General features: G+C 44.0%; 52 protein-coding genes and 2 tRNA genes (2 of these 54 cut by a window edge). 37 read left to right on the top strand and 17 right to left on the bottom strand.

The window, feature by feature from the left end; genetic code table 11:
- Nucleotides 1-863: the 3' portion of a murein transglycosylase domain-containing protein gene (locus tag ABJF92_RS10195; protein WP_446815689.1), read on the top strand. Its footprint begins 322 nt before the window's first position; 863 of the gene's 1,185 nt are visible here — the last part of the coding sequence; its start codon lies beyond the left edge, outside the window; it ends in the stop codon at nucleotides 861-863.
- Between the two features lie 82 nt (nucleotides 864-945).
- Nucleotides 946-1,509 (top strand): TetR/AcrR family transcriptional regulator, encoded by a 564-nt coding sequence (locus tag ABJF92_RS10190; RefSeq protein ID WP_446815688.1) that lies wholly within the window; start codon nucleotides 946-948, stop codon nucleotides 1,507-1,509.
- Here the strand turns inward: ABJF92_RS10190 and ABJF92_RS10185 are convergent.
- From ABJF92_RS10185 to ABJF92_RS10175, 3 genes are all read right to left on the bottom strand, one after another.
- A complete protein-coding gene (locus tag ABJF92_RS10185) occupies nucleotides 1,500-3,170 on the bottom strand; it encodes a lipoprotein N-acyltransferase Lnb domain-containing protein (RefSeq protein ID WP_446815687.1) in 1,671 nt (556 codons plus the stop codon). The genes ABJF92_RS10190 and ABJF92_RS10185 overlap by 10 nt on opposite strands.
- 6 nt (nucleotides 3,171-3,176) lie before the next feature.
- Entirely contained in the window at nucleotides 3,177-3,542 is a 366-nt protein-coding gene (locus ABJF92_RS10180) for a PEGA domain-containing protein (RefSeq protein ID WP_446815686.1), read from the bottom strand.
- Nucleotides 3,543-3,649: 107 nt separating this feature from the next.
- Complete coding sequence (locus ABJF92_RS10175) at nucleotides 3,650-4,855, bottom strand: multidrug effflux MFS transporter (RefSeq protein WP_446815685.1); 1,206 nt, start codon at nucleotides 4,853-4,855, stop codon at nucleotides 3,650-3,652.
- 255 nt (nucleotides 4,856-5,110) lie between these two features.
- Here ABJF92_RS10175 and ABJF92_RS10170 point away from each other — a divergent pair, with 255 nt between their 5' ends.
- On the top strand, nucleotides 5,111-5,359 hold the full coding sequence (locus ABJF92_RS10170; protein WP_446815684.1) for a hypothetical protein: 249 nt from the start codon (nucleotides 5,111-5,113) through the stop codon (nucleotides 5,357-5,359).
- 71 nt (nucleotides 5,360-5,430) lie between these two features.
- Here ABJF92_RS10170 and guaD read toward each other — a convergent pair whose 3' ends face one another.
- The 4 genes from guaD to dbpA all read right to left on the bottom strand — a co-directional run bounded on the left by guaD (nucleotide 5,431) and on the right by dbpA (nucleotide 9,955).
- Nucleotides 5,431-6,732, bottom strand: a complete 1,302-nt coding sequence (gene guaD, locus ABJF92_RS10165) for a guanine deaminase (RefSeq protein WP_446815683.1) — start codon at nucleotides 6,730-6,732, stop codon at nucleotides 5,431-5,433.
- Nucleotides 6,733-6,855: 123 nt separating this feature from the next.
- Nucleotides 6,856-8,127, bottom strand: a complete 1,272-nt coding sequence (locus ABJF92_RS10160; RefSeq protein ID WP_446815682.1) for a glycerate kinase type-2 family protein — start codon at nucleotides 8,125-8,127, stop codon at nucleotides 6,856-6,858.
- 68 nt (nucleotides 8,128-8,195) lie between these two features.
- Nucleotides 8,196-8,570, bottom strand: coding sequence for a hypothetical protein (locus ABJF92_RS10155; protein WP_446815681.1), 375 nt, complete (start codon nucleotides 8,568-8,570; stop codon nucleotides 8,196-8,198).
- A 2-nt stretch (nucleotides 8,571-8,572) separates the two neighbouring features.
- Nucleotides 8,573-9,955, bottom strand: a complete 1,383-nt coding sequence (gene dbpA / locus ABJF92_RS10150; RefSeq protein WP_446815680.1) for an ATP-dependent RNA helicase DbpA — start codon at nucleotides 9,953-9,955, stop codon at nucleotides 8,573-8,575.
- 184 nt (nucleotides 9,956-10,139) lie between these two features.
- Here dbpA and ABJF92_RS10145 point away from each other — a divergent pair, with 184 nt between their 5' ends.
- The 7 genes from ABJF92_RS10145 (at nucleotide 10,140) to ABJF92_RS10115 (ending at nucleotide 18,885) form a co-directional block, all read left to right on the top strand.
- Nucleotides 10,140-12,488, top strand: coding sequence for a bifunctional diguanylate cyclase/phosphodiesterase (locus tag ABJF92_RS10145; protein ID WP_446815679.1), 2,349 nt, complete (start codon nucleotides 10,140-10,142; stop codon nucleotides 12,486-12,488).
- Between the two features lie 40 nt (nucleotides 12,489-12,528).
- On the top strand, nucleotides 12,529-13,119 hold the full coding sequence (locus ABJF92_RS10140; RefSeq protein WP_446815678.1) for an acyl carrier protein phosphodiesterase: 591 nt from the start codon (nucleotides 12,529-12,531) through the stop codon (nucleotides 13,117-13,119).
- A gap of 127 nt (nucleotides 13,120-13,246) precedes the next feature.
- Nucleotides 13,247-14,242 carry a ribosome biogenesis GTPase YlqF gene (gene ylqF, locus ABJF92_RS10135; protein WP_446815677.1) on the top strand — a complete coding sequence of 332 codons (996 nt, stop codon included), beginning with the start codon at nucleotides 13,247-13,249 and terminating at the stop codon, nucleotides 14,240-14,242.
- 11 nt (nucleotides 14,243-14,253) lie between these two features.
- The gene (locus ABJF92_RS10130; protein ID WP_446815676.1) at nucleotides 14,254-14,634 is read left to right on the top strand and encodes a YacL family protein; all 381 of its coding nucleotides are present in this window, start codon (nucleotides 14,254-14,256) and stop codon (nucleotides 14,632-14,634) included.
- Between the two features lie 67 nt (nucleotides 14,635-14,701).
- The gene (locus ABJF92_RS10125; protein ID WP_446815675.1) at nucleotides 14,702-15,310 is read left to right on the top strand and encodes a hypothetical protein; all 609 of its coding nucleotides are present in this window, start codon (nucleotides 14,702-14,704) and stop codon (nucleotides 15,308-15,310) included.
- A gap of 121 nt (nucleotides 15,311-15,431) precedes the next feature.
- Complete coding sequence (locus ABJF92_RS10120; protein WP_446815674.1) at nucleotides 15,432-17,780, top strand: fatty acid cis/trans isomerase; 2,349 nt, start codon at nucleotides 15,432-15,434, stop codon at nucleotides 17,778-17,780.
- Nucleotides 17,781-17,886: 106 nt separating this feature from the next.
- On the top strand, nucleotides 17,887-18,885 hold the full coding sequence (locus ABJF92_RS10115; RefSeq protein ID WP_446815673.1) for an LLM class flavin-dependent oxidoreductase: 999 nt from the start codon (nucleotides 17,887-17,889) through the stop codon (nucleotides 18,883-18,885).
- Between the two features lie 10 nt (nucleotides 18,886-18,895).
- Here ABJF92_RS10115 and ABJF92_RS10110 read toward each other — a convergent pair whose 3' ends face one another.
- Nucleotides 18,896-19,816: a lysophospholipid acyltransferase family protein gene (locus ABJF92_RS10110; RefSeq protein WP_446815672.1), complete on the bottom strand. Its 921-nt coding sequence runs from the start codon at nucleotides 19,814-19,816 to the stop codon at nucleotides 18,896-18,898.
- Nucleotides 19,809-20,519 carry a 3-deoxy-D-manno-octulosonic acid kinase gene (locus ABJF92_RS10105; RefSeq protein ID WP_446815671.1) on the bottom strand — a complete coding sequence of 237 codons (711 nt, stop codon included), beginning with the start codon at nucleotides 20,517-20,519 and terminating at the stop codon, nucleotides 19,809-19,811. The genes ABJF92_RS10110 and ABJF92_RS10105 overlap by 8 nt, the downstream gene beginning before the upstream one ends.
- A 106-nt stretch (nucleotides 20,520-20,625) precedes the next feature.
- Here ABJF92_RS10105 and ABJF92_RS10100 point away from each other — a divergent pair, with 106 nt between their 5' ends.
- Entirely contained in the window at nucleotides 20,626-21,639 is a 1,014-nt protein-coding gene (locus tag ABJF92_RS10100) for a glycosyltransferase family 9 protein (protein ID WP_446815670.1), read from the top strand.
- Here ABJF92_RS10100 and ABJF92_RS10095 read toward each other — a convergent pair.
- Nucleotides 21,636-22,592 carry a methylenetetrahydrofolate reductase gene (locus ABJF92_RS10095; protein ID WP_446815669.1) on the bottom strand — a complete coding sequence of 319 codons (957 nt, stop codon included), beginning with the start codon at nucleotides 22,590-22,592 and terminating at the stop codon, nucleotides 21,636-21,638. The genes ABJF92_RS10100 and ABJF92_RS10095 overlap by 4 nt on opposite strands.
- A gap of 172 nt (nucleotides 22,593-22,764) precedes the next feature.
- Between ABJF92_RS10095 and ABJF92_RS10090 the strand changes: the two genes are divergently transcribed.
- From ABJF92_RS10090 to ppnP, 4 genes are all read left to right on the top strand, one after another.
- Nucleotides 22,765-23,310, top strand: a complete 546-nt coding sequence (locus ABJF92_RS10090) for a DUF1285 domain-containing protein (protein ID WP_446815668.1) — start codon at nucleotides 22,765-22,767, stop codon at nucleotides 23,308-23,310.
- Nucleotides 23,311-23,432: 122 nt separating this feature from the next.
- Entirely contained in the window at nucleotides 23,433-24,776 is a 1,344-nt protein-coding gene (locus ABJF92_RS10085) for a DEAD/DEAH box helicase (RefSeq protein ID WP_446815667.1), read from the top strand.
- Between the two features lie 99 nt (nucleotides 24,777-24,875).
- Nucleotides 24,876-25,769 carry a transcriptional regulator GcvA gene (gcvA, locus tag ABJF92_RS10080; protein WP_446816471.1) on the top strand — a complete coding sequence of 298 codons (894 nt, stop codon included), beginning with the start codon at nucleotides 24,876-24,878 and terminating at the stop codon, nucleotides 25,767-25,769.
- A gap of 59 nt (nucleotides 25,770-25,828) precedes the next feature.
- Nucleotides 25,829-26,119 carry a pyrimidine/purine nucleoside phosphorylase gene (gene ppnP / locus ABJF92_RS10075; protein WP_446815666.1) on the top strand — a complete coding sequence of 97 codons (291 nt, stop codon included), beginning with the start codon at nucleotides 25,829-25,831 and terminating at the stop codon, nucleotides 26,117-26,119.
- A gap of 71 nt (nucleotides 26,120-26,190) precedes the next feature.
- Here ppnP and ABJF92_RS10070 read toward each other — a convergent pair whose 3' ends face one another.
- On the bottom strand, nucleotides 26,191-27,861 hold the full coding sequence (locus ABJF92_RS10070; protein WP_446815665.1) for a LysM peptidoglycan-binding domain-containing protein: 1,671 nt from the start codon (nucleotides 27,859-27,861) through the stop codon (nucleotides 26,191-26,193).
- Between the two features lie 53 nt (nucleotides 27,862-27,914).
- Entirely contained in the window at nucleotides 27,915-28,688 is a 774-nt protein-coding gene (gloB, locus tag ABJF92_RS10065; protein ID WP_446815664.1) for a hydroxyacylglutathione hydrolase, read from the bottom strand.
- Nucleotides 28,689-28,775: 87 nt separating this feature from the next.
- Between gloB and ABJF92_RS10060 the strand changes: the two genes are divergently transcribed.
- Genes ABJF92_RS10060 through dnaQ form a run of 3 tightly spaced genes read left to right on the top strand, consistent with a single transcriptional unit; the run spans nucleotide 28,776 to nucleotide 30,666 of the window.
- On the top strand, nucleotides 28,776-29,516 hold the full coding sequence (locus ABJF92_RS10060; protein ID WP_446815663.1) for a class I SAM-dependent methyltransferase: 741 nt from the start codon (nucleotides 28,776-28,778) through the stop codon (nucleotides 29,514-29,516).
- On the top strand, nucleotides 29,513-29,956 hold the full coding sequence (gene rnhA / locus ABJF92_RS10055; protein WP_446815662.1) for a ribonuclease HI: 444 nt from the start codon (nucleotides 29,513-29,515) through the stop codon (nucleotides 29,954-29,956). Before ABJF92_RS10060 ends, rnhA begins: the two co-directional genes overlap by 4 nt.
- On the top strand, nucleotides 29,953-30,666 hold the full coding sequence (dnaQ, locus tag ABJF92_RS10050) for a DNA polymerase III subunit epsilon (RefSeq protein WP_446815661.1): 714 nt from the start codon (nucleotides 29,953-29,955) through the stop codon (nucleotides 30,664-30,666). Before rnhA ends, dnaQ begins: the two co-directional genes overlap by 4 nt.
- An 81-nt stretch (nucleotides 30,667-30,747) precedes the next feature.
- Here the strand turns inward: dnaQ and nhaB are convergent, their stop codons facing one another.
- Complete coding sequence (gene nhaB, locus ABJF92_RS10045; protein ID WP_446815660.1) at nucleotides 30,748-32,250, bottom strand: sodium/proton antiporter NhaB; 1,503 nt, start codon at nucleotides 32,248-32,250, stop codon at nucleotides 30,748-30,750.
- A gap of 173 nt (nucleotides 32,251-32,423) precedes the next feature.
- Between nhaB and sohB the strand changes: the two genes are divergently transcribed.
- On the top strand, nucleotides 32,424-33,461 hold the full coding sequence (gene sohB / locus ABJF92_RS10040; protein WP_446815659.1) for a protease SohB: 1,038 nt from the start codon (nucleotides 32,424-32,426) through the stop codon (nucleotides 33,459-33,461).
- A gap of 83 nt (nucleotides 33,462-33,544) precedes the next feature.
- Here the strand turns inward: sohB and ABJF92_RS10035 are convergent, their stop codons facing one another.
- Both ABJF92_RS10035 and mfd read right to left on the bottom strand, forming a co-directional pair.
- Entirely contained in the window at nucleotides 33,545-34,306 is a 762-nt protein-coding gene (locus ABJF92_RS10035; protein ID WP_446815658.1) for a hypothetical protein, read from the bottom strand.
- The gene (gene mfd / locus ABJF92_RS10030) at nucleotides 34,303-37,716 is read right to left on the bottom strand and encodes a transcription-repair coupling factor (protein WP_446815657.1); all 3,414 of its coding nucleotides are present in this window, start codon (nucleotides 37,714-37,716) and stop codon (nucleotides 34,303-34,305) included. Before mfd ends, ABJF92_RS10035 begins: the two co-directional genes overlap by 4 nt.
- 282 nt (nucleotides 37,717-37,998) lie before the next feature.
- Between mfd and ABJF92_RS10025 the strand changes: the two genes are divergently transcribed.
- The 10 genes from ABJF92_RS10025 to sthA all read left to right on the top strand — a co-directional run bounded on the left by ABJF92_RS10025 (nucleotide 37,999) and on the right by sthA (nucleotide 48,328).
- On the top strand, nucleotides 37,999-38,970 hold the full coding sequence (locus tag ABJF92_RS10025; RefSeq protein WP_446815656.1) for a transposase: 972 nt from the start codon (nucleotides 37,999-38,001) through the stop codon (nucleotides 38,968-38,970).
- 729 nt (nucleotides 38,971-39,699) lie between these two features.
- Nucleotides 39,700-41,037, top strand: a complete 1,338-nt coding sequence (locus ABJF92_RS10020; RefSeq protein ID WP_446815655.1) for a Na(+)-translocating NADH-quinone reductase subunit A — start codon at nucleotides 39,700-39,702, stop codon at nucleotides 41,035-41,037.
- 3 nt (nucleotides 41,038-41,040) lie between these two features.
- Nucleotides 41,041-42,237: an NADH:ubiquinone reductase (Na(+)-transporting) subunit B gene (locus ABJF92_RS10015; protein ID WP_446815654.1), complete on the top strand. Its 1,197-nt coding sequence runs from the start codon at nucleotides 41,041-41,043 to the stop codon at nucleotides 42,235-42,237.
- Entirely contained in the window at nucleotides 42,230-43,027 is a 798-nt protein-coding gene (locus ABJF92_RS10010) for a Na(+)-translocating NADH-quinone reductase subunit C (RefSeq protein WP_446815653.1), read from the top strand. The genes ABJF92_RS10015 and ABJF92_RS10010 overlap by 8 nt, the downstream gene beginning before the upstream one ends.
- Nucleotides 43,027-43,689 carry an NADH:ubiquinone reductase (Na(+)-transporting) subunit D gene (locus ABJF92_RS10005; RefSeq protein WP_446815652.1) on the top strand — a complete coding sequence of 221 codons (663 nt, stop codon included), beginning with the start codon at nucleotides 43,027-43,029 and terminating at the stop codon, nucleotides 43,687-43,689. Before ABJF92_RS10010 ends, ABJF92_RS10005 begins: the two co-directional genes overlap by 1 nt.
- Entirely contained in the window at nucleotides 43,690-44,298 is a 609-nt protein-coding gene (gene nqrE, locus ABJF92_RS10000; protein ID WP_445974857.1) for an NADH:ubiquinone reductase (Na(+)-transporting) subunit E, read from the top strand.
- A 42-nt stretch (nucleotides 44,299-44,340) separates the two neighbouring features.
- Entirely contained in the window at nucleotides 44,341-45,567 is a 1,227-nt protein-coding gene (gene nqrF / locus ABJF92_RS09995) for an NADH:ubiquinone reductase (Na(+)-transporting) subunit F (RefSeq protein ID WP_446815651.1), read from the top strand.
- Between the two features lie 64 nt (nucleotides 45,568-45,631).
- The gene (locus ABJF92_RS09990) at nucleotides 45,632-46,648 is read left to right on the top strand and encodes an FAD:protein FMN transferase (protein ID WP_446815650.1); all 1,017 of its coding nucleotides are present in this window, start codon (nucleotides 45,632-45,634) and stop codon (nucleotides 46,646-46,648) included.
- A 32-nt stretch (nucleotides 46,649-46,680) separates the two neighbouring features.
- On the top strand, nucleotides 46,681-46,914 hold the full coding sequence (nqrM, locus tag ABJF92_RS09985) for a (Na+)-NQR maturation NqrM (protein WP_446815649.1): 234 nt from the start codon (nucleotides 46,681-46,683) through the stop codon (nucleotides 46,912-46,914).
- Nucleotides 46,915-46,933: 19 nt separating this feature from the next.
- Nucleotides 46,934-48,328: a Si-specific NAD(P)(+) transhydrogenase gene (gene sthA, locus ABJF92_RS09980; protein ID WP_446815648.1), complete on the top strand. Its 1,395-nt coding sequence runs from the start codon at nucleotides 46,934-46,936 to the stop codon at nucleotides 48,326-48,328.
- Nucleotides 48,329-48,409: 81 nt separating this feature from the next.
- On the opposite strand, the gene ABJF92_RS09975 is transcribed toward sthA, so the two are convergent.
- Complete coding sequence (locus ABJF92_RS09975; RefSeq protein WP_446815647.1) at nucleotides 48,410-48,964, bottom strand: hypoxanthine-guanine phosphoribosyltransferase; 555 nt, start codon at nucleotides 48,962-48,964, stop codon at nucleotides 48,410-48,412.
- A gap of 52 nt (nucleotides 48,965-49,016) precedes the next feature.
- Nucleotides 49,017-49,841: a YihY family inner membrane protein gene (locus tag ABJF92_RS09970; RefSeq protein ID WP_446815646.1), complete on the bottom strand. Its 825-nt coding sequence runs from the start codon at nucleotides 49,839-49,841 to the stop codon at nucleotides 49,017-49,019.
- 255 nt (nucleotides 49,842-50,096) lie between these two features.
- On the opposite strand from ABJF92_RS09970, the gene ABJF92_RS09965 reads away from it, so the two are divergent.
- From ABJF92_RS09965 to ABJF92_RS09930, 8 genes are all read left to right on the top strand, one after another.
- Nucleotides 50,097-50,173 (top strand) — tRNA-Arg (locus ABJF92_RS09965).
- A gap of 119 nt (nucleotides 50,174-50,292) precedes the next feature.
- Nucleotides 50,293-51,618 (top strand): trigger factor, encoded by a 1,326-nt coding sequence (gene tig / locus ABJF92_RS09960; RefSeq protein WP_446815645.1) that lies wholly within the window; start codon nucleotides 50,293-50,295, stop codon nucleotides 51,616-51,618.
- Between the two features lie 77 nt (nucleotides 51,619-51,695).
- A complete protein-coding gene (clpP, locus tag ABJF92_RS09955; protein ID WP_446815644.1) occupies nucleotides 51,696-52,328 on the top strand; it encodes an ATP-dependent Clp endopeptidase proteolytic subunit ClpP in 633 nt (210 codons plus the stop codon).
- 14 nt (nucleotides 52,329-52,342) lie between these two features.
- The gene (gene clpX / locus ABJF92_RS09950; protein WP_446815643.1) at nucleotides 52,343-53,626 is read left to right on the top strand and encodes an ATP-dependent protease ATP-binding subunit ClpX; all 1,284 of its coding nucleotides are present in this window, start codon (nucleotides 52,343-52,345) and stop codon (nucleotides 53,624-53,626) included.
- Between the two features lie 212 nt (nucleotides 53,627-53,838).
- On the top strand, nucleotides 53,839-56,232 hold the full coding sequence (gene lon / locus ABJF92_RS09945; RefSeq protein ID WP_446815642.1) for an endopeptidase La: 2,394 nt from the start codon (nucleotides 53,839-53,841) through the stop codon (nucleotides 56,230-56,232).
- Nucleotides 56,233-56,356: 124 nt separating this feature from the next.
- On the top strand, nucleotides 56,357-56,629 hold the full coding sequence (locus ABJF92_RS09940) for an HU family DNA-binding protein (RefSeq protein ID WP_012069435.1): 273 nt from the start codon (nucleotides 56,357-56,359) through the stop codon (nucleotides 56,627-56,629).
- Nucleotides 56,630-56,635: 6 nt separating this feature from the next.
- Nucleotides 56,636-56,712, top strand: a tRNA-Asp gene (locus tag ABJF92_RS09935).
- Between the two features lie 75 nt (nucleotides 56,713-56,787).
- Nucleotides 56,788-57,671, top strand: the beginning of a protein-coding gene (locus ABJF92_RS09930; protein ID WP_446815641.1) for a SurA N-terminal domain-containing protein. The gene runs 940 nt beyond the window's last position; only the first 884 of its 1,824 coding nucleotides appear in the window; the start codon lies at nucleotides 56,788-56,790; its stop codon lies beyond the right edge, outside the window.

The raw sequence follows: 57,671 nt of genomic DNA, 5'->3' as shown, positions 1-57,671 counted from the left end.
ATCAAGCTCGTACACTGGTAGACTTTGAACAAGGCACGGTGCGTGTTGAAACTCTGGAAAGCAGTAGCCCTTTAGTGAGCCTACAAGAAGCGGTCACCACCACACTTTTAACCACTTCGGACCCTAGCAAAACCGATATATTCTCCAGTGATGCCCCTAATGTAGAAGGCGTTCCTTTTTTATACCCTCAAGTGGTGGATCACGATGGCACCCTAGTGCGTTATCGTTGGCGTGCTGAGCGTTATGCTAAATATCTAGTGGAAAATAAACTTCAACAATACTCTCAAGATGGTAAACAGGTGTATGGGGTTGAGTTCAATTTGGTTGAACAGCACCAACATTTACGCCAAGAAAAATACAGCGAGTATGTGTTGGCGGCAGCCAACCGCTACAACCTAGAGCCCGCGCTTATTTATGGCATTATTGAAACAGAAAGTTCTTTTAATCCTTATGCGGTAAGCCCAGCCAATGCCTATGGATTGATGCAAGTGGTACCCGCCACCGCAGGTAAAGATGTTTACAATCTTGTCAAGAAACGCTCGGATGAACCAACCAAAGAAACGTTATTTATCCCAGAGCATAATATCGATATCGGTAGCGCCTATTTGTACATTTTACAGACTCGTTACTTAGTAAAGGTGACCAACAAACTCAGCCAAGAGTATTCGATGATCTCTGCGTACAATGGTGGCACGGGGAATGTACTAAAAACCTTTGATGCAGACCGAACCATAGCGATGGACAAGCTGAATCAAAATTCTGCCTCGAGTGTTTATCAAAAACTTAGATACGATCATCCTAGAGCGGAATCTCAGAAGTATTTAGAGAAGGTCACCAAAGCTAAAGCCAACTATGAAGGTTAGTAGTTGGCCTTCGTGTAATACATTCATGAGAGCTTTTAGAGCCAGATATTCTGGTATTTAGTAAAATTAAAATGAGGCGGTTATGGCCAGAGGTCGACCCAGTAAAAAAGCACAGATAGTCCAAGCCGCTTGCGAGCTCTTTATTAAACAAGGTTATCAAGGCACCAGTATCGACCAAGTGGTAGCCGCCGCCGCTGTGTCCAAACCGACCGTATACAGCAACTTCACTACCAAGTTGGTTTTATGGGAATCTGTCTTGGTCGAGATTATTCAGCGGGCAGAGCAAGACTTAGCTGCCGAAATAATGAAGCTAACCCACGCCAACAATCAAGATGCGCTAAGCGGTTGGTTGTCATTGTGGCACACCTGGTGCGCGCAGCCAGAAAGGTTAGCCACATATCGAATCCTGCTCGGTGAGCAGTACAAGATGAATAGCTCGACTTTGTCGCTTTTTGCTCAATTTGAAGAGGTTCTGCTCAGCCAGCTGAAGGCATGGTTAAAAATGGCCTATGGTCCAGAAAATGCATTTTTTTCCCTCACGGCAATTAGTAAAGAAGCGCTGTTAACCCCGGCGTTATTGCAAAAAGAAGTACTGGATAACACTTTGTTGCAGAACAGTTTAAAAGTATTCTTCAATCAAAAGTAGAGGGCTAGGGTTGCTTTAAAGCTAGTACTAGAGTCTTTCTCTTTGGATGCATTGAGTTCGTAGCCAAAGGATGAATTCTCGCGTCTAAAAATGGATAGGGAATGATCTTTAAAATCTTTGCTTGTGTAGTCTATTGAAAATAGAGAGGTTTTGTATTGTATTCCTGCATAGACTGGAAAACTTGATGATTCACTAATTTCGACACTGGGTAAAATGTAAAGTTTTGCTTTATTTATTTGTGTTGCCGCGCCAATAGCAAAACTAATAAGTCCTTTCAATTCCTGCTGAGGGTTCTCTTCAGCACCAACTTTTAATCGCCACGATGCTTTTTGAGATACAAAATCTATAGGGTTTATGGCTCTAATATCTAAGGCATCAATAGAGTGAATTTTTGTTTCCCCTGATTGTTGATATATCTCTATGGAGGCAACAGAAAGCTTTGATGAAATATTGCGTTGTTGTCTTTGCTCATGATGATTAAAGTCCACTGCAGATAGTTTAAGGCTGACACCTGCTTCAAACAGGGTTAATTTAGCAGAAGATATATTTGTACTGTCTAAGCTTGAATCTACTGGTTTGCTATGACTAGGAGGGGATTGCAGTAGAAAACTGTCATAGCCAAAAGTATTTAGTATGTTCGAATAGGTGCTATTTGGCTTGCCATAGGTATTAAAGCTTAACCTAGAGGCTAAGATAGCTGATTGCTCTACATCATGATTATATTTTTTTGGTGGAATATCGCCTTCATAATAGCCTTTGACAATAGACTTTTCTTTATTAGATAGCTCATTGTAGTGTTCGTGAAATCTAGAAAATAATGAGTTTAGTTCAAATTTATTATGATTATACGAAATCTCGTATATTTTCTTTTCAATAGATATTGGGGTGATAATGTGGGGCCCATGATCTAAGCAATTACAGCTGCTTTCAAGAGCTTCATAAATATACGTTGAGCAGTTTTGCGTAAAAAAGTTATATTTTATATCTCTGTTGGACAATTTTTCAAAATGCTGTATCAATTTTTCTTTATCAAATTCATCGGGAGGTAGTTTTATTAGTCTTAGCTCCCGAGACTCTTGGTTATTGTAATAATCTATTATCTGATGAAACGGGATGAAATTAACTTGGGCCTCTATTTCAGAGAAACCGCCTTTTATGATCTCTTCAAACGGAGTGAGTTCGTCTGTCTTGGCTAGAACAGAGAGTACTGGCGAAAAGTAGAAGTCATTTTGATCTAGGAAGAGAATCATCGAATGACCAAAGTAAGACATGGGGGACTTTAGGCTTTCACCAGCTAATACTAGATAGACATCCTTGTTTTTAAGAGACTCAAAAATATTTTTTGGTGGATTTTCTCTTTTGTCACAGTTTGCAAATAACTCGGTGAGATTTTTTCTTAGCTCAAAGGGGGTATTGATATCTTTGATTTTTTGAGACGTCAGTTGTTCAGAGGAGCAACCTAAGCGTATTAGTTGATATTTCAAACTTTCGTAAGCAAGCCCTGATTCAGAATGTATTTGAGAGATTATTGCAGAAGAGTTTTTTAGTAAAAACTCAGAAAGGCTTATGTCAAAAAAGGGTGTGTGAGAAAGGGCTTTATATGGAGAGAGCAAAGCTATCAATATAAAAATAAATTTTATGGGATGATAGCCTTGCTTCATTGTTGTTTACTGTTTAGGCGGCATTTCTACATAGATTGCGTTAGGAGCATATTCGTAAACAGCGCCAGTTATAAAGTCGGTGGTAGATAAATCCCAGAAAATATTAAGGACACCTACAGGGTCAAAAGATTTGGTTATTTCTCTGGTAACAGTGAGATAACCTTCTTTAGTAAACATAACAGTCTGAGCTTTGTTTTTCTTAAATGAAGCACTTACAGGGGTTTGACCGATTAATGCACCATCAACATAAACATTTACACCCTCAACATCAGAGTTAAAGGTTAATGTTTGATTTGTACCTGACATTACGGTTGCACAACCAGATAAAATTAGAGTAGTAAATGCTACCAAAGCAATTAACAATTTTTTCATTTTAGTCCCTTTAAAATTCAAGTTAAGATTTTTGAAAGCGTATTGTAAAGATTGTAACGTTTAATAACAACTGTGCTTGTTATCAAGTTATTAATAGATAACGAACTTTATTCTAAGCGACCTTTTTCCGCCCAATAAATAATGATCAATGCCAACGCTCCCATGGTCATAAAGCCTGTCGACATAGGTATTAGGGTAGTGTTGTACATTTGGCCGATAAAAGTACCTATTGCCATGGACATGACTGACGATACAGAACCAATCACTGCAGAAGCGATACCTGCAACGTGACCCATGGGCTCCATTGCAATAGCATTAACATTGCCAAAGAGTAAACCGAAGCAGAAAAATAAAACGGCGGCATAAATTAAAAACATCCACAGATTGATTGTGATGAAAGCATGTAGGCATAAGAAAGCCGCTGAGGTAATCACCACGGTAGAGATTGCTCGGAAGGCAATGGTTTTTGCGCCATAGCGTTCAACAATTCGTGAATTGATAAGGGAGGCAAAACCAAGCACTAATGCTAATAAACCGAAGTAAACAGAGAATAAGTTGCCTGTCTCAAATTGCACCTGAAATATTTGCTGGGAAGAATTGAGATAGCCGATAAAACTCCCAAAAAATAGCCCCATACAGATGGTATAGCTCGCGGTGATGCGATGGGTGATCACTTCTTTAAAACCGTCTAAAAATCCTTTGCGGGTAAAGGGAATTCGATTGTCTTTAGGGAGTGTTTCTTGAAGGCGAAAGCAGATCCATAAAATCAGTATGGCGGCGTACGCAAGGTACATTTCAAAGATGCCTCGCCAATCCGCAAAGAACATTATGGCTTGCCCTAAAGACGGTGCTATTGCAGGTACTAACACAAAAATCATCATAACCAGTGACATGACTCGTGCCATTTGTGCTCCATGATATAAGTCACGTACCAAAGAAATAGCGGAAATATAAGGTCCTGCAACCCCAAGTCCTTGGATAAAACGACCTATCATTAAAGCTTCTAAAGAGTCTGCTTGATGACAAAGTAATGTGCCAAATATATAGAGGGCAAAACCTGCAAATAAGATAGGGCGGCGACCCAAAGCATCAGATAGTGGGCCACATATTAGCTGTCCAATGGCCATGCCAAGAAATAACGTGCTAATCAGCAATTGAGGTTGGTTGGCGGTGACGGCACCCAGTTCGCTGCCAATAATGCCCAAAGCAGGCAATAAAGCATCGATAGAAATTGCTACGATCGACATCAGTAAGGCGACAAGGATGGTAAATTCCGTAGAAGAGATGCCTGAATGGTTGGGCCGATTATCCATATTATTTCCGTATAAGAGGTGAGTTAAGTCATGCGATAAAATTGCAGAGCAAGGCTTAATTGTTAGGCGCAGATTATACTCAGGAACAATCTGTCTTAGGCTGTCAGTATGTGTAAGAAATAAGGATAACGGATCGTAGAAGTGGAGGAAGCCTATTTAAGTGAGGGTGTTTGCCCATTGTGTTGACAGTCTGATTTTATCCAATAGCGGATAACTGGTATCCTTGCGCGATTAATTGAGATTAGAGTAGATAAAATGATTAGTGATAACCATGTAATTGAAAGCCTAGACGAGCTGGAAACCTTTTTACGCTTAATTGAAACAGGTGGCTTAGGTTTAGATAATGTTTCAGGAATTGCTCTGGCAACCAACAATGCTAATGGCCGTCCATTTGTTGCGGTATTGGATGATAATCAGCAGTTATTGTTGGGGCGTTGGGTTAGCCAAGAAGTGTTTGAAAACGGTAAAGATATGGTGCGTTACGGAACCAAGAAGCCTCATTAATAATAGGCTGTTCCGTTAATACCTAATAAAAACCACTTATCAGTCGATAAGTGGTTTTTTGCTTTATAGCATTATCTTTGGTGAACGCATTGACCTGCTGAGTAGGTGGCTTTGATGGCTCGATCGTCACCAATGGTCATGAATACGAACAATGTTTCTTCGATATTTTTACTCAGTGCCAAGCGAGACGTCAGTAACGGCGTTGCTTTTTTATCTAGGATAATAAAGTCGGCTTCAGTGCCCACCGCAAGGTTACCTATTTTGTCTTCTAAGCGTAGGGCTTTAGCGCCCCCTAAGGTGGCTAGGTAAAGAGATTTAATTGGGTTTAAATTCTCATTTTGCAGTTGAATCACCTTGTAGGCTTCGTTCATGGTTTGCAGCATGGAGAAGCTGGTACCACCCCCCACATCGGTTCCTAGACCAACATTTACTTGGTGTTGTTCCGCTGCGCTGAGTTTGAATAAGCCGCTACCAATAAATAGGTTCGAGGTTGGGCAAAAAGCAATCGCAGAACCGGTTTCATGGAGCCTGTGGTACTCGTGGTCGCACAAGTGTATGCCGTGGGCAAATACAGAACGCTCACTTAATAGCTGATGTTGATCATACACATCTAAGTAATTTTGGCTGTTTGGGAAAAGTTCTTGTACCCAAGCGCACTCATCTTTGTTCTCGGATAAATGGGTGTGTAGGTACACATCCTCGTATTCCTCTAATAGCTTGCCTGCCAATTGCAGCTGTTCATCACTGCTGGTGGGAGCAAAGCGAGGGGTGATGGCGTAATGCAGACGGCCTTTATTGTGCCAAGTATCGATTAGAGCCTTACTGTCTTCATAGCTGCTTTCAGGCGTATCCGTGAGGTAGCCAGGAGCATTTCTATCCATCATGACCTTGCCACAAATCATTCTTAGATTTTGCACTTCACAGGCTTCAAAAAAAGCTTCTACTGACACCTTGTGGACCGTGCCGAATACCAGTGCTGTGGTGGTTCCATTACGCAGTAACTCCGCCAAAAATCTATCTGCTACGTCTCTGGCGTGCTGCTTATCGCTAAATTTGCTTTCTTCTGGAAAGGTATAGGTATTCAGCCAGGTAAGCAGTTGTTCTCCATAAGAGCCGATCATGTCGGTTTGTGGGTAGTGAATGTGAGTATCAATAAAGCCCGGGGTGATAATGCCGTCAGGGTGATGCTCTATTTCAATATCTTTTGGCAGGTTAGGCAATAGCTCGTCCGTATGACCAATAGCGTGAACTTTGTCATTTTCTGTTACCAGCAGACCATCGGCAAAGTATTCGTAAGCGTTTTCAATCCCCACTTCTTTTGGGTCTGCGATACAGTGAACGATGGCTGCACGCCAAGCTTTTAGTGAACTCATTTATTGCCTCTTAGCCTATATGGAAAATAGCGGAACTGATATGTCTTGACCGATCGGTTTGATATTAACAGTTCTCGCTACGGCTTTCACTAGATCGAAGTATGAATCGAAATAAAGGATGGGTTATTTGTCAATAAACACTGCTCTAAAGTCATTTACATTGGTTAGGGTTGGTCCGGTGATAATAGAAAGATCAAGTGCCTGAAAGAAGCTATGGGCATCGTTGTTGTTGAGGTACTCTGTTGGCGACATGCCTTGCTGTGAAGCGCTGTCTAGGGTGTGTTCATCGATGATAGCGCCAGCAATATCTGCTGCGCCGTCTACACCGTCAGTATCTCCTGCTAGGGCGGAAATTTTCGGCATGCCTTGTAAACTAATGGCCAAAGAAAGTAAGTATTCAACATTGCGCCCGCCAACGCCATTACCTCTCATCGTCACGGTGGTTTCGCCACCAGAAAGAATCACACAAGGAGGCTGGATAGGTTGACCAAAAGTGCGAGCTTGACGAGCAATTCCCGACATCATAATGCCGACTTCTCGTGCTTCCCCTTCAATACTGTCCCCTAGAATAATACTGTTAATGCCTGCTTGCTTGGCAACCTTTGCTGCGGCTTCGAGGGCCATTTGTGGGGTAGCGATCATGCTGGTGGTGCAATTTTCAAGGCGTTTATCATCTGGCTTAATGGTTTCATAAAGACCTTTTTCTAGATTCTCCCGTATCAAAGCTGAGACTGGAATCTTGTATTTATCAATAATCCTCAGCGCATCTTCACAGCGGCTTTCATCAGCAACGGTTGGGCCTGAGGCAATAGAAGGTAGATCATCACCCGGTACATCCGAAATTAATAAACTGGTCACTTTAGCAGGGTAACAAGCCGCGGCTAAACGACCCCCTTTTATGGCGGAAAGATGGCGGCGTACTATGTTCATTTCGATGATGTTTGCACCACTGTTAAGCAGAGCTTGGTTAATTTGTTGCTTTTCTTCCAATGAGATGCCTTGCGCTGGTAAAGGCATTAGGGCTGATCCACCACCTGAAATAAGCACAATAACCTGATCTTCAGGGCTGAGGTCTTTGATGCATTCTAAGATGCGTTGACTGGCGGCCAAACCAGCTTCGTCGGGCACTGGGTGCGCGGCTTCCAAAATTTCAATGTGCTCACAATCCACTCGATATCCATAACGGGTCACCACCACGCCAGTTAAAGGCCCTTGCCAGTGTTTCTCTAGGGCGCGAGCCATTGCTGCCGAGGCTTTGCCTGCACCAATAACAATGGTTTTTCCTGAAGTCTTAGAAGGTAAGTAACGGGGTATGCATTTATCAGGTTGAGCGACGTCTAGGGCGGCATCGAATAGAGAGCGAAGGAAGTTGGTTGGTGAAGTTATTGTTGTCATTGGAGGTCCCTTACAGCGAATAATGGCAATTAGGTGTTCTTCAAATGATGCAGTTTTTATACCAGCCGTCAGTTTGTTTTAGAGCGAGCGATCTTCCCTTGGATGAGCCCTCTAATAATCGTGACTAGGATAACGCCCAAGGTATTGGCAAAAAAATCTAACCATTCACCATAGCGATTCACACTGGGCTGTATTAACTCAATCATACCGCCCCACAGTACTATACAAAATGCCATGATGGCAAAACGCCGCCAAGGACCGAAAGCACAGAGTAGCGCCCAACCACCAAAGCCTAATATGTGATGGAGTTTGTCGGAGCCTGGTGCTGGCGGTAGGGATTCAATAGGGGTTAAGGTAGCAAGGCTGATGATAATCGCCCCGACCACAAAGCCTGCGGTTTGCGCAGGCCTTGAAAGCAGTGTGGGGAGGATTAACTTAAGCATGATTAACGTAGAATGCGGGCGCGAATGTTACGACCTTTAATCTTTTTGTTTTCCAGTTCTTTGACCACAGACTTAGACACACTGTTGTCTATGGAGACATAAGCATGGAAATCAAAAATATCTATCTTACCCACTTGAGATTTGTCCAACCCCAAGCCTGCAGTGAGTGCTCCAAGAATGTCACCTGGGCGCAATTTATTTTTGCGTCCTGCATCAAATGCGATCGTGGTCTTTTGTGGAACCAAACGATAATGTGGGTCCGCGGCTTCCAGCTCAATGTATTGAGCGGATGTCTCAAAACGCTCCTCAATGTCTCGAACCTTATAGCTATCTTTTGAAGTAACAAGATTAACGGCTGTACCTGCTGCCCCAGCTCGACCTGTTCGGCCAATGCGGTGAGTGTGTACATCTGTATCACGTGTGGTGTCGTAGTTGACGACTAGGTCCACTTCTTTCACATCAATACCGCGTGCCGCAACATCTGTGGCGACCAACACACAGCTACTCTGGTTACTAAAGCGCACTAATACTTGATCTCGTTGGCGTTGTTCTAAGTCACCGTTAATGGCTTGGGCAGCCACTTTGTGATCACTCAAAAAGTCCGCAACCAATTGTGATTCGGCTTTGGTGTTACAAAACACAATCACCTGACGTGGGTCAAAATGCTGCAAGCAAGCCAATAGCGTTTCGCATTTATCGGCATTTTCACTGCGCACAAAGAACTGCTCAATGTTGGGTTTCAAATCTTCTTGCGCTTCAACCTTGATAGACACAGGTTTGTTTTGGAATTCTGCACTTAAAGATTCGATAGTGTCGCTGTAAGTTGCAGAAAATAGCAGTGTTTGACGATTGGCTGGGGTTAATTCAACGACTTCACGAATGCTGTCTACAAAGCCCATATCAAGCATGCGGTCAGCTTCGTCTAACACTAGAGTATTTAGCGCATTAAGACGCAAGGTTCCTTTGCGTAAATGTTCCATAAGACGCCCAGGGGTCCCGACCACTATGTGGGCACCATGCTCTAAAGAACCTATTTGTGGCCCAAATGGCATACCACCGCACAAGCTAAGTACTTTAATGTTGTCTTGAAAGCGGGCGATTTTTCGGATTTCTTTTGAAACCTGATCCGCCAACTCTCGGGTTGGGCACATTACCAAGGCTTGTACCCCAAAATAACGTGGATTGATCTTCAGTAACAAGCCGATTGCGAAGGCAATGGTTTTTCCGCTACCAGTTTGTGCCTGAGCAAGAATATCTTTGCCGTCAATGATGGCTGGTAAGCTTTGCTCTTGAATTGGTGTGAATGAGCTAAAGCCCATGTCAGCCAATAGACTGGTAAGTTTGCTTGGAAGTTGGGTGTTTAAAGTATGCTGGAACTGGGTCACAAAAGGCCTGTCTTGTTAATTGTAAATAATGCTCATAGGATACCAGAAATCTACCGCTGGGGTTGTCTTTTGTGCCGCCAGTAGCGCTTTTCCTTAGGTACTTAGTGACTGGTGAGCGCTCAAGAAGTTTTGTTGCTACTATTAGCGCTGTTTTCATCCTTTCGAGACAGTAAATCGGTGATGCATGACTTCATTTACAGATCATTTAAAAAGCAATAAAGCCGCTATTGTCGCTTTTTGCGTTGTGTTTCTGTTCGCCGTGGCGACATCCTTGACGCTTTATGAACAAGAAAGGGTAAGGGTATTGCATCAGCAGGCGAGCCATAATCAGATGTTCGCGGAGAAAATTAAGCAAGTGCTAACAAGCTATGGGGCAAATGTCTCAGCGATGGCTGCCTTGATGCAAAGTTATCATAATGACGTAACAGCCAAAGAGTTTGCGGATTTTAGCCAGCATTTGAAAAGTTCAAACAACCCAGGATTTAATCTTTTATTTGCCCGCTTTGTCCCAGCCAGTCAATTAAACGCCTTTGAATCACAACAAAGAAAGCGATCCAATAATCCAAATTTTCATGTTCATCCGATGGGTGAGCGTGATGAATATTTACCTCTGATTTATAGCTACCCACAAGTGTCATCCTACGGTTACGATCTTTTTCAAGTTGCTTTAGGGACGCTTGCAGTGGATATAAACAATGATAAAAAAATGCATTTTTTATATTTGCCATCCTCCCAAGTAGCGGTCCTACAAGGTGTGGCTCCCAAGTCACCCTACAAAGAAATTTTTATTCGTCAGGTTGTCTATGGTGATGTCCCATCTGGAAGTCCTCAAGATCGAAGAATAGCGTCTTTATACGGAGTGGCCGGAGCACACCTTACAATAGAGTCTTTATTGGAACAGTCTGCATTTCAAGAGCGGTCGAATTTGCATTACCGTTTGGCGGATATTACGAATACAGCCCGCTCGCCATTGTGGCTACAGGATTCGGCTGAGTCAGATGTGTTTTGGCGGGATGCAAATTTTGATCGGCTTAATATTGAATTTGCAGGTCGTATTTTTCGACTCGACAGTGCGTTTAAACTTCACACCAGTCATTACATGAACTGGGGGTTAATCCTGTTACCCTTTATTGGCTTTTTGGTGCTTGCTTTAGTACTAGCAGATTACTTACGCCGTTTATCCAAAATTTATCTTGGCGCCTTAAACTCGTTAAATCAGCACATTAAGGTAGATAAACTCACCGGCTTAAATAGTCGCAGTCAGGTGCAGGTGGCTTTAAATGAGATGATTCGACAATGCCGCAAAGATGCTCATAAAGTAGCGGTGTTACTTTTGGACTTAGATCACTTTAAAACCATTAATGATGCCTTTGGCCATGAAGTGGGAGATAAATTATTGATCAAGGTGGCCCAGCGCCTTGGGGTGACATTACCCGATAACACGCTTTTAGGTCGTCTGGGTGGTGATGAGTTTTTAGCGGCTTTCGTCATACCTACTAAGCAATTTGAGTCTCAGCTGCCAGCTATTTTACAAGAGACCATACGTCAACTTAGCCAAAGCTTCTTTGTTGAAAATCGTACTCTAAATATTGGTTGCTCCATAGGTGTCGCGTTATACCCAGCCTACGGGTTGAACGCTGAAACCCTAATTAAGAATGCGGACATGGCAGTTAGTAAAGCGAAAGCAAAAGGTCGTGCAACTTATCATTTTTATGACGGTGAAATAGGTAAGCGATTAGCACGTAATGTGTTAATCGAGACGCGCTTAAGAAAGGCTATTGACGAAAATCAATTGCAGCTTTTATTCCAACCAAAAGTCGATTTACAAACGGAGATTTGTGTTGGTATGGAAGCTTTGCTGCGTTGGCAAGATGATGAGCTTGGTAGCGTTTCACCCGCTGAGTTTGTTCCTATAGCAGAGCAAACAGGGATCATTTTGCCGTTAGGTAGGTGGGTGTTTGAAGAAGCCTTTCGACATATGCTGGCCTGGCAGAAGCAGGGTATAAGTGTTCCTCCTGTGGCCATTAATTGCTCAGCAGAACAGTTACGTCGGCCAGATTTTTTAGCGCAATTATTGTCGCTTTTGGATGAATACAAAATTGACCCCCACTTGTTGGAAATCGAAGTGACCGAATCCATCTTAATTGAGGATGCCGAAAATTGTGCCAACCTGTTGCGTCAAGTCAGTCGTTTAGGGGTGAAGTTGGCCATTGATGATTTTGGCACGGGTTATTCAAGCTTAAGCTACCTGAAAGATTTACCGTTCCATTACGTGAAAATCGATCAAGTCTTCATTCACGATCTCATTGAAGATTGTGATCATGCGGCGTTGACCCGAGCCATCATTAGTTTGAGCCATGATCTTAATTTAAAGGTTATTGCCGAGGGCATTACTAATGTAGAGCAACTGGCGAGATTGCGTGAATACGGCTGTGATATTGGCCAAGGCTTTTTGTTCAGTAAAGCCATTCAAGGAGGGGACATGTCAACGTCGTCATTGAAATTGCTGTCCATTGCGCCCATTTATGATTAATAACGTTTTTTACGCCCTCAAAAACTAGGTCATAGCTTTAATGAATTATTTTGCTCATCTGCACATCGCCTCTATTACCAAAACTTCTTGGGCGGGGAATTTGTTAGGCGACTTTGCTGTCGATGTACAAAGTTTAGAGGCTGATTTATGGGAAGGGTGGAACTTACACCAACAAGTAGACGTGATGGTGGATAAACACCCTTCTAGCTTGCTGTATCGTCAAATGCCTAGAAAAGGACGCAGACGTTTTGCAGGCATAGTCCAAGATATTGTGATGGATTATTGGTTGATACAGCACTGGTCACGATTCAGCTCAATTGACTTAGAGGTCTTTTGTGAACAGGCCGTTCAGGAACTGGCCGCAGACAAAGCAAGGTGTCCAAAACGATTGCAATCTATGATCGATTCTCTGATGCTGAATAATTGGTTAGGAAATTTGGGAACACAACAAGGGGTAGAAAATGCTTTGTACTCCATCATGAGGCGCTGGAAGCATGGTGCGCACTTACAAGATTTTGTCGATGAGTTGCCAGTTGTGATCGAACAAGGCGAAGCGCCATTTCTCGCTCTCTATCCAGATTTGTTGGCCTTTGTTATTGACTCTAAAACTGACAAGATCAACGCAAAATAGTTATTCTTAAACTATTCTTCTACTTATTATTCCAGCGTTTATCCCGTTATTTTCAATATCTTAGGGCGCAACTTGTGCTAGAATTCGCATCCGCAAAATTTTATAGCTTATTAAGAGAGGTGTTAGGGTGAGCGTTCAGTGGTATCCAGGACACATGAACAAGGCGCGTCGCGAGATAGAAGAGGTGATGACGCAAGTGGATATTGTGATTGAAGTCTTGGATGCACGCATTCCAGACTCCAGCCAAAATCCTATGTTGAATACCTTACGTGGTGAGGTGCCTGTTCTTAGATTGCTGAATAAAAAAGATCTTGCCGATAAAACTCGCCTTGATTTGTGGTTAGACCACTGGCGTGGCAGTGAAACAGTATTAGCTCATCCTTTCTCGACTCAAGATAAAGCGGATGTCAACAAAGTCAGCCAATGGGTCGCGCAAATGGTGCCCCATCGAGGCACAGCGGAAAAACCGATTCGTGCCATGATCGCGGGGATTCCCAATGTGGGCAAATCCAGTTTGATGAATGCTTTGTTAGGCCGCCGGGTCGCCAAAGTAGGTAATGAACCTGCGGTAACCAAAGCGCAACAAAAATTGAAAGTGACAAACGGTTTTCAGCTGTTGGACACACCCGGTATTTTATGGCCAAAAATTGAAAACCCAGACGCCAGTTATCGACTTGCGGTCACCGGTGCAGTGCGCGATACCGCAATTGATTACGAAGATGTTGCGCTGGTAGGCCTAAAGTTTTTTAAAGCGGATTATTTGGATGCTTTGGTCACTCGTTACAAATTGAAAACTGTGGACGATGATGCCTACGAAGTACTCAAGGTGATTGGCTCTAAGCGTGGTGCGTTACGTTCGGGCGGTAAGGTGGATATGCACAAAGCGGCGGAAGTTTTTTTAAGTGATGTACGCACTGGTGCAATTGGCCCATACGTGATGGAAACCCCTGAAATGATCGCCCGCGAAGAAATTTTAGTCGAAGAGGCAAAAGCCTTGAAAGAAGCTAAACGCTTGGCAAAATTAGCGGCGGCGGTGCCACAGCGTCAGCAACAACAAAACCGTGAATATCGTCATGATCAATCACAACCGACACCAACCGATAAACAAGATGACAATCAGTGAGGATCTAGGTCATGGATTATGAAATAGCCTTTGATCAAGAAGAAAATAATTACCGCATTTATACAGGCTACGAATTCGCTGCTATTGGTGAATGGGTAACTGAATGCGTGCGTGATCTAGAAAACATTCAGCGTGTTTTGGCCGCTGCACGTTTGGCCGAAAGCGAAAAAGAGGGCACTAGTTTCGTTCATGGCCCTTTTGACGTTGTCATCAGTGAAGAGGGCGTTTGTGTATCCCGTAAAGTGGATATGGCATCTGCTGAGGAAGAGATAAAAGCCATGTTTGATTCACAAGATAGCTTTTATCAAACGTCCACGGAAGGCATTCAAGCAGAATGTGGTCTAGAAGATTTAATTAATATGATAGAAAACTGGCACGAAGTGCTGCAATAGTTGTTCCTTGTGCTAGCTGGGTTTACACTAGCGCCTGTTATTCTTTTTATGCTTTTAGGGAGCCGATATGCTCATCGAATTGGAAAAAGCCCGTACTCGAAATAATGTTGTCCGAATTTTTCGTGAAGAGTTGGACGGACCAGACAGCTGGACTGATGGCTTTGTTGTGGCCGCCAATGAGGAAATGGTACTGCTCCAATTAGTAGATGATGGTGTTCATATTAATGGTTACCAAATTCTATTTTTAGAAGATATCAGCGACTTTGCTCACCCTGCACCGTTTAATGATTTCCAGAAGAAAGTATTGGCTTTGCGTGACGAAGAAGTCATTGACCCTGAAGTGGATCTTGATGATCTAGCAGTGCTCCTAATCGATATTAGTGAAGAGTACGGTTTGGTGACCTTGCACCGTGAAGAGGTTGAGCCTGATAGCTGTGAAATCGGTCGTGTATTGAAAGCCGATGCCGTGACTTATGAACTCGAAGAAATCGGTTCGGATGCTCGTTGGTTTGATGAAACCTTTGAATACGATCTTTACGATATTACGCGTATTGAATTTGGTGGCGCTTACGAAGAGGCGCTCATTCTAGCCAACGAAGACATGGGAGAAGACGCTTACGAGCTGTCGGAAGAATACCCTGAAGATTTAGATGCACAAACCGATCTAGACAGATAATTCAGAGTTTACCCTATCTAAAAACGCCCGTATGGGCGTTTTTTGTTTTTGGGGCGGTATTTTTATATAGTTAATTCATTATTACTCATAGGCAGTTGATTGCCTCGAAAGGGATTGCATTATGCGCAAGTGGCTGTCTATTGTCGGAATGTTGGTGTTATTGTCGGGTTGTGCCTTGTTCGCAAACCAGCAGTTAAGCCAAACTTACGGGAACGAAAGTGTAGAAAACCGCGTCACGCTAACCGATGCCCAAGACGATGCATTTTACTATGAGCAAGTGAAACCCATTTTAGATAACCGCTGTGTGTCTTGTCATGCTTGTTATGATGCTCCCTGCCAACTTAAACTGACGGCCCCTGCTGGTATCGAGCGTGGTGGTTCGAAAGATCTGGTTTACGACGGTACTAGGCTTTTAGCCTCTACGCCTTCGCGTTTGTTTGTGGATGGTAAAAGCACTGAGGAGTGGCGCAAAAAAGGCTTTCACCCCGTTCTCAATGAAAGATCCCAGTCGCCTGCCGCAAACCTTAATAACAGTGTCTTATACCGAGCGATCGCTCTACGCCAAAAACAAGGTAAATTTGAAGACCCCCTTCTGGATGATGATTACGATGTTTCCTTGTATCGCGATCAGCAATGCTCTAGTGCAGAAGAGTTTGCCGATTATGAAAGGGATCACCCTAAATGGGGAATGCCTTATGGTTTACCAGCGTTAAGTACCGAAGAATACAACACCTTAACCCGTTGGTTAGCAACGGGGGGTAAGATGCCCAAGGCACAGCCTTTACCAGAGAATCTACAGCAAGCCGTTGAGTTGTGGGAGTCTCGATTAAATGGCGAATCGCTTAAAGATCAACTCGTTTCACGTTACATCTATGAGCATTTGTATCTGTACAGTTTGTATTTGGATGACGGGGAAGACTTCCGCTTTAAGCTGGTTCGTTCTAAAACTCCTCCGGGCACGCCGATTGATCGTATTGCCACGCGCCGCCCCTACGATAATCCAAAGGTTTCGCGAGTGTATTATCGTTTGTGGTCTGACCCTGAGGTAAAGGTTCAGAAAAACCATATTCCTATGCAGTTGGATGAAGCCCGCTTTGCTCGCTGGCAGGCGTATTTTTACAGCACAGATTATGAGGTCACAACCTGGCCTGGCTATGATCCAGAAGTATCCACCAATCCATTCCGTGCTTTTAAGCAGATCCCTGCAGGGGCTCGCTATCAGTTTCTGTTAGATCATGCTCAGAACACCATAATGTCCTTTATAAAAGGCCCTGTTTGTCGTGGTCAGGTGGCGGTAAATGTGATCAATGAGCATTTTTGGGTGTACTTTGTTGACCCAGATACGGCTTATAACGATAGCGTAGCGGCTTTTTTAGAGAATCAGGTGCAACACTTGGATATGCCGGCTGAGAGTTCCAGTAATACCCTAGGCTTAGCTGCTTGGATTACTTTCTCTGAGCAACAAAAATCCTATTTGTCCGCTAAAGCTAAGTTAGTTGAGGATGCAACCGCTAAAGGCTTCCCAATTGATCTCAATTTGGTGTGGGATGGTTATCAGGTGAATGATAATGCTGCGCTTACTATTTTTAGACACTTTGATAACGCATCGGTAGTGAAGGGGATGGTAGGGCAAGCGCCTAAAACCGCTTGGCTAATCGATTACCCCTTGTTAGAACGCATTCATTATTTGCTGGTGGCAGGGTTTGACGTGTATGGCAATGTGGGTCATCAGCTAGTGACGCGCCTATATATGGACTTTTTACGAATGGAAGGTGAAGCGAATTTCTTATTCTTACTGCCTCAGGAAGAACGTAAGCATGTTCGTCAATATTGGTATCGTGATGCTAAGCAAAGAATTAAAGATTACATTTTTGCCGACTACATTAATATTAAAGCGCAAACGCAAATAGCTTACCAAACCGATGATCACCAAGGGGAGCTGTACGCTAAGTTGCAGCAATATTTACAGCCTGTTTTGGATCATCAACATGAGTTAAGCACAGGGCCTTTGTCACCGGCAGATGTCGCGGCATTGGTTTCTTTACAGGAGCTAGAGGGGCAGGGTTTACAATATCTTCCAAATAACTTTGTTGTGTTGGTGACCGAGCAAGGTGAACCCCTTGAAGTGTTCAGTGTGATACATAATAAAGCCCACTCGAATGTGTCCAGTTTATTGGATGAAGCATCCGCGCGCTTACCTGAAGAAGATAATGTCACCATGGTAAGAGGGGTGTTAGGTGACTATCCAAATGCCCTTATGCAAGTCGAGCAAAGTGAGCTGCAAGCATGGACTGAGCAATTTAAACAACTGCAAACTCTCGCGGACTATCAGGCCCTCATCGACAGTTATGGCATTAGAAGAACGCATCCAAATTTTTGGCGCGTAAGTGATGCGATTGCCAAGCTCAATGCACAAAAGCGGCCAAGAGCCAGTGGTATCTTGGACTATAATCGCCTAGAAAATCGTTAGTGTTTAGGCAATGTATGATTGCCTAATGCTTGCTTAATTCACGCCTTGTTTCTTGTAAAAGGTACCCAACATACAGGGTATCTTTTACGTTCACAGGAAGTTAACCATGTTACCCATTTCACTACTGGATCTAGCGCCCATTGCAGAAGGTGCTTCTGTTGCTGAGGCGTTACAAATGAGCCGGCAAATGGCCCAGACCGCTGAAAATCATGGCTATCACAGATACTGGTTAGCAGAGCATCATGGCATGGCAGCCGTGGCCAGCTCTGCAACGGCTGTGCTCTTGTCTCATATTGGTCAGGCCACCCGAAGCATACGCATCGGTTCGGGTGGTGTTATGTTACCTAACCACTCACCTTTAATCATTGCTGAGCAATTTGGCATGCTAGCAGAGCTTTACCCAAATAGAGTTGATCTTGGGCTTGGTCGTGCGCCCGGCACGGATATGCTTACCGCAAGAGCATTGCGTCGCAATATGGATGTAGCGGTAGAGCAATATCCAGAAGATGTTCGAGAGTTGCAAAGACTGTTGGGTGATGAGCAAACTGGATCATTACGAGCGGTGCCTGGTGCGAACACGAAAGTGCCCATTTGGATGCTGGGTTCCAGCTTATACAGTGCTCAAGTCGCGGCACAGTTTGGTTTGCCGTATTCTTTTGCTTCTCACTTTGCCCCAGATCAATTGCTGCAAGCATTGACAGTGTATCGTCGAAACTTCACACCATCTGCTGAGCTGTCAGTGCCTCATACTATGGCTGGCGTCATGGTGGTTGTGGCGGATACAGATGAAGAGGCGCAATATCTTTTTACTTCGGCTCAACAACAGTTTATGAATTTACGCCGAGATCGAAATCGCGCTTTTCCGCCGCCGGTGGATACAATGGAAGGGTTGTGGTCGCCCAGTGAAAAGCACATGGTTGATCATATGTTGCAATATGCCATGGTGGGCTCGCCTGCCTCGGTGGCTTTTAAACTATCGCGTTTTGTGGCACAAACTCAGGTAAATGAGTTGATTGTCTCTATGCCTATTCATGACCCTCAAGCGAGGTTGAAATCTGTGGCCTTAATGGCACAAGTAAAACAGAGTTTAGAGCAAGACGCCTAAACTCTATGGCCTAGTAAGGCGACGGATCGCCTTCTACCACTTGTGTTTTAAAGCGGCGGTGGGACCAAAAGTATTGCGCTTTTTTCGGTGCAATCACTTCTTCCATTAATTGATTCATTCTGGTGGCGTTTTCCACATCATCAGCGCTTGGGAAATTGGGTACTTCACGAAAGACTAAATGATAGCCTGTTGCTGTACGGCCATAATCGTAAAGGACGACAGGCGCATTGGTCATTTTGGCGATACGGCCAATGTGGGCAATGGTTGCACATTGGCGTCCGTAAAACGGGGCGAAAACGGAATCTTGTCGTCCATAATCCTGATCCACTGCATACCAAACTGGCTTGTTCTTTTTAAGAGACTTAAGCACTTCACGCATGTTGCTGCGCTCAATTGTCTTGGAGAAAATCGCTTTGCGTTGACGTTCCATAACCCAGTTCATTACAGGGTTTCTTTGTAACTTATAGATGGGATGAACGTCTACAAAGCGTGGTACTTGGCCACCACAAAGGTCCAATGAGGAAAAGTGACCGCTGATTAAAACGCAACCTCGGCCTCGGGAGAGCACATCGTCTATGACGTCTTGTCCTTCCATCGTGGTGCGGGAAGCAAAGCGTTCGTTGTCTTGAAACCATGAAGCAAACATCTCGAAAATGCCTTTCCCCATGCTCTCAAAATGCTCTTTAGTGAGTTTTTTGCGGGCCGCTTTGTCCATTTCAGGAAAACAAATCTGAAAGTTTACATCACAGATATGGCGGCGTCTCGGAGCCGCGTAATAAAGGCCAAGGCCAAGATACTTGCCGAAAATCTGCATGAGTGTCCAAGGCAAGAAACTAAATAGGTAGGCAACCCCCATAAAGAGCCACGAAGGCCAGTGTTGCGGGGCAATATAGTCACGTAACTTTTTATCTAGTGTGCTGGATTTAGCCACGGTATCCCTCCAAAAAGGCTTGCCATTGTGTTTGGCTGACAGAAAATTGTGGGTGTTTAGCCGTTTCTTTGTTGAGAGATCTTTCTAAACGGGCGATGTTTTCTTGCATCCATTGTTCTGTGATTGGACGCTGTTGGCATTTATCAAAATCGATAACCCATATTTTATTTTCTTTATCTATCATAATGTTATGACAATTAAGATCTGAGTGGTAGATGCCATTTTGATGAAACTTGTGAATCACTTGGCCCAAGTTGAACCAATCAACCGAGTCGCTTTTCCCAGCCTTTAAGACTTCAAATAAATCTTGAGCATTAGGAATCACCTGCGTGATGAGTTTTGCTCGATAAAAGCCACAGCTTCGCTCCACCAAGCCCCCAATAGGTTTGGGCACGGGTAAGCCTAAGTCGTGCATGGACTGTAATAAGCCGAGCTCCTGCCATGGACGAGTATGCTTTAAACCTGTGTATAAAAAGAACTGTCGATTAAACTTGGCAATTAACCCGCCACGGCGATAGTGACGTATCACAAAATCGCCATGTTCATTTTGAATGAACCAGACTGCACCGCGGCCAAAGCCTGTGCCTCTGAGGGCATTTTGTTGCTGCCAGTAGTCTGCATCGAACCAATTTGCATCCACAGGTAGATTCGGGTCGCAAGTTAATAACTGGGTTTGGTCAGAAAGAGAAACAGATTTGGGCATTATTCTCGCTTAATCGTATTAAGAAATGAGGCAGGATAAAATTGCACACTTTGTTAGGTCGCTATTCTATAATAATCCCCGAATTTAAACAGCCTTTGAGAAAAAGATGCCAGAAGAAAAGCCATTGCGCATTATGATCGTCCGTTTATCCGCCCTTGGGGATGTTTGCCATGCTATGGCGGTGGTGCAAGCTATTATGCAGCGTCATCCTAATGCTCAGGTGACTTGGCTGACCTCACCGCTAGAAGCCAAATTGGTGCGTTTGCTCCCCGGTGTGGAAGTGATCGAATATGACAAGCGCACTGGCTTTAAAGGTATGTTTGCCATAAAGCGTACTTTACGAGAGCGCTATTTTGATATTTTGTTGCACTTACAATGGTCATTACGGGCCAGTGTGTTAACGCGTATGGTAAAGGCTGGCAGAAGAGTTGGCTTTGCTCGTGCTCAGTCCCGAGAAAAGCAGCATTGGTTTGTCAATGAATTAGCGCCTCTGGCGCGAGGCGAGCATGTACTGGATTCCTTCATGGCTCAAGCAAGTGTGCTGGATGTCAGTCAGCCTAGCTTACCTTGTGAACTAAATTTACCGCCATTATCCGAAGAGCTTTCAATGCCTTATGTGGTGATAAACCCGAGTGCCTCTAAGGCAGAGCGCAATTGGACTGTGGCGGGCTATCAGGCGGTGCTGGATTACTTGAATGAAAAGGGCATCACAGTGGTACTAACAGGTGGCCCTTCAGAGCAAGAGCAGCAATTTGCTCAACAAATAATACCGAAAGGTAAATCGGGTGGTGTCATTAACTTGGTAGGTAAAACCTCGTTAGACAAGATGCTGAGCGTGTTGAAGCAGGCTCAGCTTGTGGTGGCTCCCGATACTGGTCCTGCACACATGGCGACCCTAGTGGGAACACCCGTACTCGGTCTTTATGCGCATTCAAATCCCGCACGAACAGGGCCTTATAATAACCTTGATCAAGTAGTGAGTGTGTATCAGGAATTAGCTGAGAAAGAATATCAGAAAAGTGTCGCAGAATTGCCATGGTCAGCGCGCGTGCATGACCCTAAGGCCATGCAGTCTATTCAAATAGAAGCTGTGCTCGCGCGCCTTGATACCATGCTTTAGATCAAAGCTTGTTCGGCAAGTTTAAGGTCCAGTGTGGCTTTTAGCAGTTTATAAAGCTGAATAGAGGCATCAATTTCTTCTTTACGGTTCGTTAAGCTTTCAATGTTTAACCCTAGTGGCACACCAAGTGGCAAAGCAGTTTCAATGATTTGCTCAAGCGCATTACGACAAATCTTAATGGATTCTGCCAACGGTGCCTCTGCATCAAGAATACGGTGCTTGGTAGCATCAGGAACGGAAATACCCAACCATTCCATGAATTCTAAGGTTTTAGCACTACCGCAAGGAGTAAAGGTTAGTATGATGCGCTTTGGCTTTTCGCCACGATCACGACAAGTACGAGCGTAACGACTTATTAAATCGGCTGTCGCTTGGTGATTGTAAACCGCTTGAGAAACGAAGAAGTCACAACCTGATGCCGATTTTTTCAACAGGCGTAAGTGTTCATCACCTTTCACCGCGTGACGCTCAGCGATGGTTACACCGCCTAGATTAAAGTCATGTTCGTTGTTGGCCAGTGTGTCATAGGCTTGTGGTAAGGGTAGTTTGATATCCCCTTGAGAAGAGGGTGACCCAACCAGCACTAAATCTTTAATACCATACTCATTCCACGCCTCATTAAGCCAAGCGGTAAAGGCTTCAGCGCTGCGAGAAGAGACAGATTTATAGGTAATAACTGGCTTACCTGACGCGCTGTTTAAGCGTTGTGACCAAGCTCTTGGGTCATGAGTTTCCGTGAAAGGGAAAGGGCGTGGTTTATCGATACGGCTACTTTCATCTTGGATATCGTAAACGATCAAACCATCCACTTCTAAGTCTTCAAGTCGTGCTAGTAATTTACCGCTGATTTCAGTTAACTGCTCTTCTTGCGTGGTCGACTTTGGTGGTGTTGTGCCAATAAAATAGACACCACGGCTGGGATCTTGAAACTTATCTGCTAGTTGCGATTTCATTGTCTGTTCTCTACATTACAGCGAGAGAGCAATGTATGGCTCAATCTCGATTAGGTTTATTTGATGAGGAAAGTATATCAGTGAACCGAATTCAAGATCACTCTAATGAACATGAATAATATAGATGTTTGAGTGAGGGCTATTAATTTATTCCAAAAGAGTAACCAGACTAATGCCAAATATTGATTTAAAAACTTTTACGGTGGAGCAAGGTGCCCCTTTGCCGCCCGTTCATACTTGGCAACCCGATTTTTGTGGCGATATGGATATGTTGATCAGAAGTAACGGTGATTGGATTCATGAAGGGCAAAAAATTCAACGTCCAGCCATGGTGAAAATGTTTAGCCGAATTTTATGGCATGAAAAAAATGAGCATTTCCTAGTTACGCCGGTGGAGAAAGTTCGCATCCAAGTTGAAGATGCGCCTTTTTTAATCACTTCTTGGGAAAACGTTGAGAGTGAAGAGGGCAGGGTGATCGTCTTTACCTCTATGACAGGTGATGTGTGCGTTTTAGGGGTGGATTGCGACCTTTGGCTAGGAGATTTTGAGAGCGAAGAGCGCCCCTATATAAATATGCGTTATGGTATGAAAGGGTTAATTGGCCGAAATGTTTTTTACGATTTAGCCAATCATTTAGTGCCCGTTAACACCGCTGAAGGTTGTGGTATGGGGCTGATCAGCGGGGCAAAGCAATATTTGCTTGTATCTGACTCATAAGGTGAAGATAAAAGCATCATTCCCCTTATAGGAAACACGCTTTATTGCCCAAGGCTGGGGTATAATATCCCCATTGAACGTACTAAAACGTACGTATGTTTTGTTATTTAAGGGGTAAATCGTTGTTATTCGAAGAATTTGGTTTTGATAATCGTATTTTAAAGTCCATTGGGCATCTTGGGTTTGAACAGGCTACTGAGATTCAATCCCGAGCGATTCCTGAGGCCATGTCTGGCCGGGACTTGTTGGCATCGTCTAAAACCGGTTCGGGGAAAACACTAGCTTACTTACTGCCAGCCTTGCATAGGGTGTTTAAAAAACGTGCCTTGTCGAAACGAGATCCACGTGTGGTCATCCTAGTGCCTACTCGTGAATTGGCAAAACAGGTGTACAGCCAACTGCGTTTGTTGCTGGCAGGAACGCGACTAAACTCCACCTTGATTCAAGGGGGAGAGAACTTTAATGATCAGCTTAAGCAGCTACAGAAAGATCCACACTTTATTGTCGCAACCCCAGGGCGTTTAGTTGACCATCTAAAGCAGCGAAATGTTTTCCTAGAAGGCTTGGAGCTATTAATTCTCGACGAAGCGGATCGAATGCTGGATTTGGGCTTTGCCCCTGCCATGCGAGCGATTAATCAGGCGGCCAATCATAGATTACGTCAAACCCTATTTTTTTCGGCGACTCTAGATAACACAGAAGTCAATGAGATTGCCGATGAGTTATTGAAAGAGCCTAGCCGAGTCGCAGTTGGGCAAGGTTTTGACGAGCACCAAGACATCGAGCAACATGTCTACCTTTGTGATCATCTTGATCATAAAGAAGCTTTGCTTAAACACTTCTTAGCCTCCGAAAGCATTAAGCAAGCGATCGTGTTTACAGCCACTAAGCTGGACACAGTGCGCTTGGCTGAAAGCATCCAAGAATGGGGCTTAACAACCCAAGCTTTGAATGGTGATTTATCGCAAAGTGCCCGTAACAAGGCGATGGAAAGCTTTGCGAAAGGTCAGTATCAAGTTTTGGTTTGTACTGATGTCGCCTCTAGAGGGTTAGATATTGCCAATGTATCTCATGTGTTCAACTTTGATCTGCCGAAACAAGCGGAAGAGTTTATTCACCGTACTGGTCGTACCGGTCGTGCTGGCTTTAAAGGGGATGCTTATTCTCTGGTTGGACCGAAAGACTGGCAGAACTTCAAAGCCATCGAGAACTTTTTGCAGCGTAAATTCGAGTTTCAGCAAGTGGATGGTCTAGAGCCGAAATTTAAAGGTTTAGCGCCTGAGAAAAAGAAAAAGCCTAAGTTTGCCCCTAAGAATGTTAAGCCTGTGGTGAAAAAAACTAAGCAAGCCCCTCGTAAAGGTAAAGCCAAAGCGAGTTTCCATGAAACGGAGCAACAAGGTTTTGATGCCTTTAAATTACCTCCTCGTCGCTTTGATAAAAAGCCACTTACGGATGACGAAGAGTAGGCTCTAAGAGCGTTTTGTAGATAAATGAGTAAGGAAGATTGACAAGTAGGGTCGTTACAAGCTATTCATCAATCTTTCTTATCTATTGGAGATAGGCTTATTAATCGTTTACCGCCATTAAATTCTCTGAAGTGTTTTGAGTCGGCTGCACGCCATGGCAGCTTTAATAAAGCTGCTCAAGAACTTTCAGTGACCCCCTCAGCGATTAGTCACCAGATTAAAGGCCTGGAAAGCTTTCTTGGTATCGAATTGTTTCGCCGTACAAAGCGAAAAGTTGTATTAACCGAGGCGGGTGAATTTTATCTTGGACCTATTCGCAATATCTTTGAACAACTGGAAAGTGCCACAGCAGAGCTGAAGAGCAAACAACAAATTGGCTCTTTGCGGTTATCTGTCCCACCAGCGTTTCTAACGCGTTGGTTGATGCCTCGCATGGGGCGTTTCCAAAGCCGTTACCCAGACATTCAAATTGAGATTAGCTCCTCAATGGGGGTGATCGATTTTGAAGCGGGCGATATTGATATGGCGGTATATTTTGGTAATGATGATTGGCAAGGTGTAGACACCCATTACTTGCGTCCGGCAAGACTAGCTCCTGTCTGTAACCCTAAGCTAATTAAGCCCGAGCAACCCATAGAAAAGCCAGAAGACATGCGCTTCTATCCTTTGTTACATGTCACTAAGCGAAAAGACGAGTGGCACGATTGGCTTCAACAGCATGATCTGGATCCAAAACTGTTTCGCCGAGGCTTAATGTTTTCTAGCGGCTCGTTAACTGCTGGGGCGGCGGCACAAGGCTTGGGTATTTCCTTAGCGGACCCTGAATTAGTGGAACCTGAAATTGAAGCTGGCACCTTAAAAGTTTTATTCGATGAGCATTTAATCACCGATCGATCTTTTTACTTAGTATATGAGCGCCGTCGTGCGGTGAGCCCTGCCATGTCAGCGTTCAAAGAGTGGATTATTGAAGAAATGGCCGGTAGTAGCAAATAGCTAAACGCACGGCTTAACCCTGTAAATGTATTTTTAACCCCTGTATAGAGATCGAATGAATGAGTGAAGCATTACAAGTAAACAGCTATTTTAATGATCAAGTGAAATCTATTGCCCTAAACAATGCAGAGGGTGTATCTACCCTAGGGGTGATGGCGGTAGGTGAATACGAGTTTGGCACCAGTCAAAAAGAATACATGACAGTGGTTTCTGGCTCTCTAACGGTTAAGTTGCCCGGCCAAGATGACTGGCAGACGTTCAACAAGCAAGAAACCTTTATTGTGGAAGCGAATCAAAGCTTTGAAGTGAAGGTAACAGAAATGACCGCTTATCTATGTCGCTACGAATAATCGTGATATTGCCATAAAAAAGGGGTCGATGTATCGACCCCTTTTTTATGCTTTGAAGAATGATATACGGCTTAACCGCCAACCACGTTCACTAATAGAGTAACCTTGTCACCAGGTTGCACATATTTTTTACTGCCAACCACAGGGTTCCATTTGCGAATATCACTGACGGATACCTTGAACTTCTGGGCTACCTTGCCAAGAGAATCGCCTGACCTTAAGGTATAAACCACTTTTTTCACCACACTTCGTTGGCTAGTATTAACTTGTTTTTTCGGTGTTAACCACACCACAAGCTTTTTACCCGGCATTAACGGGTCACCTAGACCCATGCTGTTCCAGCGGGCAAGTGTTTTACTGTCTGTGTCGTATTTGTTAGCAATTAACCAAAGGCTTTCACCTGATTTCACAACGTGATTGATCTTGATTCGGTTCGAGCTAGGTGCTCGAGATTGTTTGGCTAGAAGACGCTGATGAGAGCTTAAGGTGTAGCTTTCAATCTTATTGCCAGCAACCGGAATCATTAACTCCTGACCCACACGAATCAAGGTAGAAGACATCTTATTTACGTCTTGCAGAACATTGACGGTAGTGTTGTGATTCTTCGCAACCAATAGCAGATTATCGCCAGCTTTGACTGTATATCTTACCCAGGTAACGCGATCTTGAGCGGGAATTCCAGCAAGCTTGGTACGAAATTGTTTGGCTTTACTGACTGGCATCAACAAACGGTGAGGGCCTTCTGGTGACGTTGCCCATTGGTTGAAGCCAGGATTAAGTAGGTAAACCTCATCAATGCTGATGTCGGCCATTTCCGCTGCTTGTGCAAGGTCTAGCTGACCACCGATATTCACCACCTCAAAATAAGGTTTGTTGGCAATGAAGTAGGTTTCATAATTGTACTTAGCCGGATCTTTAATAATTTTTGCTAAGGCAATCAGTTTAGGTACATAAGCTCGTGTTTCCGCAGGTAAGTCCAAAGACCAAAAGTCTGTCGGCTTATTCGCCTTCTTGTTTTTGCGAATCGCACGCATCACCGTGCCTTCGCCGGAGTTGTAAGAAGCCAGTGCATGCAACCAATTGCCATCAAACATCTTGTTAAGGCGTGTTAAATAAGCAATGGCCGCTTGGGTGGAGCCGATAATGTCACGACGACCGTCATACCACCAAGTTTGATCTAAGCCATACATCTTTCCTGTTGAAGGAATAAATTGCCAAGGACCAGAGGCGCGACCATGGCTGTAGCCAAATGGGTCAAAACCACTCTCGACTATAGGTAATAGGGCAATTTCTGTTGGTAATCCTGCTTTTTCTAATTCTGTCACTATATAGTGAAGGTAGCGTTCACCACGTTTTGAAACTCTATCTAAATAGGATAGGTGTGAGCTGTACCAGCGTAGTTGGGAAAATAATCTTGGTTTGTCGTAATCTAAATCCAGTTGATAACCTGCACGTACTCTTTGCCAAAGGTCTTCGGGTTTCTTTGGTTTAGGAGCAACAACGACTTCGGGTTCGATGATTTCATCGACAGATTCTACGGCGTCGTCTGCGGTAAGGTCGGTTTCAGCTTGACTGATAGGTTCGACATTATCGATAAGTCCGGATGCTTCGTCTTCAATCTCAAGGACTTCAGCTTCTTCAAGAGATGTTGAGTCATCATTTTGAGTCTTCGATGGACTAAGGGCCTGACAGCCACTTAGTAGTAGGCTCAATAATAGTGCCCAAATTAACTTGTTAGTCATGAAATCCACATTTTTAATTAAGTTGGGACATTTTAAAGGTGTCATTCCTGAGGTCAACTAAAAGTATCTTTTGCTCTTCTCACCTGAGCAAAGGCCTCAATAGAAGCAGTAGCGGGTGTCTCGTTTAATTGCTGAGCCGCTCGCGTAACGATTGGGTGTAGGTGAGATCGCATAAAAGGGTTAGTGGCTTTTTCTAGAGCAATGCTGCTTGGCAATGTGATCGTTTGTTTTTCACGCAAGACTTGGCAGTCTTGGTTTTCTGCAATTAGAGTTTCATTTTCAGGTTCTAGTGACAAAGCAAATCGATAATTCGCTAAGGTGTACTCGTGGGTACAATAAACCAAAGTGTGATCAGGCAACTGTTTGAGCTTGTCCATCGCATTGAGCATTTGCTCTGGTGTGCCTTCCATTAGGCGGCCACAACCACCTTTAAAGAGAGTGTCACCACTGAGTAAGACCGGTGTTTCTGCATTTGAAAAATAGCAAATATGATCCAGTGTGTGGGCTGGGGTTTCTAGAGTCAGATATTGACGCCCATAGATCTCGATTATGTCGTCCTGCTCCACTCCACGGGTGATCAAATGGCTCAGGTGTTTAGGGCCAATGACTTGGCAGTCAAAGGTTTGCTTGAGCTTTTGTACACCACCTGTGTGATCCTTGTGGTGATGTGTAATCAAAATACCTTCGAGATTCTTTTGCTGGGATTGACAAAAATTGAGCACCACCTTGGCGTCTCCAGGGTCGACCGCCCAGATACCTGAGCTATCTTTATCCTCAATTATCCAGATATAATTGTCATGAAAGGCGGCTAATGGAATAAGAGTCATACGGTACCTGTAAGGCTGTATTAAGGGGCTATAATTGGCTTGAAACAATAATAAAGTCGCCAATCTTTGAAAAAGAGAACCCATTGTATGTTGGATGATCAAGCAAGACAATTTTTTCAAAAGTGGTACGAAAGCGAGCTAGGCGAGCAATTAAAGCAGCAAGAAACCACTCAAGTTGAAAGTGAGCTGGATAATGCCGTAGGTTATTATCTTATTGTGCAGTCACCTGTAAAAGATTTGTCTTTTCGCAATCATCGTATACGTGAGCAAATAATCGTTGCGCCAGATATTGAATTTGGTACGCCCGGTCATGCTGTAATCGCTAAGGCAAATGAATTGCCTTTCGAATCAGACGGGGTTGATTTGCATGTATTGCACCATACATTAGATTTATCATTAACGCCCCATGATGATTTGCGTGAAGCGGCTAGAACTTTATTGCCCAGTGGTAAATTGGTGGTGGTTGGTTTTAATCCATGGAGTTTTTGGGGCATCAGACGGCTTTTTTCCAAGCGTGTGAAAGCCCCTTGGTGTGGGCGCTTCATTGCCCACAAGCGGTTGGAAGATTGGCTGAAAGTGGCGGGTCTTACGTTAGAAAGGAAAGTCTTTTTGCATTATTCACCGCCTGTACAAAATCCAAAATGGTATCAGCGCTGTCAGTGGCTGGACAGGCTGCTTAAACCATTGAAATTGCCTTTTAGCGGCGTCTATGTACTGACGGCAACTAAACAAGTAAGGCATTTTATCCCAATAAAACCTCGTTGGTCTGGCGCTCGTGTTCGAGTACCACATTTAACGAAACCAACAGCAAAAGAGATGAAACATTGAAAAACGTTGTAATGTACACAGATGGCGCTTGTAAAGGTAACCCAGGTATTGGTGGTTGGGGGGCTTGGTTGACCTTTGGTGAGCACGAAAAGCGCCTGTGTGGTGGCGAATTAGAAACCACGAACAACCGCATGGAATTATTAGGGGCGATCGAAGGTTTACGAGCTCTGAAAGAGACTTGCCAAGTCACGCTTTACACTGACTCTTCCTATGTACAAAAAGGTATTACGGAATGGCTGGCGGGCTGGAAAAGAAAAGGCTGGAAAACGGCCTCAAAGCAACCAGTGAAAAATAAAGATTTATGGCAGGCATTGGATGAACAATGCCAGAACCACGAAGTGACGTGGAAATGGGTGAAAGGTCATGCTGGAATTGAAGGCAATGAAATTGCCGACCAATTGGCTAATCAAGGGATTGATGAATTAAGGGCGAAATCATGAGGCAGGTCGTACTGGATACTGAAACGACGGGTATTGACCCCAAACAAGGTCATCGCATTATCGAGATCGGTTGTGTGGAAATGATTGATCGCAAGCTTACTAAGCGTCATTTTCATGTTTACATCAATCCAGATCGAGAAGTAGAAGAAGAGGCGTTCCGCGTTCACGGTATTAGCAATGAATTTCTTGCGGACAAGCCCCGTTTCCATGAGATTGCCCAAGACTTTTTCGATTTTATTAAAGGGGCTGAGCTCATCATTCATAATGCTCCGTTTGATATTGGCTTTATGGATCACGAGTTTGCCAAGCTCGGCGGCTATCCGAAAACCGCTGAGGTGTGTGGCGTATTTGACAGCCTAGTGTTTGCGCGTAAGAAACACCCGGGTCAGAAAAACAACCTAGACATACTGTGTAAGCGATACGGTATTGATAACTCTCATCGCGAATTACACGGGGCCCTATTAGACTCCGAAATCTTAGCGGATGTTTACCTATTAATGACGGGTGGACAAACCAATCTTGGTTTAAGCAGCCATTCGGATTCAGGTTCTGGAGCAGAAGAAAGCGCTGGTGAAATTCGCCGTCTGTCTGCGGACAGGCCCATGCTTAAAGTCATACGCGCCAGTGATGATGAGCTTAAAATGCATGAAGAGCGTTTAGATCTTATCGATAAAAAGTCGGGGCAGTCTTTGTGGCGTATTAAGCACTAAAACGTGCGACAGAAAATAAAAAACCTCACTCCAATTAATTTTGAAGTGAGGTTTTTTGGTTTTATGGGCGTTTACCTCTAGTTATAGGAAGTAAAACACACACAAACCACCTACAAGGCTAAGCACGATTGTGTATGGCAGGGCCATCCACACCATTTTGCCGTAGGATAATCTTAGTAATGGTGCGATTGCCGAGGTCAGCAAGAACAAGAAGGCCGCTTGACCGTTAGGGGTCGCAACACTTGGTAAGTTAGTGCCGGTGTTAATGGCCACTGCTAGGGTGTTGAAGTGTTCACGGCTAATAGTGCCTGCATCTAAAGCCGCCTTAACTTCACTGATGTAAACCGTCGCCACGAATACGTTATCACTGATGGCAGAAAGTACACCGTTGGCAATAAAGAACATGATTGGTTGCGAATGTGTTGGCATGTTCAGTACCACATCAATGATGGGCTGGAACAAATGTTGCTCATGGATAACAGACACGACAGTAAAAAATACGACCAGCAATGCAGTGAAAGGCAGAGCCTCTTCGAAAGCATGACCAATTTGATGCTCTTCTGTGACGCCATTAAAAGACGTAAGCAAGACTATCACCATAAGACCAACCAAGCCGACTTCTGCTACATGGAAGGCTAGGGACAGAACTAAAACAACTGCAACAAGGCCCTGTATGATTAGTTTGGCTTTGTGTTTATTGGTACTGCGTTTGGATTCTTCTTCTTCAAAGTTTTTCAAAATGTTGCGTACATTTTCTGGCAGTATGGCGCCGTAATCAAACAACTTTGTCTTCTCAAGAAAAATAACTGTCGCCAAACCACAGAAGAAAACGGGCACAGATACCGGCGCAACGTGTAGGAAGAACTCAGCAAAATCCCAACCTGCAATTTTAGCGATCAGTAAGTTTTGTGGTTCGCCTACTAGCGTAGCGACGCCACCTAGAGCGGTACCCACGGCGCCGTGCATCAGAAGGCTACGCAAAAAAGAGCGGAATTGGGCGAGGTCTTCTTGGTTGACGGGGAGTATTTTATCGTCAACGCCGTGATTATGTTTCTTTTCTGTGGATTGGCCAGAGGCAACTTTGTGATAAACCGAATAAAAACCAACACTGACACTGATCAGTACGGCGGTGACGGTGAGGGCATCTAAAAAGGCAGAAAGAATGGCTGCCGCAAAGCTAAACACTAAGGAAATAGCCACTTTAGAGCGAATTTTTACCAGTAACTTATTAAAGATAAACAGTAGCATATCTTTCATAAAGTAAATGCCGGCGACCATGAACATCAGCAATAGAATGACGTCAATATTATGGACAACTTCCTTGTACACACCATCCGAATTAGTGAGTCCTAATAAAACAGCTTCTATTGCAATGAGTCCACCGGGTAAAAGAGGGTAGCATTTGAGCGCCATGCCGAGGGTGAAGATAAACTCGATAATCAATAGCCAGCCTGTTACAAAAGGCCCTAATACGGCCAGTAATATGGGGTTGACGATTAAAAATATGATGACGGCTTGTTTATACCATAAGGGCGAGGAGCCAAGGAAGTTGTTGCTAAAAGCTCTTGAGAGGTTGGAATGCATTGATAGTTCCTTGTTAAGAAAGGCTAATTTGAATCTTTACGAAAAATTTAATTTTCCGATAATAAGTGATAAACCATCCAGTATCTACTGAGTTTATGCTGTCTAACGCTTGTTTTTTGCGCGATGCGTCCCCATATTGAGGTCAACATAAGCAAATTTGTAAGGGTGCTAATTTGGATTTTTTAACGGAATATGCCGGTTTTTTACTGAAAACCCTGACCATAGTAATCGCCATTATTGTCGTGGTCGCAATGGTCGCTAATGGTAAGAAGAAGTCACGTCCTGGCGATCTGGTAGTCACTAAGCTAAACGACGGCTACGACGCTATGAAGGCTGAATTGGATCTTCAACTGTTGGATAAGAAGGCCGCCAAAGCGGCTGAGAAGGCTAAGAAAAAGCAAGCCAAACTTGATAAAAAAGCGGCTAAGAATACCAAAGAAGATGTCGCAGAAGTGAAAAAGCGTTTGTACGTAATTGACTTTGATGGCGATATAAAAGCTTCAGCAGTAGCCAGTATGCGTGAAGAGATCACTGCGATTTTAAGTGTTGCACAAAAAACTGACGAGGTGATGGTACGCTTAGAAAGTGGTGGTGGTGTTGTTCATGGTTATGGTTTGGCGGCTTCTCAACTTCAGCGTATTCGCAGTGCAGGCATTCCGTTAACGGTTTGTGTTGATAAAGTTGCTGCCAGTGGTGGTTACATGATGGCCTGTGTGGCAGATAAAATTATTGCGGCGCCATTTGCAATCCTTGGCTCCATTGGCGTGGTGGCTCAAGTGCCAAACGTTCATAGATTGTTGGACAAAAGCCTAATTGATGTCGAGCTTCATACGGCGGGCAAATATAAGCGCACTTTAACTATGTTGGGTGAAAACACAGAGGAAGGGCGTGAGAAATTCAAGCAAGACTTAGAAGATACTCATATACTTTTTAAGAGCTTTGTCTCTGAGCAAAGGCCTGTTTTGGATATTGATGCCATTGCTACAGGTGAAACCTGGTATGGTCGCCAAGCTCTAGATAATAAGCTGGTGGACAGTGTGATGACCAGTGATGCTTATTTGGTTGAAAACTATGCTCAAGCGGATGTTATTCAAGTTGCTTTTAAGCAGCCCAAGTCCATGGCAGAAAAAGTCGGACTGTCTGTTTTTAACGCAGTGGAAGCCAAAGCCGTTAGCTGGATTGGAAAGCTGACGCAGACACGAGGCTACTAACATTCGTTAGTCATTAGAGTATCGTGAGCGTTCATAGAAGGTAAGGTGATGTCACCTTGCCTTTTTTTATGTGGAATCTAGATCTAGTTGCTTAACTCGTTGGTGCTATTGAGCCTGTCATAGGTCAAGCTAGCACCGGTTTCAGCTGGCAAGGACTGCTGGGCGATTTGTTCAATAGCGTCTTCAAGTTCGATTGGCTCAAAGTAGAGTAGGGTGCCAAGAATCGGATGGTCGATATAGTTTACTTTTTTACTGGCTGTTTTATTCTTTTCACGAAGGTTTAACACCAGTGCTGGCTCAAATTGCTTAAATTGGGCTGGGCTTTCGGAAAACTCTGTTGTGCTATCCGTGTCAGCCGGTAGTGTAAAGCTATCAAACAAGTAATGTTTATAACGAATGTCCGACTCTAGGTAACGGCCTAGCTTAATTGAAATATCCCCCGTAAGTTCAGGGTAGCCGTCTTTGTTTTCGGGGCTGGTGAAACGTTTATGAATGACATCACCCCGATCTTTAAAGATCAGTGTCCATTTCTGGTTTGACAAAATCTGCACACGACTATCAAGCTTTTTATCAAAATCATCAAATACGCTTGGCAAGCTTTGGCTTTTTTGTTCAGCAGACAGTTCCTGGTCTAAATCCGTGTCTAGTGACTCACGAATCAAGCCATCTAGCGTTAGCACATTTTCATAGTCAACGTGTTCATTGGTGTAGCGCTCAGGCCACACAAAGGTAAGCAAGTAGCCTTGGTAGGCACGAGCTGTGTCCGGATTGATATTTTCCTCTTGAGCCATTAGGTGAGGGCTTAAGAGCGTTAGTAGGGCAAGCGTAATGGGTAATGATTTCAATGTAATAGTTCCAATGTCTTGGTCGTTTGTTGGAAACGATCTTCAGCGTTTAGCATGGGCGCGATAAATTTAAGTGTATCAGAGCCTATCAGCTTATAGCGATCTGGTTTGCTTTGAATCAAACGTATCAGCTTCATCGGGTCAACAGGTGTTTGGCTACTAAAATAGATTTTACCTTCCTTTTGATTGGCTTCAATCTTATTAATGCCCAGTTTTTCAGCCGCTAACTTAATACCAGTTTGGCGGAATAGATTTTTCGTAGCATCTGGTAGTAGACCAAAGCGGTCAATCATTTCGACTTGAAGCTCTTTTAAATCCTGTTCACTGCTGGCGCTTGCAATGCGCTTATAAAGGATAAGACGTGAATGTACATCCCCAAGATAATCATCAGGAATGAGGGCGGGTACGCGCAAATTAATGTCGGTTTGGCTAGGCGAAGTAATGTCGACATTAGGAGATTCGCCATTTTTTAGTGACTTCACCGCTCGATCCAACATGTCCATAAACAAAGAAAAGCCAACATGTTCAATGTGACCACTTTGACCATCCCCCAGTAATTCCCCTGTGCCACGGATTTCAAGGTCGTGAGTGGCAAGCGTAAAACCTGCCCCTAAGGTGTCTGCAAGAGTAATGGCCTCCAAACGCTTTTCTGCATCGGGTGTGACTTTTCTATCGTTCGGTGTCAGTAAATAAGCGTAGGCTTGGTGATGAGAGCGCCCTACACGACCACGTAGTTGATGAAGTTGAGCAAGGCCAAACTTATCGGCTCGTTCAATAATAATGGTGTTGGCGTTAGGGATGTCGATACCGGTTTCGATGATAGTGGAACACACTAATACATTAGCGCGCTTATGGTAGAAGTCGGACATGACTTGCTCTAATTCACGTTCGCGCATCTGGCCATGACCAACAATAACCCGTGCTTCAGGGATGAGTTCTTCTAACTCTTCAGCGGCTTTTTGAATGGTTTGTACTTCATTATGTAAGAAATACACTTGGCCACCCCTGTGTAACTCTCGCAAGATAGCTTCTTTGATGTTGCGCTCATCTTTTTCTTTTACAAAGGTTTTCACCGATAAGCGTTTTGCAGGTGGCGTGGCAATAATAGACAAGTCACGAATGCCGGAAAGTGACATGTTGAGTGTTCTTGGAATAGGGGTGGCGGTGAGGGTAAGAATGTCCACCTCAGCTCGTAAGGACTTAAATTGATCCTTTTGCTTCACCCCAAATCTATGCTCTTCATCTATGATGACTAAGCCTAAATTGGCGAATTTAATATCCCCTTGAATCAGCTTGTGGGTGCCTACAACAATATCCGCCTTGCCAGATTCTAAGCGCTCTATGGCAGCATTGGACTGTTTGCCAGAACGGAAGCGTGACAGCAGTTCAATTTCCACTGGCCAGTCGGCAAAACGGTCGCAGAAGTTTTCATAATGCTGTTGAGCTAGTAGGGTAGTTGGCACTAAAACCGCCACCTGTTTGCCATCTTGTACCGCTAAAAATGCGGCGCGCATAGCCACTTCTGTTTTACCAAAGCCCACATCGCCACAGACTAATCTGTCCATAGGTTTTCGGGCGGCCATGTCGGTTATGACGGCATCAATGGCAGTTTGCTGATCTGGCGTTTCTTCAAAGGGGAAGCCTGCGGCAAAAATTTCATATTGATCATCCGGCTTAGCAAAAGCATAGCCCACACGAGCTTCGCGTTTGGCGTATATTTCTAATAATTCGGCGGCCGTGTCTCGGGCTTTTTCTGCGGCTTTTTGCTTGGCGACACTCCATTTTTCTGTGCCTAATTTATGCAGTGGCGCGGTGTCTTCATCGGCGCCAGTATAACGAGAGATAAGTTGTAAAGAAGACACGGGGACATAGAGTTTGGCGTCATTGGCATAACCAAGGGTGAGCAGTTCGGTTTCTTGTCCATCGATTTGTAGGTTGGTGAGGCCAAGGTAGCGACCGACACCGTGATCAATGTGCACTACAGGTGCGTTTAATCTTAGCTCTGTCAGGTTGCGAATAATCGCATCTTCGTTGACATCGCTGTGCTTGTTGCGCCTTCTGTGTTGGGCAACACGCTCCCCAAGAATCTCACTTTCGGCGATGAGTATTATCTCATTGCGAATAACAAAGCCACGATTAATCGCGCCTTCGGTAATGGCCAAAGCTTGAGGTGTGTTTTTAAAGGTGAGCCAATCATTGACTTGTTTTGGTTTGATCTTGTGCTTTTTAAGTAATTCTAGCAGTGCTTCTCGACGCCCTGCTGTTTCTGCCACAATTAGTACTGGCGTGCTGGTGTTGTTCAGAAAGGCTTGTAGTTTATTAAGTGGTTGTGGGTGTTTTGAGTCGATTCGCACATCCACAGATTGTTCATAATGTGGGTGCTGACCTTGGGCAGAAAAAATCACATTGGCGTATTTATTCAAGTGACTAAAAAACTCATCCTCTTTTAAGTTGATTTCTTCAGGTTTTAGAATAGGTCGTTCAATATCGTAATTGAGGGACTCATGGCGGCTACGAAAATCCAGCTGTATGCTGCCAAGCTGCTCGTTTAGGGTGTCGGAGCGAACGATTATGGTGTCTGTTGGTAAATAGTCGAACATGCTCTCGGTTTGCTGAAAGAATAGAGGGAGGTAATATTCGATGCCTGCAGGAATAATGCCGCTGGAAATGTCTTGATAAATGGGACTAGACAGTGGGTCAATCTCAAAGCGCTCACGAAAGGCCTGTCGAAACTGTTGTATGCCTTGGGATGTCGCCGGAAACTCTTTGGCTGGCAACATTTTGATTTCTTTTACTTTGTTAATACTGCGCTGAGTTTCCGCATCAAACCAGCGGATAGAGTCAATTTCGTTATCAAACCAGTCTAGCCTAATGGGATTCTCCGCCCCCATGGGGAAAATATCCATCAAGGCGCCGCGGACAGAATATTCCCCGTGCTGATGAACATTGTCTACGTTCAAATAGCCTGCACTGGTCAGCTTGCTTGATAAGGCTTCTAGAGCAAGGTTCTGGCCTTCTTTTAGGTGAAAGCGCTGAGCATCAATGTGCTGTTTTGGGCATAATCGAGTCAAACACGACGCCACGGTTGTGAGAATGATCGGGTTCTTGCTTTCACTGAGTTTGGCAAGAGTTTCTAGGCGCTGGGAAATAATGTCTTGGTGGGGGGAGAAGGCATCGTAAGGCAGCGTCTCCCAATCACTAAAACGCAAAATCTCATGATTTTGCTGGTTGAGAAAAGCTAACTCATCTTCTAATTCATTTAATTCCGCTACCGTATTGACCATATAAAGAATGGGGGTGGTATGTTGGTCTGCGATATCAAGTAGTTGCAAGGCTTTGCGACTGCCGTCTAAACCTTCAATAAGGTTTTTATAGCCCGGCTTGGTATTAATGGATAAAAGATCTGACATGATACGAAATACTTTCCTAGAGGATTTTTTACACCGACTTCTAACGTTGAAAAAGGGGATCAGTGAGTGCGCTGTTTAGCGCCATACATTGTGGCTGTTTCAAACTGGCTTGGCAACTTTAACAGCCCATACGACTTAGGGGAGGGGGCTGATATTTCAATAAAATAACTAAGACAGCCATGTTTAAAATCCAGTAAACGCAAGGCATATCAAATTTACAGGCTTTTTTATCAGTCTCTTCTATACTGAATTTATGTTTTCTCAAGGAAGAGGAGATTCGACATGCCAATGCCTCGAAATCAGCAAGTTTGTGTTGAAGATACCCCTTATTATCATTGTGTTTCACGGTGTGTGCGTCGTGCTTATTTGTGTGGCGAAGATACTGTAACGGGGACGAGTTATGAGCACCGCCGTGGTTGGGTGGAAAATCGCTTATTGTTCCTAGCGGGAGTTTTCTCCATGGATATTTGCGCTTATGCTGTTATGAGTAACCATCTCCACGTTGTGCTGCATATTAACACTGAAAAAGCTGAAAGCTGGTCATCTTTAGAGGTGGTGGAGCGTTGGCATAAAATCCATCAGGGTACGCATTTTACTCGGCAATGCACTGCAGGCGAAAAACTCCCCAAAAGCGTGATGGAGTTTGTTGAGGCGTCGGTAATGGTATATCGAAAACGCTTAGCAGATATAAGTTGGTTTATGCGGGAATTGAACGAACCGATTGCCCGTAAAGCGAATATCGAGGATAACTGCACGGGGCATTTCTGGGAGGGGAGATTTAAGTCGCAAGCCTTGCTCGATGAGGCTGCATTAATTGCATGTATGGCCTATGTGGATCTCAATCCATTACGTTCTAATATAAGTAATGTGCCTGAAGAGTCGGACTTCACAAGTATAAAAAGGCGAGTGGGAGCCGCGGAGATGAAAACTCAACCAAAAACTCTTTTTCCTTTTGTGGGTAGCCCTCGTAAAGACATGCCAAGTGGTTTGCCTTTTAAGTTGGTCGACTATTTAGAGCTTGTCGACATAACAGGACGAATAATTAGAAAAGATAAACAAGGCGTTATCGATGTTTCTTGCCTATCTATATTGCAAAGGTTGAATGTTTCATCAGAAACCTGGTTGTGCATCGCTGCATACTTTGAAGCCCTAACAGGTCGTGTTGTTGGTCATGAACAATCCATTGATTGCTATTGTCAGTCGCACCAACGACATCGAAAGCCCAGCCGTGAGCAAATAAAACTGCTTGTCTAAAGAAGTAGTGTGGAACTAATAATTAATAGCCTATCGTGCTCTAGCCCTTTTGTGCCTAAATAACAGTGAATTAGACTAATTAATCAGTTAAATCCTAAGTTTCCTACCCAACTTTAATCATTCCGTGAATCTACCCCTAAATTTTTACATTCATATAAAACCTGTTTAGCTTTAGGTGCTGATAGTTATCGTAAGTCGACGTGTTTGCTGGTGTTTAGAGGTGGCTGTCTAGATTAGGTAGCCTTCATCACTCCGTGATTCTACCCCCTAAATTTTTACACTCATATAAACCCTGTTTAGTTTTAGGTGCTGATAGTTATCGTAAGTCGACGTGTTTGCTGGTGTTTAGAGGTGGCTGTCTAGATTAGGAAGTCTAGATTAGGAAGTCTGGTAGTTTTGTGGTCTATCTGATAGTCGCTTGGGATATATCTAGATTTTCCTTGGGTTATATACTGCTGGTAGGGGGGGCTTTATTTGTGCGTTTTTTGAGCGAGAATGTAGGAAAGCATCAAAAACACCTCAAACAATTTGCAAGGAGCGCTGCAAAGACTCTGTCATGGTGTAGTCAAGACTGGCAATGACCTCTATAATACTTCGGTTTTTTGGTGAAGTGAGTTTGTGTTTTACAGCTGAGTGAAATCGGTTGTGTGCTTATGCATGTTTTCCCGGAGGGGGGGTGTAAGCAAAATACTTAACGCTTTTGTGTTCAATTTATTGTTGGGCAGACATATGTATAAAATTACAAAAGGCCTTGATCTTCCGATTTCAGGCTCCCCCAATCAAGTGATTGAAAATTCGGCGGTGGTGAAATCCGTTGCTGTAATCGGCCCTGACTACCATGGTATGAAACCGACCATGTTTGTTAAGGAAGGCGATAAAGTTAAAAAAGGTCAGGTGCTCTTTACGGATAAGAAAACAGAGGGTGTTAAATATACCGCCCCTGCAGCAGGCGTTATCAGTGCTGTTAACCGTGGTGAGAGACGCGTTTTTCAATCTGTAGTGATTCAGCTTGAAGGCGATGAGGCAGAAACCTTTGCTTCATACTCTGGTGCACAGCTTAAAGATTTAGAACGTGAAAAAGTAGTAGAGAACCTTGTTGAATCAGGTTTGTGGACAGTGTTCCGTACTCGTCCTTTCTCTAAAGTACCTGAAGTAGCTTCTGCTCCGAGTTCTATTTTTGTTACGGCTATTGATACCAACCCTTTAGCAGCTTCTCCTGAAGTTGTGTTAGCGGATCAGGCTGAAGCTTTTGCTGATGGTTTAACTGTGTTAACTCGCTTAACGCAAGGCAAAGTATTCTTATGTAAAGAAGCGGGTGCAAAAATCCCAACGACATCTGATGTGTCTGTTGAAGAGTTTTCTGGTGTTCATCCAGCAGGTCTTGCCGGTACTCATATTCATTTACTTGACCCTGTTAGCGACAAGAAAACTGTTTGGTCAGTAAATTACCAAGATGTTGTTGCGATTGGTAAGTTGTTTGTTTCTGGTGAATTAAGTGTTGAGCGTGTTGTTGCTCTTGCTGGCCCACAAGTGAAGAAACCTCGTTTGGTACGTACTGTAGTCGGTGCGAGCCTAACAGATCTTGTTGCAGGTGAATTAGCAGAAGGTGATAATCGTGTGATTTCTGGTTCTGTGCTTTCTGGTCGTAATGCATTCGGAGCGTACGCTTACTTAGGTCGATACCACACTCAAGTTTCTGTATTGCTTGAAGGTCGTGAGCGTCAAATGATGCATTACCTTCGTGCTGGTGTAGAGAAGCACTCTATCATGAACGTCTTCCTGTCTAAGTTAACTGGTAAGAAGTCTTTTGATATGTCGACAACGACAAACGGTAGTGATCGTACTATGTTGCCGCTAGGTAATTTCGAACGCTTGATGCCTTTAGATATTCTTCCGACTCAGTTGTTACGTTCGTTAGTAGTGAATGACACCGAGCAAGCTCAAAAATTGGGTGCGCTAGAGCTAGATGAAGAAGATCTTGCTTTGTGTACTTACAGCTGTTCAGGTAAGTTCGAATATGGCCCGATCCTTCGGGATTGCCTAACTCTAATAGAGAAAGAGGGTTAATTCATGGGGCTTAGAAAAGTACTCGATAAAATTGAACCTGAATTTCATTCAGGTGGTAAATACGAAAAGTGGTACGCACTTTTTGAAGCTGTAGATACGATTTTCTACCGTCCAAGTTCTGTGACCAAAAATGGTTCACACGTTCGTGACGCGGTTGATATGAAACGTATTATGATCCTGGTATGGATGTGTACTTTCCCTGCCATGTTCTTCGGTATGTACAATATCGGTCTACAAGCCAATACTGCGATGGATGCAATGGGCGTCACTGCAGATGACTCTTGGCGTCACGGCATCATTGGTGCCCTGACTAGCTATAATACTGACAGCATCATAGACAACATGATTTACGGGGCAATGTACTTTTTGCCTGTTTATCTAGTGACCTTTGTTGTTGGTGGTTTCTGGGAAGTTTTGTTTGCTTCCGTGCGTAAGCATGAAGTGAACGAAGGATTCTTCGTTACCTCTATCTTGTTCTCCCTGTCTTTGCCAGCGACCGTGCCTTTATGGCAAGTGGCGCTAGGTATCACCTTCGGTGTGGTATTGGCGAAAGAGGTGTTCGGTGGAACAGGTAAAAACTTCTTGAACCCAGCTTTGGCTGGCCGTGCCTTCTTGTTCTTCGCTTACCCAGCTTCCATGTCTGGTGATGCAGTATGGACAGCAGTTGACGGTTTCTCTGGCGCGACGGCATTAAGCCAGTTGGCGGCAGACGGCGTTGCGGGTCTAACGGTTGCTTGGTCTGATGCCTTCTTCGGCTTCATTCAGGGTTCCATGGGTGAAACGTCAACACTGGCTATCCTAATCGGTGGTGGTGCCTTGCTTATCATGCGTATCGCAGCTTGGCGAATCGTCGCTGGTGTCATGCTTGGTATGGTGTTGACGTCTTTGTTGTTCAACCTTATTGGTTCAGACACCAACCCAATGTTCTCTACGCCTTGGTACTGGCACCTAGTTTTGGGTGGTTTTGCTTTTGGTATGATGTACATGGCAACAGATCCAGTTTCTGCTTCAATGACGAGTCGCGGTAAGTGGTTCTACGGTGCGCTAATTGGTGTCATGGTCGTGTTGATCCGTGTGGTTAACCCAGCTTACCCAGAGGGTATGATGTTGGCCATCTTGTTTGCGAACTTGTTTGCCCCATTTATTGATCACTTTATAGTTCAGGCGAACATCAAACGGAGGATTGCACGCAATGGCTAGTAATAACGATAGTATTAAAAAAACCATTATTGTTGCTCTGTCTTTATGCTTGGTTTGTTCTATTTTTGTTGCGGCAGCAGCAGTAGGTCTAAAGCCTATTCAGAAAACCAACCAAGACTTAGACCGTAAGCGTAATATCTTGTCTGCAGCTGGCATGCTTGATGCTAGTAAATCTGTCGATGAAATCTTCGCAACAGTTGATACGCGCATCGTAAGTATGGCTACTGGTCAATTTGCGACTGACGCTGAGCTTGAGCAAGCAGGTATTAGTCCTCAAACTTATAACCAACAAGCCGCGGCTAAAGATCCAGCTTTGTCTGAAGCTTTGGTAAATGATCCGGCGAGTATTAAACGTCGCGCTAAGTTCGCGTCTGTTTATTTGGTGAAAGCAGCGGATGACTCTATTGAGCGCATTATCCTGCCTGTTCACGGTTACGGATTGTGGTCAACTATGTATGGCTTTATCGCCCTTGAGAATGATTTCGATACCATTATTGGTTTTGGCTTCTATGATCAAGGTGAAACACCTGGATTGGGTGGCGAAGTAGATAATCCTAACTGGAAAGCATTGTGGGAAGGTAAAAAAGTCTACAACGACCAAGGTGAAGCTGTTATTCAGTTAGCTAAAGGTGGTGTTGATAGCGCTGATCCACAAGCAATACATAAAGTAGATGGTTTGTCTGGTGCCACATTAACGAGTCGTGGTGTCACCAATCTTGTTCAATACTGGTTAGGTGAAGAGGGCTTTGCGCCATTCTTGTCTACACTGCGTAGTGAAGGAGCTCAATAATGTCTAATGTAAAAGACGTCCTATTTGGACCAATCCTTTCGAATAACCCGATTGCGCTACAGATTCTGGGTATTTGTTCTGCTTTGGCAGTAACAAGTAGCTTGAGCGTAAGTTTTGTTATGGCGATCGCGCTTACTTTGGTAACGGCGTTCTCTAACTTATTTATCGCGGTCATTCGTAGCCATATTCCAAACAGTATTCGAATCATTGTGCAGATGATCATCATTGCCTCTTTGGTAATCGTGGTTGACCAAGTACTGAAAGCCTTTGCTTACGAAATTTCTAAGCAATTGTCAGTATTTGTTGGTTTGATCATTACGAACTGTATCGTAATGGGTCGTGCGGAAGCCTTCGCTATGAAAAATGGCCCAGCCATGAGTTTCTTGGATGGTATCGGTAACGGTCTTGGCTACAGCGCCATGCTTATTATCGTGGCTTTCTTCCGTGAGCTTCTAGGTGCGGGTAAATTGTTTGGTGTGGAAATTTTTGCAACGGTTCAAAACGGCGGCTGGTACCAGCCAAACGGTTTGATGTTGCTACCACCAAGTGCTTTCTTCGTTATCGGTTTGGTTATTTGGGCACTACGTGCTTACAAAACTGACCAAGTTGAAGCCCCAGAGTATAAGATTGCACCGAATTCACGTGCTCAGGAGGCGCTCTAAATGGAACATTTTATTAGTCTATTTATAAAAGCTGTTTTCGTTGAAAACATGGCTTTGGCGTTCTTCCTTGGTATGTGTACTTTCTTGGCCCTATCTAAGAAAGTTGAAACGGCCATCGGTCTAGGTATTGCGGTTGTTGTAGTATTGGCAATTACCGTTCCACTGAACAACCTTTTGTACCAAAACCTATTGGTTGATGGCGCACTAGAGTGGGCAGGTTTACCAGGTGTAGATCTAAGTTTCCTTGGTTTGTTGAGCTACATTGGTGTTATCGCCGCTGTGGTACAAATATTGGAAATGACGTTAGATAAATATATGCCAGCGCTGTACAACGCTCTTGGTGTATTCTTGCCATTGATTACCGTGAACTGTGCCATCATGGGTGCATCTTTGTTCATGGTAGAGCGTGACTATAACTTCAGTGAAAGTTTGGTTTACGGTGTTGGTGCTGGTGTTGGTTGGGCGCTTGCGATTGCTGCCCTAGCTGGTATTCGGGAGAAACTTAAATATTCAGATGTACCTGCTGGTCTTCGTGGTCTTGGTATCACGTTTATCACAGTAGGTCTAATGAGCTTAGGTTTCATGTCATTTTCTGGTGTGCAGCTGTAATAGGCTGCTCAGTTGGACAACCAAGAATAAGGTTTAACTAACATGGTCAACTTAGAGATTATTCTAGGTGTGGTAATGTTTACAGCTATCGTTCTAGCGTTAGTGGCAATTATCCTTGCTGCCCGCGCTCGATTGGTAAGTACTGGTGACGTTACAATTCGCATCAATGGTGAAAAAGAAGTTACTGCCCCTGCTGGCGGTAAGTTATTGCAAACATTAGCAAACAGCGGCATCTTCTTGTCGTCTGCTTGTGGTGGCGGTGGTACTTGTGCCCAGTGTAAATGTAAAGTGACAAGCGGCGGTGGCTCTATGCTATCGACTGAGCAATCACACTTTACTCGCCGTGACGAAAAAGAAGGCTACCGTTTGTCTTGTCAGGTTTCTGTGAAACAGGACATGGACGTAGAGGTACCAGAAGAAGTATTTGGTGTTAAAGCTTGGGAATGTACGGTTGAGTCTAACCCGAACCTGGCTACCTTCATTAAAGAATTGACGTTGAAATTGCCAGAAGGCGAAAACGTTGATTTCCGTGCTGGTGGTTACGTTCAGCTAGAAGCGCCTGTGCACACTGTGCACTACAAAGATTTCGATATCGAAGAAGAGTACCGTGGCGATTGGGATAAGTTCAATCTGTGGAAGTTCTCTTCTACCGTTACTGAACCTGTTATCCGTGCTTACTCTATGGCGAACTACCCTGAAGAAAAAGGTATCGTGAAGTTCAATATTCGTATTGCTTCGCCACCACCAGGTAAAGATGATTTGCCGCCAGGTCAAATGTCTTCTTACGTGTTCAGCCTTAAGCCAGGCGATAAAATCAAAGTATACGGTCCATTTGGTGAGTTCTTCGCTAAAGACACGGATGCTGAGATGGTATTTGTCGGTGGTGGTGCTGGTATGGCGCCAATGCGTTCACATATTTTCGACCAACTTAAACGTCTGAACTCTACCCGTAAGATGTCATTCTGGTACGGCGCACGTAGTGTACGTGAAGCCTTCTATATGGATGAATACGACAAGTTGCAAGAAGAGAATGAAAACTTCGAATGGCACTTGGCGTTATCGGATCCTCAACCAGAAGATAACTGGGAAGGTAAAACAGGTTTCATTCATAATGTCTTGTATGATAACTACCTGAAAGATCACCCAGCGCCTGAAGATTGCGAGTACTACATGTGTGGGCCGCCAATGATGAATGCGTCCGTGATTAAAATGCTTGAAGACCTAGGTGTCGAAAAAGAAAACATCCTATTGGATGATTTCGGTGGCTAGTAGTTGAAAATAAAGACCCACCAATTGGTGGGTCTTTATTTATTAATTTTGAAAAAGAAGATGTATGCGTAAAAAAATATGGTTACCCGCCTTACTGCTTATTATTCTTGCAGTGGTGTATCGTTTAACAAGTTTTACTCCAGAACTGGTGAGCTTCTCTGGCCCAACCATGGGGACAACTTATACGGTTAAGTTTTATACAACAGAAGAGATTGAAAACCCTTGGGGCATTAAGAGTGATGTCGACGACGTATTGTTGAGTGTGAACAAGCACATGTCGACCTATGACCCGAGTTCAGAACTGTCTAATTTAAATAAACTGCCTGCCAACTCAGTGCAAGATATTAGCTCTGGTTTGGCCTACGTTATCGATAAGGCGTTACTGATCAGCCAGATGAGCGGCGGTGAGTATGATGTTACAGTAGGACCATTAGTTAACCTTTGGGGCTTTGGTCCGGGTAAACGTGAAGATAAAGTCCCTACGGATGCCGAAATTCAGCAGGCAAAAGCGCGAATTGGTTATCAATCCATTCAATTGGAGAATAACCAATTAAGCAAGCAAAAAAATGTCTATATTGATCTGTCTTCTATTGCCAAGGGTTATGGCATAGACAAAGTGGCAGAAGCCCTAGAGAATCATGGGATAGAAAGCTATCTAGTAGAAGTGGGTGGTGAAATTAGATCAAAAGGCTTTAAGCCCGAAGGTGAGTCTTGGCAAGTAGCCATTGAAAGCCCAGCAGGCGGTCATACAATCGCTAAGAAAATCATAGCGGCAGATGACATTGCTATCGCCACTTCTGGGGATTACCGTAATTACTTTGAAAAAAATGGTGTGCGTTACTCTCATACCATTAACCCGATTACAGGCCGTCCCGTGACACATAGATTAGTGTCAGTGACGGTCATTGATAAGACCGCCACCATGGCAGATGGTTTGGCAACAGCCATTACCGTATTAGGACCAGAGAAGGGTCTAACGTTTGCTCAGGAAAATGGTGTTGCGGCTTATCTATTAGTAAAAACAGATTTTGGTTATGACGAACGTTCTTCTGATGCTTTTCAGCATTATCTGAATGACTAACCAAATAACGATTTCATTTTAGGGGATTTAACATGCTAACAATTGTACTGGCTTTCGCTCTTATGTTGGTTTTAGTGGCCGCGATGGCCGTCGGTGTTTTGATGGGGCGTAAGCCCATTTCAGGTTCATGTGGCGGTATGAGTTCGCTTGGCATGGAAGTCGCTTGTGATATCTGTGGCGGTGACAAAGGTAAGTGTGACGAAGAAAATCAAAAGTCCACTGGCACAGATACGTCAATGACTTCGTTTTACGATGCATCGAAATAATTTAATTTAAGGGGATGTTATGACGACGAGACATTATGATGTCGTAGTGTTGGGTACAGGGCCTGGAGGTGAGGGCGCTGCAATGAATGCTGCGAAAGCGGGCAAGCGAGTGGCCGTCATAGAGGCCAGTCCTAAAGTAGGCGGTAGTTGCACCCATTTAGGAACGATACCTTCCAAAGCCTTGCGTCATGCGGTTAAAGAGATTATTGCCTTTAACACTAACCCAATGTTCCGTGATATCGGTGAGCCGCGTTGGTTCTCTTTTCCAAAAGTATTGGATCGTGCTAATCGAGTTATTGATAAGCAGGTTATGGGACGTACCGAATACTATGCACGAAATCGGATAGATATCTTTTTTGGTCGTGGTAAGTTCAAAGATGCTAACACTATCGAAGTGAATACTTACGAAAGTGGTCCAGAGCTATTGGTGGCAGACAAAGTTGTGATAGCGACAGGTTCACGCCCTTATCGTCCTGCCAATATCGACTTTACACACCCTCGCATTTACTGCTCAGATACTATTCTGAGCTTAAACCACACACCACGCTCTCTTATCATTTATGGTGCGGGTGTGATCGGTTGTGAATACGCTTCTATTTTCTGTGGATTAGGTGTGCGTGTTGAGCTAATTAACCCCGCCAAGAAGTTGCTGAGTTTCTTGGATGACGAAATTACCGATGCCCTAAGCTATCACCTGCGTGATAACGGTGTGTTAATTCGTGATAACGAGACTTATGAGTCAGTTGAAACTTCAGAGCGTGGCGTTGTGATGAACATGGTCTCTGGCAAAAAACTGCGAGCGGATGCATTGTTATTTTGTAATGGTCGCTCCGGTAATACAGACAGTCTTGGTTTAGATGCTATTGGTCTCGATGTGAACAGCCGTGGTCAACTTGCAGTCAACGATACTTATCAAACCAAAGTAGACAATGTTTTTGCAGTGGGTGATGTGATCGGTTGGCCAAGTCTTGCTAGTGCGGCTTATGATCAAGGTCGAGCTGCCGCGGCAAATATGTTTGGTGCTGAGGGCGGTGAATTTATCAGTGAAGTACCGACCGGTATTTATACCATTCCTGAGATCAGTTCTGTGGGTAAAAACGAAGCGGAATTGACAGCGGAAAAAGTGCCTTACGAAGTAGGTCGCGCATTCTTTAAAAATACCGCTCGTGCGCAAATTACTGATGAAGCGGTTGGTATGCTGAAAATCCTCTTCCACCGTGAATCGTTAGAGATTTTAGGTATCCACTGTTTTGGTGACCAAGCTTCCGAGATCGTACACATCGGGCAGGCCATCATGAAGCAGCCGGGCGAGCAAAACACCTTGAAGTACTTCTTGAATACAACCTTTAACTACCCAACTATGGCTGAAGCCTACCGTGTTGCGGCGTTGAATGGTTTTAACCGAGTATTTTAAGAGTCTTAAGTCTACAGACATAAAAAAACGCTTCAATTTTGAAGCGTTTTTTTTGCGTATAAATTTTTGAGTGTAATTAGCTTAACTGCCTTTTACCGCGTAAATACCTTTCACGTTTCTAAAGAAACCTTTGTAATCCATGCCGTAGCCAAATAGGAAGCGGTCTTCAGCATCAGCACCAATATAGTCTGGTGTCATATCAACTTTACGATCGTGTAGCTTATTAATAACAGTTGCTGTGTAGACGCGGTTAGCACCTTGCTCTTCCAGCCATTTGATAATGGCTTGTAAAGTATGACCTTGGTCAAAAATGTCATCAACGACTAAAACATCACGCCCTTTAATGTCTGATTGTGGGTAGTTAAGCCACTTTAATTGAGCCGAGCCTTCGGTTTCCATGCCATAGCGAGTCGCGTGTAAGTAATCGAGCTCGAGTGGAAAGTTTAGTCGACTAATTAGGTCAGCTGTTGGAATTAAACCACCGTTCATGACACATAGCACTAAGGGTAATTTATCGGCCAGATCATCAGTGATCTGCGTGGCCATGGTGTCCAGGGCTGCGTTGATTTGGTTTTCGTTAATCAGGCAATCAGCTTCTGCTAAAAGAGTGTTTAGGTCGTTGATAGTGTTTTTCATGGGAGGCCTTGTTAAAAAATCCGCGCAATTTTACCTTAAACTTACCTTGATGCTAAGCCTTAATGTGGTGGAATGTGGCGCACAAACAAATTGAACCAAGAATAATTAACCAGGTTGACTGTAACCAGACTAAGAATATGGGCAGTGCGGCAAAGGCGCCGTAGACCACTTGATAGCTCGCAAAAAGCTGAGCAAAGGAGCTAAAAACTAAATTAAGCACGAGTAAACCAATCGTACCTATCGCCGCGGCACAGGCGGCCCATTTTATTGAGACATCTGCATTAGGGGTTAAGAAATTAAGGGTCAGGAGCATGAGGAAATAAAGTAATACTCGTCCAGCTTTAATAAGGTAATTAAGCAGTAGGTTTATTTCTTCTTGCTGAATCTGCAAAGATATCAAAGTGCCGTGCAGGCTAATAATAGAAGCGAACAAAATAGGGCCTAAAGTCAAAATGGCCCAATAGGTTAGTAGTCTTTCACGTATCTTTCTTGGTTTGGTGATGCCCCAAATGGATTGCACGCTGCCTTCGAAGCTATTGAGCAGTAACAGAGCGGTGAGAAATAGCATGATAAGCCCAGCGACAGGTAAGTTTTTAGCTTGCTCTGAAAACTGTAATAAATAGGGGATGACAACATCACTTGAGCCTGGCGCTAAATTTTGTTCAATCAGCTTAAAGAGCTGGTTTTGCATTTGTTCTAGGGTAGGGGTGAAGCTGAGTATACCAAGAATAATGGTCAGGATAGGTACGGCTGCGAGCAAGCTTGAAAGTGTTAGCTGGGCGGCTCTTTGCTGAGCGTTATTGTTTTTAAAGCGCTCATAAGCGCTCAAAGCAAAGTCTTTGATGGCGAGTGAGAAAGTCGCGTAATGAGTTGACATAAAATGGTGGCAGTATCCGTTAAGGGTTTCCACTAAGAATAACATAGAGTATTCGTTTAAGGTGCTTTTGAGTCTCTAAGGATAATCCCCGAGCGCCCACCTAAAGAGTCCAGTTGACGATATTTTAAGGCGAAACTTCACCTTTGTGGTGATAAACGTATTTTGCCTATGATTTATAGGCTTTTTTAGGTCAATTGGTTGACGATTCTTATTCCATCCCTATAATAGCCCACCACACGAAATGTAATGAGTTTCGCTCCGTTAGCTCAGCTGGATAGAGCAACCGCCTTCTAAGCGGTAGGTCACTGGTTCGAATCCAGTACGGAGCGCCATTTCAGCCCATTACTTTATGCGTTTAAATTTTTAGGTTTTGCTGATTTACGCTTGTTCAAGGTCCAAGTTACCTTGTCGTAAGATTGGCAAATAAAGCTAGTTCCCGTGAGGAAGTTTTATGCAAGTTTCTGTAGAGACAACGTCTCCAATTGAGCGCGTTTTAACCATTAGTGTTCCTGCTGCTCGTATCGAAGAAAAAGTAAGTTCTGAAGTGGCTAAAACTGCGAAAACAGTTCGTATTGATGGTTTTCGTAAAGGTAAAGTACCAGTAAGTTTGGTAAAAAAACGCTACGGCCAAAGTATCCGTATGGAAGCTGTTGAGCAAATTATGCGTGATGCTTACATGGAAGCTTTGCAAGCTGAATCTATCCAGCCTGCTGGCATGCCAAGCATTGAGCCAAAAAACTTTGCGGAAGGTGCTGATCTAGAATTCACTGCCAAAGTTGAAGTTTACCCAGAAATTACGTTAGCTGATGCTTCTACAATCGCTGTTGAGCGTGTTGTTTCTGAAGTAACCGATGCTGACGTTGACACAATGTTGGAAACTCTACGTAAGCAAAATGCAGACTGGTCTGCAGTTGAGCGTGAAGCAGCTGACGGCGACCAAGTGACAATCGATTTTGTTGGCTACCTAGGTGATGAAGCCTTTGAAGGTGGTGCTGCTGAAGGTCACAAATTAGTATTGGGTTCTAACACTATGATTCCTGGTTTTGAAGCCGGTATCGAAGGTGCTAAAGCAGGTGAAGAGCGTACGATCACTGTCACTTTCCCAGAAGATTATCAAGCAGAAAACTTGAAGGGTAAAGAAGCAAGCTTCAAGATCACAGTATCTGAAGTAGCTGAGCAAATTATTCCTGAAATCGACGATGCTTTCGTTGAAAAATTCGGCCTAGCTGAAGCGACCGTTGATGCTTTGCGTGCAGAAGTAACGAAAAACATGGACCGTGAATTGAGCCAAGCAATCAAAGCTAAGTTGAAAAACGCTTTGTTTGACGGCCTATTGTCTATTAACGAAGTTGAAGTTCCAGCGTCTGTTGTAGATCAAGAAGTTGACGCATTGCGCAAGCAAGCGGCTCAGCAATTTGGTGGTGAAGGCTTTGATGCTTCCCAATTACCTGCAGAATTGTTCCAAGAAGAAGCGACAAAACGTGCTAAACTTGGTCTTCTGATTTCTGAAGTGATCAAGCAAAACGAATTGAAAGTAGATGATGAGCGTGTTCGTGCCTTCCTTGAAGATATGGCGCAAGCTTACCAAGAGCCGCAGCAAGTGATTGAGTTCTACTTGAAGAATAAAGAGCAACTAGCTCAGGTGCAATCTGCTGTACTTGAAGAGCAAGTTGTTGATAAACTGTTAGAATCTGCTCAAGTTACTGAAGTAACTTTGGGTTATGAAGATGCTATCAAGCCAAATGCCCAAGCTGAAGAAGCTGGGGAAGAAGCATAAGCGCTAGCTTATCTTTTTAATAAAGGGCCGACATAGCAAATGTTATGTCGGCTTTTTTTGCTTTTAAGGAATGCAATATGAATTTGACGAATCCAACTACAGGCCCAGTTGCAATTACAAGTAATGGCCTTGTTCCTATGGTTATTGAGCAAACAGCCCGTGGCGAGAGATCTTTTGATATTTATTCGCGTTTGTTGAAGGAGCGAGTGATTTTCTTAGTTGGTCAAGTTGAAGATCACATGGCCAATTTAGTCGTGGCTCAATTACTGTTTTTAGAGTCTGAAAATCCAGATAAAGATATTCATTTGTACATTAACTCTCCTGGTGGTTCGGTGACAGCAGGTATGTCTATTTACGATACCATGCAGTTTATTAAACCAGACGTGAGTACTATGTGTATTGGTCAAGCGGCTAGCATGGGTGCATTATTGTTGACGGCTGGTGCAGAGGGTAAGCGTTATTGCTTGCCAAACTCTCGCGTGATGATTCACCAACCTTTAGGTGGCTATCAAGGCCAAGCGTCTGATATTGAAATTCATACGCGCGAAATTCTTAGTATTAAGCATAAGCTGAATGAAATTATCTCTTTCCATACGGGTAAAGACATTGAGACCGTTGCTATCGATACAGACCGTGATAACTTTATGAATCCGGAGACGGCAAAAGAATACGGCCTAATTGATGATATTTTACAGAAACGTACAGTTTAAAAAGGGTGGAATAAATGTCGGACGATAATTTTAGCCGTGGTGACCACTCAGATCGGTTATTGTATTGCTCTTTTTGTGGAAAGAGCCAAGACGAAGTTAAAAAACTTATAGCGGGACCTTCTGTCTATATATGTAATGAATGTGTGGACTTGTGCAACAACATTATTACCCAAGAGCTATCTCAAGCGACGGTTGAAGGAGGCGCAGCGGAAGATGAGTTGCCAACACCTGCTAAGTTGAGTGCGGCGTTGGATGATTATGTTATTGGCCAAGACAAGGCTAAGCGAGTGCTGGCTGTTGCGGTATATAACCATTACAAACGTTTGCGTCATCAAGGTAAAACTGATGGCAGCATCGAATTGGGCAAGAGTAATATCTTGCTAATTGGTCCAACCGGTAGTGGTAAAACCTTACTAGCGCAAACATTAGCGCGTGTCCTTGATGTGCCGTTTACCATTGCTGATGCAACCACGCTCACCGAAGCGGGTTATGTGGGTGAAGATGTTGAAAATATCATTCAGAAGCTTTTGCAAAATTGTGATTATGATGTCGAAAAAGCTCAACGTGGCATTGTCTACATAGATGAGATTGACAAGATTTCTCGAAAATCTGATAACCCATCTATTACTCGTGATGTATCGGGTGAAGGTGTTCAGCAAGCGCTATTGAAACTTATTGAAGGTACAGTGGCTTCTGTTCCGCCGCAAGGTGGACGTAAGCACCCACAACAAGAATTCTTGCAGGTAGATACCTCTAATATCTTGTTTATTTGTGGTGGTGCTTTTGCGGGCCTTGAGCGCGTTATTAGCGAGCGTACCGAGAAAAGTAGTATTGGCTTCTCTGCGAAGGTGAAAAGCAAAGATGAAGGTAAATCCTTCTCCGAAGCTGTACACCGTGTAGAGACGGAAGATTTGGTTAAATTTGGTTTGATTCCAGAATTCGTGGGTCGCTTGCCAGTTGTGGCCACGCTCTCTGAGCTGGATGAAGAAGCCCTAATGACTATTTTGAGTGAACCGAAAAACGCATTGACGAAACAGTATCAGCATTTGTTTGAGCTAGAAGGCGTAGAGTTAGAATTTACGCCTGAGTCTTTACGTGAAGCGGCAGGTTTGGCGCTTGAGCGCAAAACAGGTGCTCGTGGTTTGCGTAGCATTCTAGAATCTGCTTTGTTGGATTCCATGTACGATCTGCCGACCCGCAATGATGTCGTGAAAGTTGTGATGGACGGCCCATCTATTCGTGGTGAGTCTTCACCTTTGATGGTGCTGGAAAAAGAAGAATTAGCTAAGAACGGTTAATTTTTCGGTAATAGGCTTAATTAAAAGGCCGAAGTTGAGTGGAAACACTTAATTTCGGCCTTTTTTTGTGCTGTACTGAAAGTAATTCGATGTTCAAGCAAATTCAACGCGGATGAACGCTTGTATTTTCATTGTTCGTCCTTATCTCTTTGATAATCCTAGTTGAATATATAAAGTGCGCTTGTTTTGAGGCGCCCAGATTGGAAGAATATATGTCAGAAGTATCACGCATACCTATGCTGCCATTACGAGACGTGGTGGTTTATCCCCATATGGTGTTGCCTTTGTTTGTGGGGCGCGCTAAATCCATTGCGGCATTAGAGTCTGCTATGGAAGATGACAAACAAGTCTTCTTAGTGGCTCAACAAGACGCCTCTAAAGACGATCCTCTGTTAGAAGATCTTTATAACATTGGTACTGTTGCAAAAGTTATGCAGCTGCTTCGCCTACCTGATGGCACGGTAAAAGTGCTTGTAGAGGGTGTGAAGCGTGCCACCCTTGAATCCATGGAAGAGGGTGAAAAATTTGTTGTAGGTAATGTTAGTGATTTACTAACAGACGAAGAAGATCAGAGTGAATTTAGTGCGATTCGTCATGCTTTGTTAAAGCAGCTTGATGAATACGTCGCTGGAAGTAAGCGCATTCCTGCCGAAGTTGTCACCTCCGTTAAATCCATTGACGATCTATCAAAACTGATTGATAGCATTTCTAGCCACATGAGCTTGAAGCTTGAAGACAAGCAAAAAGTGCTTGAGATCGCTTCCTTAGTCGAGCGTGGCGAGTACTTAATTTCTTTGATGGATGGCGAGCTGGACATTGCCCATCTCGAAAAGAATATCCGTAGCCGTGTCAAGAAACAGATGGAGAAAAGCCAGCGCGAGTACTACTTGAATGAGCAAATGAAAGCTATTCAAAAAGAGCTGGGTGACATGGACGACGGCGGCAACGAGTTAGATATGCTGCAGGAGAAAATTACCGATGCTGGCATGTCCGAAGAAGCCACTGAGAAAGCGGAAGCCGAACTGAAAAAATTACGCATGATGTCGCCGATGTCGGCAGAGGCGGCTGTGGTGCGTGGCTACATTGATTGGTTAGTGTGCTTGCCTTGGAAAAAGCGTAGTAAAGTACGCAATGACCTAGCTTACGCTGAAAAAGTGTTGAATCAGGATCATTACGGTCTGCAAGATGTGAAAGAGCGCATTTTAGAGTTTTTAGCCGTTCAGCAGCGAGTTAAAAAAGTGAAAGGGCCAGTCTTGTGTTTGGTTGGACCGCCAGGGGTGGGTAAAACCTCCCTAGGTCAATCCATTGCTAAAGCAGTTAATCGTAAATATGTACGCATGGCTTTAGGTGGCGTGCGTGATGAGGCGGAGATTCGTGGTCACCGTCGTACTTATATTGGCTCCATGCCTGGTAAGTTGTTGCAAAAATTATCGAAAGTGAAGGTGAAAAATCCACTGTTTTTGCTCGATGAAATCGACAAAATGGGCATGGATCAGCGTGGTGACCCAGCGTCTGCACTGCTAGAGGTGCTAGACCCTGAGCAAAATCACACCTTTAATGACCATTATTTGGAAGTGGATTACGACTTGTCGGATGTGATGTTTATCTGTACCTCAAACAGTATGAATATTCCAGGTCCACTGCTAGACCGTATGGAAGTGATTCGCATTCCAGGTTACACCGAAGATGAAAAACTCAATATTGCGAAACGCTACTTGTTACCAAAACAAGTGAAGCTAGCAGGCTTGAAAGAAGCGGAAATATCGGTCAGTGATGATGCGCTAATGGATATTATCCGTTACTACACCAAAGAAGCAGGTGTGCGTGGTTTAGAGCGTGAGTTGAGTAAAGTGTGTCGCCGTGTGGTGAAGCAGCAAGCGTTGAGTAAAGCTAAGAAGGTCCAGGCTGTTGATGTGACAGTTGAGAACCTAGAAGACTTCTCGGGCGTGCGTAAATTTAGCTACGGCAAAGCGGAAGAGAAAAATCAAATCGGTCAGGTAACGGGTTTGGCTTGGACGTCTGTTGGTGGTGAATTATTGACCATTGAAGCGGCTGGTGTGGCGGGTAAAGGACGTCATGTAAAAACCGGCTCTCTTGGTGATGTCATGCAAGAATCTATTCAGGCGGCCTTAACGGTTGTACGCAGTAGAGCGTTAGGTCTTGGCATTGATGAAGATTTCCATGAAAAAATTGACCTGCATTTGCACGTGCCAGAAGGTGCGACGCCTAAAGATGGCCCAAGTGCTGGTGTGGCGATGTGTACTGCTATGGTGTCCGTGCTGGCGAAGATCCCTGTTAAGGCCTCTGTGGCGATGACAGGTGAGATTACCCTACGTGGTGAGGTTTTACCGATAGGTGGCTTGAAAGAGAAGCTCCTAGCGGCTCACAGAGGTGGTATTAAAACGGTGATCATACCGCAAGAAAATGCCCGTGATCTGAAAGAAATTCCAGATAATATCAAGGCTGACATTGACATTATTCCAGTAAAATGGATTGATGAAGTGCTGGACGTAGCATTAGAGTACATTCCTTCGCCAAAAAAGGTAGAAACATTGGCTTCTAAGGAAAAAACTGTTGATGAACAAGAAACTGTAAGTCATCATTAGGTATACTCTGTGTTGACAGGGAATAGGCTGGGCTTGTATAACTTCTAGCTCGGCCTTATCGGTAGCCTACATAGCGCCGAAAAAATAATACTAAGGAACCACAAAAATACTGAAGGGGTACAACGTGAACAAATCTGAATTGATTGATGCTATTGCAGCGTCTGCAGATCTATCTAAAGCTTCTGCGAGCAATGCTCTTGACGCTACTCTAAAAGCAATTGAAGCGGCTTTGGCAAAAGGTGACCAGGTTACACTAGTGGGTTTTGGTACTTTTGCAGTGAAAGAACGTGCGGCACGTACTGGCCGTAATCCTCAAACGGGTGAGGAAATTCAAATTAAAGCAGCTAAGGTTCCTGGTTTTAAAGCCGGTAAAGGTCTTAAAGACGCTGTTAATTAATTTTTTGGAGCAGTAGTTCAGTTGGTTAGAATACCTGCCTGTCACGCAGGGGGTCGCGGGTTCGAGTCCCGTCTGTTCCGCCATTAGATACAAAAGGTGTATTCCGAGCGGGATACACCTTTTTTATTTGTAAATCATGTTTAATTATGGAGGCAGTAATGCTCCAAGATATAAGAGATAAGTCACAAGGTATTGTGGTCAAGATCATTGTTGGTTTTATTGTTGTGACTTTTGCTCTATTTGGCGTCGATGCCTTGGTCAACAGTTTTACTACTTCCGATACGGTTGCCAGTGTAGATGGCACGGACATTACCCGTACTCAAATGTTGCAAGGTGCTGAAACTCAGCGTCGTCAATTAATTTCTATGATGAATGGTCAGATCAATCCGGCCCTATTAGAAGAGAACTTGCTGCAACGTCGTGCTTTGGATGAATTGGTCCAGCGTGCCGTACTCGCAAGCCAAGCTGATAAGCTTGGTCTAGGTGTCTCTGATGCCCAAGTCGATTCTTACATAGTGCAGTCTGAGCAGTTTCAGACCGCTAATCAGTTTGACCAAAACAAATATTTAAACTTTGTGCGTTCCTTAGGTTATACACCTTTGGCATTTAAAGAGCGTATAAAACAAGACGTATTAATTCAGCAGACTCGTAACGCGGTTGCTGGCTCTGAGTTTGTCTTACCTTATCAAGTGAATGCGGTGTCAGCATTGCAATCACAACAACGTAGTTATGACTATGTTACCTTTTCTCTTGCTGATGAAGCAGAGCAAACCAGCGTAACGGACGAAGAACTACAAGCCTACTATGATGCCCATAAAGAAAGCTTTAAAACGCCTGAGCAAGTCAAAATTGACTATGTAGTGGTGTCATCTGCTGATTTTTATGACGATGTGAACGTAACGGATGCTGAGTTAAATGAAGCTTACCAAGCTTCTTTAGCAGGAACGGTTCAAGAAGAAAGATTGGCTTCTCACATTCTGATTGAAACATCAGATCGCAGTGAGGAAGAGGCGGATCAATTATTGACTGAAATCGAAACTAA

This window comes from Marinomonas sp., assembly GCF_039940335.1.
GTDB lineage: Bacteria > Pseudomonadota > Gammaproteobacteria > Pseudomonadales > Marinomonadaceae > Marinomonas.
The sequence above is the reverse complement of the archived record's forward strand: the minus strand, read 5'-3'. Positions and strand labels throughout refer to the sequence as shown.

Excerpts from the sequence above, each read along its gene's own strand:
- nqrF (WP_446815651.1), top strand. The coding sequence starts at position 44,341 with ATGGTCAACTTAGAGATTATTCTAGGTGTGGTAATGTTTACAGCTATC.
- nqrE (WP_445974857.1), top strand. The coding sequence starts at position 43,690 with ATGGAACATTTTATTAGTCTATTTATAAAAGCTGTTTTCGTTGAAAAC.
- nhaB (WP_446815660.1), bottom strand. The coding sequence starts at position 32,250 with ATGCATTCCAACCTCTCAAGAGCTTTTAGCAACAACTTCCTTGGCTCC.
- ABJF92_RS10115 (WP_446815673.1), top strand. The coding sequence starts at position 17,887 with ATGTTACCCATTTCACTACTGGATCTAGCGCCCATTGCAGAAGGTGCT.
- tig (WP_446815645.1), top strand. The coding sequence starts at position 50,293 with ATGCAAGTTTCTGTAGAGACAACGTCTCCAATTGAGCGCGTTTTAACC.
- ABJF92_RS10170 (WP_446815684.1), top strand. The coding sequence starts at position 5,111 with ATGATTAGTGATAACCATGTAATTGAAAGCCTAGACGAGCTGGAAACC.
- ABJF92_RS10005 (WP_446815652.1), top strand. The coding sequence starts at position 43,027 with ATGTCTAATGTAAAAGACGTCCTATTTGGACCAATCCTTTCGAATAAC.
- ABJF92_RS10140 (WP_446815678.1), top strand. The coding sequence starts at position 12,529 with ATGAATTATTTTGCTCATCTGCACATCGCCTCTATTACCAAAACTTCT.
- ABJF92_RS10015 (WP_446815654.1), top strand. The coding sequence starts at position 41,041 with ATGGGGCTTAGAAAAGTACTCGATAAAATTGAACCTGAATTTCATTCA.
- ppnP (WP_446815666.1), top strand. The coding sequence starts at position 25,829 with ATGAGTGAAGCATTACAAGTAAACAGCTATTTTAATGATCAAGTGAAA.
- ABJF92_RS10025 (WP_446815656.1), top strand. The coding sequence starts at position 37,999 with ATGCCAATGCCTCGAAATCAGCAAGTTTGTGTTGAAGATACCCCTTAT.
- ABJF92_RS09990 (WP_446815650.1), top strand. The coding sequence starts at position 45,632 with ATGCGTAAAAAAATATGGTTACCCGCCTTACTGCTTATTATTCTTGCA.
- sthA (WP_446815648.1), top strand. The coding sequence starts at position 46,934 with ATGACGACGAGACATTATGATGTCGTAGTGTTGGGTACAGGGCCTGGA.
- clpX (WP_446815643.1), top strand. The coding sequence starts at position 52,343 with ATGTCGGACGATAATTTTAGCCGTGGTGACCACTCAGATCGGTTATTG.
- ABJF92_RS10120 (WP_446815674.1), top strand. The coding sequence starts at position 15,432 with ATGCGCAAGTGGCTGTCTATTGTCGGAATGTTGGTGTTATTGTCGGGT.
- ABJF92_RS10095 (WP_446815669.1), bottom strand. The coding sequence starts at position 22,592 with ATGAAATCGCAACTAGCAGATAAGTTTCAAGATCCCAGCCGTGGTGTC.
- ABJF92_RS10105 (WP_446815671.1), bottom strand. The coding sequence starts at position 20,519 with ATGCCCAAATCTGTTTCTCTTTCTGACCAAACCCAGTTATTAACTTGC.
- ABJF92_RS10010 (WP_446815653.1), top strand. The coding sequence starts at position 42,230 with ATGGCTAGTAATAACGATAGTATTAAAAAAACCATTATTGTTGCTCTG.
- nqrM (WP_446815649.1), top strand. The coding sequence starts at position 46,681 with ATGCTAACAATTGTACTGGCTTTCGCTCTTATGTTGGTTTTAGTGGCC.
- ABJF92_RS10180 (WP_446815686.1), bottom strand. The coding sequence starts at position 3,542 with ATGAAAAAATTGTTAATTGCTTTGGTAGCATTTACTACTCTAATTTTA.
- ABJF92_RS10190 (WP_446815688.1), top strand. The coding sequence starts at position 946 with ATGGCCAGAGGTCGACCCAGTAAAAAAGCACAGATAGTCCAAGCCGCT.
- ABJF92_RS10060 (WP_446815663.1), top strand. The coding sequence starts at position 28,776 with ATGTTGGATGATCAAGCAAGACAATTTTTTCAAAAGTGGTACGAAAGC.
- ABJF92_RS10160 (WP_446815682.1), bottom strand. The coding sequence starts at position 8,127 with ATGACAACAATAACTTCACCAACCAACTTCCTTCGCTCTCTATTCGAT.
- mfd (WP_446815657.1), bottom strand. The coding sequence starts at position 37,716 with ATGTCAGATCTTTTATCCATTAATACCAAGCCGGGCTATAAAAACCTT.
- gloB (WP_446815664.1), bottom strand. The coding sequence starts at position 28,688 with ATGACTCTTATTCCATTAGCCGCCTTTCATGACAATTATATCTGGATA.
- ABJF92_RS10175 (WP_446815685.1), bottom strand. The coding sequence starts at position 4,855 with ATGGATAATCGGCCCAACCATTCAGGCATCTCTTCTACGGAATTTACC.
- lon (WP_446815642.1), top strand. The coding sequence starts at position 53,839 with ATGTCAGAAGTATCACGCATACCTATGCTGCCATTACGAGACGTGGTG.
- ABJF92_RS10125 (WP_446815675.1), top strand. The coding sequence starts at position 14,702 with ATGCTCATCGAATTGGAAAAAGCCCGTACTCGAAATAATGTTGTCCGA.
- ABJF92_RS10090 (WP_446815668.1), top strand. The coding sequence starts at position 22,765 with ATGCCAAATATTGATTTAAAAACTTTTACGGTGGAGCAAGGTGCCCCT.
- ABJF92_RS10020 (WP_446815655.1), top strand. The coding sequence starts at position 39,700 with ATGTATAAAATTACAAAAGGCCTTGATCTTCCGATTTCAGGCTCCCCC.
- ABJF92_RS10070 (WP_446815665.1), bottom strand. The coding sequence starts at position 27,861 with ATGACTAACAAGTTAATTTGGGCACTATTATTGAGCCTACTACTAAGT.
- dnaQ (WP_446815661.1), top strand. The coding sequence starts at position 29,953 with ATGAGGCAGGTCGTACTGGATACTGAAACGACGGGTATTGACCCCAAA.
- ABJF92_RS09975 (WP_446815647.1), bottom strand. The coding sequence starts at position 48,964 with ATGAAAAACACTATCAACGACCTAAACACTCTTTTAGCAGAAGCTGAT.
- ABJF92_RS10100 (WP_446815670.1), top strand. The coding sequence starts at position 20,626 with ATGCCAGAAGAAAAGCCATTGCGCATTATGATCGTCCGTTTATCCGCC.
- clpP (WP_446815644.1), top strand. The coding sequence starts at position 51,696 with ATGAATTTGACGAATCCAACTACAGGCCCAGTTGCAATTACAAGTAAT.
- ABJF92_RS10155 (WP_446815681.1), bottom strand. The coding sequence starts at position 8,570 with ATGCTTAAGTTAATCCTCCCCACACTGCTTTCAAGGCCTGCGCAAACC.
- ABJF92_RS10130 (WP_446815676.1), top strand. The coding sequence starts at position 14,254 with ATGGATTATGAAATAGCCTTTGATCAAGAAGAAAATAATTACCGCATT.
- ABJF92_RS09970 (WP_446815646.1), bottom strand. The coding sequence starts at position 49,841 with ATGTCAACTCATTACGCGACTTTCTCACTCGCCATCAAAGACTTTGCT.
- guaD (WP_446815683.1), bottom strand. The coding sequence starts at position 6,732 with ATGAGTTCACTAAAAGCTTGGCGTGCAGCCATCGTTCACTGTATCGCA.
- ABJF92_RS10185 (WP_446815687.1), bottom strand. The coding sequence starts at position 3,170 with ATGAAGCAAGGCTATCATCCCATAAAATTTATTTTTATATTGATAGCT.
- ABJF92_RS10145 (WP_446815679.1), top strand. The coding sequence starts at position 10,140 with ATGACTTCATTTACAGATCATTTAAAAAGCAATAAAGCCGCTATTGTC.